The organism is Aquabacter sp. DMC10 (assembly GCF_056314145.1).
In genome coordinates, this window is sequence record NZ_JBQUYX010000001.1 from 561,277 (window position 1) to 617,330 (window position 56,054).

Below are 56,054 nucleotides of genomic sequence, written 5' to 3' on the forward strand. Positions count from 1 at the left end.
CGCCGCGCAACTGCCGCGCGGATGGCCCTCCGGTCGCTGCTGGAAGCAGGCGAAGACGTGGTGCTTGAAGACCTGGGGAATGTCGGCGGGCGACAGGGGCGCTTCGGCGGGGGACTGGGTCATGGACGGGCCTCGGGTTCCAATGGACAAGGTTGGAACCTTTCAAAGTCCGTGCCGTCGGTGCCAGAGACCGGGCACGGCCGCATGCCCCTGCTCAATTTCAGTCGATCTGCCAAGCGGTTAGGCGTGGATGCCCGGGACGAGCCCGGGCATGACGGCGCAATTTGGGGAAGGCCGCGCCTCCCCTCCGACCGTCCTTTCCGCGCCGCATTGGCCGGAAGCCGACAGCCCCGCAACAAAAAGGGCGGGCGCGGCCCACGCCGCACCCGCCCCGTATTGGCGAAAGACCCGAAGCCTCAGGCCGCCTGACTGACCGGCGCCTCGGGGGCGAAGGTCAGGTGGCCGCCTTCGACGCCCACCTTCACCCGGGCCCCGTCCAGGATCTCGCCGCCGAGGATCTTCTCGGCCAGCGGGTCCTGCACCAGCTTCTGGATCGTCCGCTTCAGCGGGCGGGCGCCATAGGCCGGGTCGTAGCCCTTGTCGGCGAGGAAGGTCCGCGCCTCCGGGGTGAGGTCCAGGACGATCTTGCGATCCTCCAGCAGCTTGGCGAGGCGCTTCAACTGGACATCCACGATGGCGCCCATCTGCTCGCGCTTCAGCCGGTGGAACATGACGATCTCGTCGATCCGGTTGATGAATTCCGGGCGGAAGTGACGCCGCACGGCCCCCATCACCAGTTCATAGGCCTCGTCGTCCGACACCACCTTCTCGGTCTCGTGGCCGGGCAGGCCGAAGCCCACCGGCTGGCGGGGATCGGCAAGGAACTCGGCGCCGAGGTTCGAGGTCATGATGATCAGCACGTTGCGGAAGTCCACCGTGCGTCCCTGGCCGTCGGTCAGGCGCCCGTCATCGAGCACCTGGAGCAGCACGTTGAAGACGTCCGGATGGGCCTTCTCCACCTCGTCGAACAGCACCACCTGATAGGGCCGGCGCCGCACGGCTTCGGTGAGCGCACCGCCCTCGTCATAGCCCACATAGCCGGGAGGGGCGCCGATGAGCCGGCTCACCGAATGCTTCTCCATGTATTCCGACATGTCGATGCGCACCATGGCGGTCTCGTCGTCGAACAGATATTCGGCGAGCGCCTTGGTCAGCTCGGTCTTGCCGACGCCGGTCGGACCCAGGAACAGGAAGGAACCGATGGGACGGTTCGGATCCTGCAGGCCCGCCCGTGCGCGCCGCACGGCGGTGGAGACGGCAGTGACCGCCTCGTTCTGGCCGATGACGCGCTTGGCCAGCTCCAGCTCCATCTTGAGCAGCTTCTCGCGCTCGCCCTCCAGCATCTTGTCCACCGGCACGCCGGTCCAGCGCGAGACGACGCCCGCAATGTGATCGGGGGTGACGGCTTCCTGGGCCGTGCCGGAATTGCCGGTGGCCTCGATCTCGGCGAGACGCCGCTCCAGCTCGGGGATGACCGAATAGGTCAGTTCGCCCGCCTTCTGGTACTCGCCCTGGCGCTGCGCGATGGTCAGGTCGGCGCGGGCCTGGTCGAGCTTGGCCTTGAGCGTCGTGGCCTCGGAGAGCTTCTCCTTCTCCGCCTTCCAGTTGGAGGTGAGCACGGCCGCGCGCTCCTCCAGCTCCGCCAGCTCCTTTTCGAGCTTCTTCAGGCGGTCCTTGGAGGCGATGTCGGTCTCCTTCTTCAGGGCCTCCTGCTCGATCTTCAGCCGCACGATCTCGCGGTCGAGATTGTCCAGGGCCTCCGGCTTGCTGTCCACCTGCATGCGCAGGCGCGAGGCCGCCTCGTCCACCAGGTCGATGGCCTTGTCGGGCAGGAAACGGTCGGTGATGTAGCGGTTGGAGAGGGTCGCGGCCGCCACCAGCGCGCTGTCCGTGATGCGCACACCGTGATGCAGCTCATACTTCTCCTTCAGGCCGCGCAGGATGGAGACCGTGTCCTCCACCGTGGGCTCGGAGACGAAGACGGGCTGGAAGCGACGGGCCAGCGCCGCGTCCTTCTCCACATGCTTGCGATACTCGTCCAGCGTGGTGGCGCCGACGCAGTGCAGCTCGCCTCGGGCAAGCGCGGGCTTCAGCAGGTTGGACGCATCCATGGCGCCATCGGTCTTGCCGGCGCCCACCAGCGTGTGCATCTCGTCGATGAACAGGATGATGCCGCCCTCGGCCGCCTCAACCTCGGACAGGATGGACTTCAACCGCTCCTCGAACTCGCCGCGATACTTCGCGCCGGCAATGAGCGAGCCCATGTCGAGCGCCAGAAGGCTCTTATTCTTCAGGCTCTCGGGCACGTCGCCGTCCACGATGCGGCGGGCGAGGCCCTCCACGATGGCGGTCTTGCCGACGCCGGGCTCGCCGATGAGCACGGGATTGTTCTTGGTGCGCCGCGCCAGCACCTGGATGGTGCGCCGGATCTCCTCGTCGCGGCCGATGACCGGGTCGAGCTTGCCGTCGCGCGCCGCCTGGGTCAGGTCGCGGGCATACTTTTTCAGCGCGTCATAGGCGTTTTCCGCGGTGGGGGTGTCCGCGGTGCGGCCCTTGCGCAGCGCCTCGATGGCGGTGTTGAGATTCTGCGGCGTCACGCCGGCGCGCGCCAAAATCTTGCCCGCCTCGCTCTCCTTCTCGATGGCGAGGGCGAGCAGCAAACGCTCCACCGTGACATAGCCATCACCCGCCTTCTTGGCGGCCTGTTCGGCGGCCTCGAACACGCGGGCGAGCGGCTGGCTGAGATAGACCTGCCCCGTGCCGCCCTGCACCTTGGGCAGCTTCTTGAGCGCGGCTTCCACTTCCGCGCGGACCTGGGTGGAATTGCCACCGGCGCGCTGGATGAGGCCCGAGCACAGGCCTTCGGGGTCGTCGAGCAGCACCTTCAGCAGATGCTCGGGCACGAACTGCTGGTTGCCTTCGCGCACGGCGAGCGACTGGGCCGACTGCACGAAGCCGCGGGCGCGCTCGGTATAGATTTCAAAATTCATTCTGTTCTCCTCCTCGCCGCCAATCCCGCCTCCATTGAGCACGGGACGACGTTGGGATGCGGCGCCGGTTCCCGGCCGCCGCAGCGATGACGCCGTGAGGGATCACGTGCGCCGCCGCTGTGGCTCATGTGGGTGTGGCCCCACCGGAGCGGAAGGGGGGCCTTTGGCGTGCGCTGCCAATTTTTGCGTCATTGCATCCGGGCGCTTTGATGCGGATCAGTTTGCCGGCCATCAGGTCGTGGCAAAACATGGCGCGTGCCGGGCGGAAGCGGGAGCGCTGCCGACGTCCCCCACCCTCGGCGCGGTCCCTTGAGGTCCGCTCGGCACGCCGCCTGTCTGCCCCTGCCTTCCCCCCAAACTTGCCGCTGAGGCCATCGTCCTCTAAGACGCGGCAACCCTTTTGCGCGCGGGCGCGGCTCGGCGGCGCCCCTTCTTGAAGAGTCCTCCCATGGCCAGCGACACCAAACCCAAGGCACGTCTCCCGCGCGGTCTCGTGGACCGCCACGGCGCCGAGCTTTCGGCCACCCGCGCCATGCTGGAGAAGATCCGCGCCGTCTATGAGCTCTATGGCTTCGAGGCGCTGGAGACCCCGGCCATCGAATATACCGACGCGCTCGGCAAGTTCCTGCCCGACCAGGACCGGCCGAACGAGGGCGTGTTCTCGTTCCAGGACGATGACGAGCAGTGGCTCTCGCTGCGCTACGACCTCACCGCGCCGCTGGCGCGCCATGTGGCCGAGCATTTCGAGAAGCTGCCCAAGCCCTATCGCTCCTATCGCGCGGGCTATGTGTTCCGCAACGAGAAGCCCGGCCCTGGCCGCTTCCGCCAGTTCATGCAGTTCGACGCCGACACGGTGGGCGCCCCTTCGGTCGCCGCCGACGCGGAAATCTGCATGATGGCCGCCGACACGCTGGAGGCGGTGGGCATCGCGCGCGGCGACTATGTCATCAAGGTCAACAACCGCAAGGTTCTGGACGGCGTGCTGGAGGCCATCGGCCTCGGCGGGGCTGAGAATGCCGGGCGGCGGCTGACCGTGCTGCGGGCCATCGACAAGCTGGACAAGATCGGCGTTACGGGTGTCTCTCAACTGCTTGGCGAGGGTCGCCTCGACAACTCCGGGGACTTCACGAAGGGGGCACGGCTCGACGGTCCGCAGATTCTGGCTATTCAAAAGACTATTCTCGTGGGTACGCCCAAGCCGATGAACGAGGACCCTGTCACCGTTTCCGAGACTAGCTGGCTAGATCAGCTCGAACGGGATTTTTCCGATAATGAGACTGCGTCCGCAGGTGTTCGCGAGCTGCGGCAGATAGCTCAACTGTGCCGAGCCGCTGGTTACGGAGAAGACCGCATCCAAATCGACCCCTCGGTGGTGCGCGGCCTCGAATATTATACCGGCCCCGTCTATGAGGCCGAACTCACCTTCAAGGTCCAGGACGAGTATGGTCTAGCAGTCCGCTTCGGCTCGGTGGCCGGCGGCGGGCGCTATGACGGGCTGGTGGCGCGCTTCCGCGGCGAGCCGGTGCCGGCCACGGGCTTTTCCATCGGCGTCTCCCGCCTGCTGCACGCCCTCGCCCACCTGGGCAAGATGGACACGGACGCCCAAGTCGGCCCCGTGGTGGTGCTCGCCATGGACAAGGAGCCCGCCCGCATCGCCGACTATATGAAGATGGTGTCGGACCTGCGCGCCAACGGCATCCGCGCGGAAATGTATCTGGGCGGTGCCGGCATGAAGGCGCAGATGAAATATGCCGACCGGCGTGGCGCCCCGGCCGTCATCATCCAGGGCTCCAACGAGAAGGAGGCCGGCGAGGTCCAGATCAAGGATCTGGTGGAGGGCGCCAGGATCGCCGCCTCCATCGCCGACAATGCCGAATACCGCGCCGCCCGCCCCGCCCAGTTCGCGGTGAAGGAAAGCGAGCTGGTGGACGCCATTCGCGGCATCCTGGAACGCCGGGCCGCCCCGACGCTGGGCCTCGACGACTGAGAAAGCGCCAGGCGGCCCAGGCCGCCTACCCTCACCCCGGCGCGGTGCCCTTCACCTTGGCCTTCTGGCCGAGCGCCACCACGGCGATGACGAGGCCCATGAAGAGATAGGTCTCCAGGTCCGGCGCCTCGCCATTGATGGGCCAGGAGAAGACCACGATCAGGAAGGTCTGCATCAGCTGCACCTGCCCGACGCGGGCGATGCCGCCCAGCGCCATGCCCTTGTTCCAGAAGAAGAAGGCGAAGAACTGGCTGACCGCCCCCACATAGACGAGCGCCACCCAGGCTGAGGTCGGCACGGCGTCGAAATGGCCATAGGGCGCGGTGAGGAACATGCCGGGCACGGTCACCACCAGCGACACCGCCACCACCCAGCAGATCACCTCCCAGCCGGGCATGTGGCGCGACAGGCGCCCCGACACCGCATAGCCCAGGGCGCAGATGATGGCGGCGATCGCCAGCAGGCTGTCGCCCCACCCGAGCGCGGCCGCCGCTCCATTGCGCAGGGCGAACGCCATGACAAGGCCGCAGCCCAGCGCGCTGATGCCGAGGAAGGCCGGCGTCGGCCGCTCGCCGGCCACCAGCATGGCGGCGAGCGTGGTCATCAGCGGCAGGATGGCGAGCACCACGCCCGCATGCGAGGACGGCACGGTGAGGCTGCCGTAGGCCATCAGCAGCGGAAAGCCGAAGACGAGGCAGGCGGCCACCACCACGATGTCGCGAAAGCGGGCGCCGCGCGTGTGCGGCCATCGCACCCCGCGCATCACCAGGATGGAGACGCCCAGAAGCCCGGCGAGCGTGGCCCTGGCGAAAGTGAGGAAGGCGGGGTCCAGCCAGTGCACCGCATAGCGGGTGGCGGGAACGGTGACGCCGAATAGGGTCACGCCCGCGAGCCCCAACAGCAGGCCGAGGGCGACGGTCGACCGGCCAGCTTTGGCTGATGAAGGCGGGGATGCGGGCGGAAGGGAAGACGCAGACATGGAACCATCCGCCGCCCGACCTCCCCCCGCCTTGAAGGCGGGACCGTCCGAAGCGGGGGCGGCTTGCCCACGCCGGACGCCGGGGCGCGATGGACCGCGCCCTCTGTCTTGACCGGGCGGCGGGCGCCCCCCGGGTGGATCTCTTACGCCCGCCGCGCCCCAAGGATGCGGCACGGCAGGTGGGGCGGCAGGTGGGGCAGCAGGTGGCGCGGGGGCTCGGGATGCCGAGGCACCCGTCCCCGCCTCAGGATCGCCTCAGGGTTTCATGGCAGCACCGAGACAATCTAACGCGTTGCTCCGATGCATTTCTTGACCGGAAGCGGCACCCGCTTCGCACGGAAATGCTCTAGCGGCAGCGGGACATAAGGGGAAATGAATCCCTGGAATGGGAGCCATCACGGCGGACGAAGGGACGGCCCGCGCCCGCGTGCCGCAAGCTGGCCGGACGAAAAATATCTCACATTTTCAATGAATTATTCTACCCGCACCGGTCCTAGCGCGCGCGCATGCCCCCCTCTTCACATGTGGTTTCAGCCCCTTGCAGGCCCGCCTTTGCACGAGCCCCCCATGGAGCCGGCGCCCGGGCTGACGGGAGGACAACAGCAAGAAACGGGCGGGCCTGCCCTTGGTTCCAGGTCGTCCAGTGAAAAAACCCGGCCGTGTCACTTTTGCCACAAGCCCTTGCGCCGCAAGGAAAAGTAGCCCCCGCAGGCGTGAGCGGAGCAGGAAGATGCGGGGCAGGCACGGGCGCGATCTGCGCCTCCGCCCCTTAAGCCCAAGGCCGGCCGGCTTTATTTCGCCCCGCGCGGCCACTAGATTGATGGCCTATGGAACAACCGGCCGACAGAGCCGATCGGACGAGACCGCGCGATGGCAAAGCCCGTCGCCGGCATGGAGTTGTCGATGACGCAGCCGCAGCGGCCCGGTCACGAGGTCGATCCCAAGCTTTTGGAAATCCTGGTCTGTCCTTTGACCAAGGCGCCGCTCACCTATGACCGCACCCGGCAGGAACTGGTGTCTCGCGCCGCCAAGCTCGCCTTTCCCATCCGCGACGGCATCCCGATCATGCTGGCGGATGAAGCCCGGCGCCTGGACGAGAGCGAACTGAACGGCTGACGTGTGATGTTGAGCCGCCGCGCCGTCCTCGCCGCTGCCGCGGGCGGGCTGCTGCTCACCGCCTCCCGCCGCCTCGACGCCGCCCCCGCCTTTGATGTGGTGGAGGAAAACTGGCGGGTGGGCGGCTTGTCCGGCACCTTGTCCTTTGCGCGGAACGGCCCGCGCAGTTCGCCGGCGGTGCTGCTCATCGCCGGCTCCGGCCCCACCGACCGCAACGGCAACGGCCCGGGCCTTGCCACGGATCTCTACCGCCAGATCGCCCAGGGCCTGGCGGGCGCCGGCTATCGGGTGCTGCGCTATGACAAGCGGGGCGTCGGGGAAAGCCGGGCGCTGGTGCAGCGGGAAGAAGATCTGCGCTTCGACCAATATGTGGACGATGCGGCCCTGGTGCTCACCGCCCTTGCCGCCCGGCCCGACGTGGACGGCCTGCTGGCCATGGGCCACAGCGAGGGCGCAAGCGTCGCCATCCGCGCGGCGGGGCGGGTGCGGGTGGATGGGCTGGTGCTTCTGGCGGGGCCGGGGCGCCGGCTCGACGCGGTTCTTGCCGAGCAGTTCGAGGCCATGAACCTGCCGGACGCGGTGCTCGCGCGGGCGCTGTCCATCCTGCGCACGGTGGCGGCGGGGGGGCGCGTGGACAATGTGCCGCCCGCGCTCAACATGGCCTTCCGGCCGTCCGTCCAGGGGTTCCTCGCCTCCGAATGCGCCATGGACCCGGCGGCGGAGATCGGCCGGGTGCGGGCGCCCACCTTGCTGGTGCAGGGGCTGCGCGACCTCCAGGTGGGCCAGGCGGATCTGTCCGCCCTGCGGCGCGGCCGTCCCGATGCGGACGTGGTGGAGCTGGCCGAGGCCAACCATGTGTTCAAGGCCGCCCCGCCCGAGCGGGCGGGCAATTTCGCCCTCTACCGCAATGCCGCGGCGCCGCTCCATCCCGGCCTTCTGCCGGCCCTGGTGCGCTTCATCGCCGCCACGGTGTGAGGGGGTAAACGGGGCCGCTGACAAAGCCGTCACCGCCGTCTGTCCTGGCCGGGCCTCGTCCCGGCCCTCCCCGCGATCGGTCACATGCGCAGGAGCGTGGCGGCGCGGGTCAAGCCCGCTCCTGACGGCGGGGACGGCGCGTCGCTGTCGCCCCCTCAATCCTCCAGGACGACGGCATCGCCAGGGGCGATGCGCCCGCCGGTGAGCACCTTGGCATAAATGCCGCAATCGGTGTGGCCATAGGCCATGTGCAGGCCCTTCACCACGTTCAGGTCACGCTCGGCGGTGTCGGGATTGACCGAGGTGGCGGCGCAGCGCTCGGTGCGCTTCAGCACCTTCAGCCGCACCGGGCCGATGGCCAGCGTCCGCCCCACCAGCTCCAGCTCCGCGCCGGGCGCCCAGCCATCCAGATGCAAGTTCATGCGGAAGCGGATGGGATCAACCCGCGCGCACATGCGCGCCTCCAGGTCCCGCACGCTGGCGAGATTGACCAGCGAGACGAAGCCGGAGCGCAGGCTGTCGGTGAAGCGATGGCCCTCGGGCGCGGCCAGCACCTTCAGGGGCCCGCGCGCCGCCTCGCCCATGAAGGCGGTGAGAAAGGCCTCCACCTGGGCGCAGCCGTCGGCTGTGCGGAGGTCGCCGGCAACGCTGCCCTGCGCGCCGCTCAGGCTGAAGACGTGGCTGTCTTGATCGAACCGGGTCTTCAGGGCGGCGATGCGGGCATTGCGCATCAGCACCAGGAAGGCGGTCTTGTCCTTATAGGCGGGGGCTTGCGGATCGAACCCGCTGGGGCCGTTCTCCACCGCATAGAGCCGATCGCCGGGAAAGAAGCGCCCGGCCTCCAGCTCCACGTCCGTCAGGGTCTCGGCGGAAAAGCCCTTCACCGGATAGCGATGGATGGAGACAAGGCTGGCGGCAGACATGGCGGCTCCTTCGGCAGAGCCTCTCCGGTCGCACGGGCAGGAGGTGCGGTCAAGGCAAGCCGTTTTTAAGAAAAATATCCTAGACCATATTCCTATTGTCTTGGACCTCTGTTATGGTTGTCCCACCTGGCACCAAGGAGGGGCGCGTCCGGAGCGGCCTGACGGGTGGTGCCGGGGGCGGGTGTCCGACGGGACGGGGAATAACGCCCCCCGAACCGTTAGCAGAGGAGGCTGAAGGCCCAGGCGCACCGATCCGGCAGTGGTTCGGCCGGTGCTGATGGGAGAACCTGTGGCCCACGCGGCGCAGGGCCGAGGCCATAAATCCCCGCGCGGGAGCGGACGGAGCGAGGCTCCGACGTCTAACCCCTACCCAATCTGGCGCGCCGCCGCGCGCCGGCCGCTCCCGCATCCCTCCACCCTCGCCATCGGCGGGGATGTTGGTGCTGTGGGCGTCAGAGGGGCGCGCAGGGTGTTGGCGTTGTGTCCTTGCCCCCTCCCCCACCCTCCCCCGCTTTGCGGGAGAGGGGGCCTGTCCCGCTGGGGAGAGGCCGAGATGCCGACGCCGGGGCAGAGCAGAGCCACCGCCCCAGCCAAGTGCACCAAAGTCCCCTCTCCCGCAAAGCGGGGGAGGGATAGGGAGGGGGCCAAGGAGGGCCAACCCGGGAGAACAGCCGGATGTCAGCTCTTCTTCACCAGCGTGCAGGTGGAGTCCGCCAGCGGCTTGAAGGCCTCGTTACCGGGAATGGTGCGCAGGATCTTCATCAGGTCCCACTCATTCTTCGACTCCGCTGGCGCCTTGGCTTCGGCCAGATACATGTCGTGCACCATGCGGCCATCTGCCCGGATGACGCCGTTCTTGGCGAAGAAGTCATTGACCGGATTGGCCTTCATCCATTCCGAGACCTTCGCCGCATCCTCCGAGCCCACTGCCTTCACGGCATTCAGATAATGCAGGGTGGCCGAATAGGCGCCCGCCTGCACCATGGAGGGCTGGGCATTGTTGCGGGCGTAATACTTCTTGGAGAAGGCGCGGCTCTCCTCGTCGCGGTCCCAGTAGAAGCCGGTGGTGAATTTCAGGCCCTGCGCCACCTTCAGGCCCAGCGCCTTCACGTCGGTGATGAAGACCAGCATGGCGGCCAGCGACTGCCCCGCCTGGGTGATGCCGAACTCGCTGGCCTGCTTCACCGAATTGACGAAGTCGCCGCCCGCATTGGCCAGCCCGATCACCTGCGCCTTGGAGGACTGGGCCTGGAGCAGGAAGGAGGAGAAATCGGTGGTGGACAGAGGCGCGCGGGCATTGCCCAGCACCTTGCCGCCATCGGCCAGCACCACGCGGCTGGTATCGGCCTCCAGCGCATGGCCGAAGGCATAGTCGGCGGTGATGAAGAACCAGCTCTTGCCGCCCTCCTTCACGATGGCCGAGCCGGTGCCGGTGGCCAGCGCATAGGTGTCGTACACATAATGGATGCCATAGGGCATGCAGCCGGCATTGGTGAGGGCCGTGGTGGCCGAGCCCGCGCCGATGATGACGCGCTTCTTCTCGTCGCCCAGGCGGAACAGCGCCAGCGCCGAGGCGCTGTCGGTGGATTCGATGACCATGTCGACGCCGTCATTGTCGAACCAGCGCCGGGCGATGCCGGAGGTCACGTCCACCTTGTTCTGGTAGTCGGCGGAGACGACCGTGATGGGCTTGCCGTTCACCGTGCCGCCGAAATCCTCCACCGCCATCTGCACGGCCGAGACCATGCCGGGACCGCCGTGGCGGGAATAGACGCCGGTCATGTCGACGATGGCGCCGATCACCACCTTGCCGTCGGCGGCGTTCTGCGCGGCGGCCGGCAGGCTTCCAAGCGCGAGTGCGCAGGCAGCGGCGCCCACGTGTCGCAAAAGATGATGGCGCAGAAGATGTGTGGGAAACGTCACGGCTTTCCTCCTTGGGGTCCACCCTTGTTGTGGCGCGCGCTCCGCCCGGGAGAGGGGCGGGCGCACGACGGGTGGCTCTGGTTCAGCAACGGGCGTGCCAAGCGCAATTCATTGAAAAATATGAAGATTGCATGTCCTCTGCACGGACATGTGTCCGCACGGAGGTCAGTGCTGCGCCCGCGCGTGTCTTCGGCACGGACGCCGCCCATCAGGGTAAACAATCGGTTCTGCTTGCGGGAACCACAGCCATACCGCCGCGTTGTTTTGAGCGGAAGGCGTGCCTGGCGCGCCATACGACAGGGCCGGGAGGGCATGCCGCCCGACACCGGCAAAGGGATCGGAAAGGGAACTCAGATGGGCTCGTATTCCAGGATCATGCCTGCCACAACCGCCACCCCGGTTCGCATCGTGCTGGGCGCCCGCGAATGCGAGGTGACCTCCCTGAAGGAAGCCCGCGCCTTCTTCCAGGCCGAAAAGGCGGACGACCTGGCCGACTTCCTGATGGCCGATCTCGGCGACGATGCCCGCGCCCTCATCGCGCTGCGCGCCAAGCTGGACATGATGCGCGCCGCCCTCTGAGGGGCGCGCGACATCAGTCCTTCAGGGCGGCGAGAAGGCCCACCACGGCCACGTCCAGCCAGCCCACGATCATGAGACTCCCGCCAAACGGCGCGGAACCCCCGAAGAGTTTGACGCCCATCAAGGCTCGCGCCGCCAAGTCGCCCGAGAATAGAATCGTGCCGAGCGCGATGGCGAGCCCGCCCACCAGAAGCGTTGCCCGACCTCGCCCGAGGCGCGCGCACGTGGCGATGATCCCCATCAAAGCCGCGGCGTGGAACAACAGGAATTGCGCCGCCGTCATGAGCGATGCGCCCCCGGTGACGTGGGCGGACATGGCCGCGAGGGCGACGCCGCTGGCGCCGAACAGGCCGGCGAGGGCGATGACAAGGCGTGTCCAGGGCGACATGTTCCCCTCTCCAGCGGTTCGGCCCGAACGGGCGCTGCCGCGTCATAGCGCAGCCGCTTGCCGCTTCCCAGCCAGGAGCGGGACGAGCGGCTGCGTCATGACCGCCAGAGGGTGGGACGACGCGCAAAACCGGCAGATGACCTGCGGGCCTTCGCCCAAAGTCTGCCCCGTCCCTGCCTTGTGGCCGTCGAGGCTGCTCCCCATAATCCAGCCAAGTTCGCGCGGCCCTCAAAGGCCGCGCCCCGGATCCAGGGCCTCTACCCCGCATCCGGCGCAAGGAGCGATGACCCGCACGGGCGCTGTCATATGACGGCCGCGAAGGCGTCGCTAAACACGAAGCGCTTGCAGCGCGCTGCAAGGGGGAGACGAAGCCGATGTCCGACAAGATCTATGAGGTCCCCGCCGATTGGAGCCAGCGCTCCTATGTGGACCGGGACGAGTACCAGGCGCTCTACAACCTGTCCGTCCAGCACCCCGACCAGTTCTGGGGCGAGCACGGCAAGCGCATCCACTGGTTCGAGCCCTACACCAAGGTGAAGAACACCTCCTTCACCCCCGGCAGCGTCTCCATCAAATGGTTCGAGGACGGCGTCACCAACGTCGCCTATAATTGCGTCGACCGGCACCTGCCCCATCGCGCCGACCAGGTGGCGATCATCTGGGAAGGGGACGACCCCTCCGAGAGCCGCAAGATCACCTATCAAGAGCTGCACGACGAGGTGAATCGCTTCGCCAACGTGCTGCGCAACCGCGACGTCCAGAAGGGCGACCGAGTCACCATCTATCTGCCCATGATCCCCGAAGCCGCCTTCGCCATGCTGGCCTGCGCGCGGCTCGGCGCCATCCATTCGGTGGTGTTCGGCGGCTTCTCGCCCGATAGCCTCGCCGGCCGTATCGCCGATTGCGGCTCCAAATGCGTCATCACCGCCGATGAAGGCCTGCGCGGCGGCCGCAAGGTGCCGCTGAAGGCCAATGTGGACGCGGCCATCGCCCATGTGGACGGCGGGGTGGACCATGTGATCGTGGTGCGCCGCACCGGCGGCAAGGTGAACATGGAGCCGGGCCGCGACGTCTGGTACCACGAGGCGGCGGATCTGGTGACCACCGACTGCCCGGCCGAACCCATGAACGCGGAAGACCCGCTGTTCATCCTCTATACGTCCGGCTCCACCGGCAAGCCGAAGGGTGTGCTCCACACCACGGGCGGCTATCTGGTCTATGCCTCCATGACCCACCATTACGTCTTCGATTATCACGAGGGCGACGTCTATTGGTGCACGGCGGACGTGGGCTGGGTGACCGGCCACTCCTACATTCTCTACGGTCCGCTCGCCAACGGCGCGACCACGCTGATGTTCGAGGGCATTCCCAACTACCCGTCCGTCTCCCGCTTCTGGGAGGTGATCGACAAGCACCAGGTGAACATCTTCTACACCGCGCCCACCGCCATCCGCTCGCTGATGCAGGCGGGCGAGGAGCCGGTGAAGAAGACCTCGCGCGCCTCCCTGCGGCTGCTCGGCTCGGTGGGCGAGCCCATCAACCCGGAAGCCTGGGAATGGTATCACCGCGTGGTGGGCGAGAACCGCTGCCCCATCGTCGACACTTGGTGGCAGACCGAGACCGGCGGCATCCTCATCAGCCCCCTGCCCGGCGCGACGGCGCTGAAGCCGGGCTCCGCCACCTTGCCCTTCTTCGGCGTGAAGCCGGAAGTGGTGGATGCGGCCGGCGTGGTGCTGGAAGGCGCCACCGAAGGCAATCTCGTCATCGCCGACAGCTGGCCGGGCCAGATGCGCACGGTCTATGGCGACCATGAGCGCTTCGAGCAGACCTATTTCTCGGCCTATCCGGGCAAGTATTTCACCGGCGACGGCTGCCGGCGCGATGCGGACGGCTACTACTGGATCACCGGCCGCGTGGACGATGTCATCAACGTCTCCGGCCATCGCATGGGCACCGCCGAGGTGGAAAGCGCCCTGGTCGCCCACCCGAAGGTCTCCGAGGCAGCGGTCGTCGGCTTCCCGCACGACATCAAGGGCCAGGGCATTTATGCCTATGTGACCTTGATGGCCGGCGAGCAGCCCACCGAGGAATTGCGCAAGGAACTGGTCGCCTGGGTGCGCAAGGAGATCGGCCCCATCGCCTCTCCCGACCTCATCCAGTTCGCCCCCGGCCTGCCCAAGACCCGCTCGGGCAAGATCATGCGCCGCATCCTGCGCAAGATCGCCGAGGACCAGTTCGAGAATCTCGGCGACACTTCCACCCTGGCCGACCCTGGCGTGGTGGAAGACCTCGTCCACAACCGCCAGAACAAGCGCAGCGCCGCCTGATGGGAAATCCCCTGGCGCCGGCTTCGGCTGGCGCCAGGGCGTTAAGACGGAGAGAATGGCGGGGACGGTCGCATGTCTGGGTCAGGCCGGCCGCACCAGCTTCAAGCCAGAGACGGGCGGCGCCGAACGCCCCATGGGCCTGCCTCACATGGCGTCGATGCCGACCGCAAGGTCACGCAGGGATGACACGACGGGAAAGCCATAGCCCTTGTCGTGGTCATAGACGCGCAATCGCCCCTCGCGGTGGTATGTCGTGGTGTAAATGTCCGCCGCGATAATTTGCAAAGCTGACATGAGGGCTTGAAGCGCATCGACGCCCGCGCCCTCTCTCTTCACGGGTCCGTCCGGCCAGTCGATCTCATACCGACACGACCAAGCCGTGCCGACAGGAACCTGGAGCTGCACCGGCTGGAAAACGCGGATGTCGAACGCCCGCTCGCCCTTGCGGGTCTTCAGATAGAGGCGATGCGTCAGCACCAACATGATGAGCCTCAGTAGTTCAGTGGTGGAATCGGCCTGCCCTGCAAACCCTTTCTTAGCCTCAAACTTTCTTGCTGATGGCAGGGAGAGAACCAACAATTTTACAATCAAGTATCCCCCTTCGACGCATCTCTTCCCAAGCTGCCTCAACAGCCTTTGACGGTCGCGTCAAATGGCGTCCACACCCACGAGAAGATCTTGCAAGGATGAGGCGACCGGGAAGCCGTAGCCTTCTTCGGTCTCATAGGCGCGAAGCTTTCCTTCGCGGTGATATGTCGTCGAGTAGATTTCGGCACCGACCATCTTCAAAGCCGACATGAGCGCCTGAAGGGCGTCGAAGCCGAAGCCCTCGCTCTTTACGGGCCCGTCCGGCCAGTCGATCTCGTAGCGGCACGACCAAGCCGTGCCGACAGGAACCTGGAGCTGCGCCGGCTGAAAAACGCGGATGTCGAACGCCCGCTCGCCCTTGCGGGTCTTCAGATAGAGGCGATGCGTCAGCACCAACATGACGGCCCCTCATAGTCCATGGCGGAGAAGGCGGCACAACCGTGTGGGCGACCCGTGGAGCAACCTTACCGCGAAAGCCAACCCGCCCATAGGCCTTGCTCCTCAGGCCGATAATGGCCAAACAAGCCGAACCTCGAAACACCCGGCCGCGGCGCCGTCCTCTTGACCTCTGCCATATGAGATGTTATTCCTATCATTATGGATGACAGGGAGCATTTTGACAGGGAGGCGGCGTCCCATCGGTTTCAAAGGGGCACACCGCCCCCACGCCAGGGGAGGCAGCCGTTCCCAATGCTTGCTCAGGGTCACGCGAGGCGCTTCCACCCCAGTGAACGCATCACATTCCCGCCCTCCCGAGCACACTCACAATCTACATGCCTTGCTCGTCAATTCATCCCAGAGCACGCGCCATACCGGAAATAGGGTTTCGCTCCGTCAAGGCCCATGCTAATTTTCCGTGAAATGCGCTAATTCGCATGAACGAGATGTAATTGGAGAGCCCATGCTGAACCGCCGCACCTTCCTCGCGCTCACCGCTGCCGCTTCGGCGGCGATGCCGCGCCTTGCATTCGCGCAGCAGGGGCCGAACTCCATCCTCAATGTCTCCTATGACATCTCCCGTGAGCTCTACACCGCGGTGAATGAGGGCTTCGTGCCGCTGTGGAAACAGAAGTCCGGGCAGCAGATCACCGTCAACCAGAGCCATGCCGGCTCCTCGCGCCAGGCCCGCGCCATCATCGAGGGGCTGGAGGGCGACGTGGTGACCTTCAACCAGGAGTTGGACGTGGAGGTGCTGGCCAAGGCCGGCTACGTGGCCAAGGACTGGAAGAAGAAGTTCCCCAACAATGCCTCGCCCTATTATTCCTTCCCCGCCTTCCTGGTGCGGGCGGGCAACCCCAAGGGCATCAAGGACTGGAGCGATCTGGTGCGGGATGACGTGAAGGTCATCTTCCCCAATCCGAAGACCTCCGGCAACGCCCGCTATACCTATCTGGCCGCCTACGCCTACGCGCTGGAGCAGAACAAGGGCGATGTGGCCAAGACCGATGCCTTCGTGAAGAAGCTGCTCTCCAACGTGCCGGTATTCGACACCGGCGGGCGCGCCGCCACAACCACCTTCGTGGAGCGCGAGACCGGCGACGTGCTGGTGACTTTCGAGGCCGAGACCCGGGTGATCCAGGATCTCTACAAGGACAAGAAGCTCCAGACCGTGGTGCCCTCCGTCAGCCTCCAGGGCGATTTCCCCGTGGCGGTGGTGGACAAGGTCGTGGACAAGCGCGGCTCGCGGGCGGTGGCCACCGCCTACCTGGAATTCCTGTATTCGCCGGAAGGCCAGACCATCCTCGCCAAGGGCTATAATCGCGTGCTGGACCCCAAGGTCGCCGCCGAGTTCAAGGACCAGTTCCCCGCCATCCGCCTGTTGACGGTGGATGCGGTGTTCGGCGGCTGGGAGAAGGTGCAGGCGGAGCAGTTCGCCTCCGGCGGCAAGCTGGACCAGCTTTTTACCGGCCGCTGAGCCGGCCGGCGGCGCGTCCGCCAGAAGGTGTGAGCCACAGGAGGGGCGGCCCAGCGGCCGCTCCTTTTGTTTTGGAGACCTCCTCCCTGGAGCGGCGGATCTCCAGATGCGACGAAGCCCCGGCCCTTGCGGACCGAGGCTCCGTCTTCCCCTCTTTTATCTCTTAGCCGGAAGCCCGGCGAACCCTGAGGCGGCCGACCCCAAAGGGCCGGCGCCGGAGAAAGGGCGGAGCCGGAAAGCCCCGCCCGATCCATCAGCTGTGATAGGCGCGCTCGCCGTGCTCGGTGATGTCGAGACCCTCGCGCTCCTTCTCCACCGAGACGCGCAGGCCGACGACCGCGTTGACGATGAAGAAGATGATGGCGGAGCCGACACCCGACCAGACGAGGGTCACGAGCACGCCCTTGATCTGCGCCAGCACCTGGGTGGCCATGCTGTACTCGGCGACCGCACCGGTGGTGTAGTCGTAGATGCCGGTGCCGCCGAGCGCCGGGCTCACCACGATGCCCGTGGCGATGGCGCCGAAGATGCCGCCGACGCCGTGCACGCCGAACACGTCGAGCGAGTCATCGTAGCCGAAGGCGTTCTTCACGGTGGTGCAGAAGAAGAAGCAGATGACGCCGACCACAAGGCCGGAGACCAGAGCACCCATGATGCCGGCGAAGCCCGCCATGGGGGTCACGGCCACGAGGCCGGCCACCGCGCCGGACACCACGCCCAGCATGGAAGGCTTACCCTTGGCCAGCCATTCCACAACCATCCAGGAGAGGGCGGCGGCGCAGGTGGCGATGAAGGTGTTCATCATGGCCAGGGCGGTCAGGCCGTTGGCTTCCAGGTTGGAGCCGGCATTGAAGCCGAACCAGCCGACCCACAGCAGGCCGGCGCCGACCAGGGTGAGGGTCAGGGAGTGGGGCGAGAGGGCTTCCTTGCCGTAGCCCGTGCGCTTGCCGATGATGATGCAGCCCACGAGAGCGGCGATACCGGCATTGATGTGCACCACGGTGCCGCCGGCGAAGTCGATGGCGCCGAGCTTGTAGAGATAGCCGGCGTCAGCGAGGACGGCGTCCAGCGCTTCCTGGGCGGCGGTCTTGGCAGCGCCGTCAGCTGCGGCGGCCAGAGCCTTGGCGGCAGCATCCACCGCGTCCGGGCCGGCCCAATACCACACCATGTGAGCCATAGGAAAATAGATGAACGTGACCCAGAGCGGCACGAACAGCACGATGGCCGAGAACTTCACGCGCTCTGCGAAGGCGCCGAAGATCAGGGCGGGGGTAATCATGGCGAAGGTCATCTGGAAGGCGACGAACACCAGCTCGGGAATGGCCACGCCCACCGAGAAGGTCGCACCGGCCGACTCGACGGTCACGCCGTGGAGGAAGGCCTTGGAGAAGCCGCCGATGAAATCGGAGCCGCCGGTGAAGGCCAGCGAATAGCCGTACAGCACCCAGATAATGCCCACGACGCAGACGGTGTAGAACACCTGCATCAGCACCGACAGCATGTTCTTGGCGCGCACCAGGCCGCCATAGAACAGGGCGAGGCCCGGGACCGACATCATCAGAACCAGGAGCGAGGACACCAGCATCCAGGTGGTGTCGCCCTTGTTGATGGGCGGTACGGCCGCGGCAGCGGCGGGAGCGGCATCGGCACCGGGCGTCGCGGTCTGCGCCAGCACCGGCAGGGCAATGGCCGCTGCGGTCAGGAGGGTTGGCAGTCCCACACGGGACCAGGTCTTGAGCGACATGGAAAAGGGCTCCGTGAAATGAGGAAGGTCAGAGCGCGTCGGCGTCGGTCTCGCCGGTGCGAATGCGCACGGCGTGGTCGATCTGGAAGACAAAGATCTTCCCGTCGCCGATCTGGCCGGTCTTGGCCGCGGCGGAGATCGCTTCCACGACCTTGGCCACCTGATCGGAAGACACCGCCACCTCGATCTTCAGCTTCGGCAGGAAGCTGACGGCGTATTCGGCGCCGCGGTAGATCTCGGTATGGCCCTTCTGGCGGCCGTATCCCTTCACCTCGGTCACGGTCAGTCCGTGAACGCCGATACCGGTGAGGGCGTCACGCACCTCCTCCAGCTTGAATGGCTTGATAATCGCCATGACGATCTTCATGGATCGGTCCCTGTCCCCGTGATGCCCACCCGCCAGAAAGCGGCCAAAGGCGTTTTCTTCCCGGCTGTGCCATGCGGGACGGGGAAATATCCGCGCACGGCGACCTAGCCTGCACAGGACTGAATCAAGGAACGTGCCAATCCTGTAGAGTCAGGCGGGGGGCGTGCTTATTTTCTCGCCAGAAGACCTGCCGTCGCGGCATCGCCCCCGCGTTGCCCAAATGTTAGCCCATAAATTAGGCAATGAGCACAACAAAACGCCAATCCACTTCGCTATTGCGAAACGGGGCGCATCAGACCCTCCTGCGCTGCGGAAGCCACCAGCACGCCATCGCGCGTGTAAAGCTCGCCGCGGCAGAAGCCGCGCGCGCCAAAGGCGGCCGGGCTCTCCTGGACGTAGAGCAGCCATTCGTCCGCGCGGAACGGCCGGTGGAACCACAGCGCATGGTCGAGGCTTGCCACCTGAAGGTCCCGGTCGAACACGCTGCGGCCATGGGGCAGCAGCGCGGCCTGAAGGAGAGACAGGTCGGAGGCATAGGCCAGCACCGCCTGGTTCAGCGGCAGATCCTGCGGCAACGGAGCGCGGGTGCGGATCCACAGGCTGGGCCGCGCCGTATCCCCTGCATGACCGCTATAGGGCGCATCGAAGCCGGTGGGCTTCACCTCCAGGGGCCGGAGCGCCATCCAGTCCCGCTTGGAGGCATTGGGAAAACGGGCGATCAGTTTCTCCCGCCAGACATCGTCGGAGGGCAGGTCCTCGGGCATGGGCACGTCGGGCATGCGACCCTGGTGCATCAACCCGCTTTCCTCTCCCTGGAACGACACCGACATGGAGAAAATGGCCCGTCCCCGCTGGATGGCGACCACGCGCCGGGTGGTGAAGCTGCGTCCATCGCGGATGCGGTCCACCTCGAACACGATGGGCACGGTGGGATCGCCCGCCAGGAGAAAATAGGCGTGCAGGGAATGGGCGATGCGGTCGGGATCGACGGTGCGCTGGGCAGCGATTAAGGATTGTGCGATCACCTGCCCGCCGAAGATACGGCCGCCCGCCGCACTGACGCTGCGACCCCGGAACAGGTTGATCTCCAGGGGCTCGAGATCAAGGATGCCCAGCAGGGTCTCCACATCGCTGGACGGGCGGGCGGCGGGATCGGTGGCGGGAGTGTCCATGGTGGGGTCGCTCGTTGAGGCGGTTCCGGCAAGGGTACGGAGCGGCGCCTGAGGATCGGTTCGCGATGCAACGAGCCATCCCGGTTCGCCTGCGTCAAGGTGAAGGGCGCCCAAGGCGGCGCCGGCGATGAGGTTCCGGCAGGGCGCGACCCCTCCGGTGGACGAGAACGAGGTCTGGTCATGGAAACGATGCAGTCGGGCATTGCGGGCGAGAGCGGACGGAACACCCTTCCCGCCCGTGCGGACATCGTGATCGCCGGCGCGGGACTGGCGGGGCTCAGCCTTGCTCTGGCGCTGCGCGAGGGCCTCGGACGCGAGGCCGAGATCGCTGTTCTCGACCCCGGTCTCAACCGCTCCTTCGCGGGAGACATGCGCGCCTCGGCCATTGCAGCGGGTGCCCGGCGCCTGCTCAGCGTCATCGGCGCGTGGCAGCGGGTGGCGGATGCGGCCGAGCCCATCCGCTCCATGGTGGTCACCGACAGCCGCACGCGCGACGTGGCCCGGCCGGTCTTCCTCACCTTCGACGGCGACGTGGAGCCGGGCGAGCCCTTCGCCCATATGATCTCCAACGCCGTGCTCCAGCAGGGCCTCGCCGATCTCGCGCAAGAGGCCGGCATCCATCTGGTGGCGGAGCCGGTGGCGAACTTCGCGACCGACCGCGCCGGTGTTGCCGTTACCACAGCGTCCGGCGCCACCGTCCGCGCCCAGTTGCTGGTCGCCTGCGACGGCGCCAAGTCGCGCCTGCGCTCCATGGCCGGCATCCAGAACGTGGCCTGGACCTATGACCAGTCAGCCATCACCTTCACCATCGAGCATGAGCGCCCGCACGAGGGCCGCGCGGAGGAACATTTCCTGCCGCCGGGACCCTTCGCGGTGCTGCCCATGCGCGGCAACCGGGCGTCGATCGTCTGGACCGAGCGCACGGAAGATGCCAAGCGCATCGCCGCCTTGCCCGACTTCCTGTTCCAGGAAGAGCTGGAGCAGCGCATCGGCCACAGCCTCGGCACCGTGCGGCCCATCTCCAAGCCCGGCGTCTATCCGCTGGGCTTTGCCATGGCGCGCAGCTTCATCGGCGAGCGGCTCGCCTTGGTGGGAGATGCGGCCCATCTCATCCATCCCATCGCCGGCCAGGGGCTGAATATGGGCCTGCGGGACGTGGCGGCCCTCGCCGAAGCCATCACCGATGCCGCGCGCACCGGGCTCGACTTCGCATCCCCCGCCGTGCTGGAGCGCTACCAGCGCTGGCGGCGCTTCGACACCCTCGCCATGGGGGTGGCGACGGACGGGCTCAATCGGCTCTTCTCCAACCGGTCCGACGCGCTGCGCCTGGTGCGCGACATGGGCCTGGGGCTGGTGGACCGGATGCCGCGCCTGAAGGGCCTGTTCATCCGCGATGCGGCGGGGCTCACGGGCTCCGTGCCGAAGCTGCTGCGCGGCGAAGCGCTCTGAGGAGCGCCCTCAGCGCACGCCCATCTCGGCCAGCTTCTTGTAGAGATAGGAGCGGGAGATGCCGAGTTCCTCGGCCACCCGCTTCTTGTTGCCCTTGTGCTTCTGGAGCGCCTCCCGGATCAGCGCCAGCTCCACATTGCCCACGGTCTCGCGGATGGTAGTGGCGCCGGTCGCGGGAGCGGAGAGGGGCGCAGGGTCCATCTCCTCGCCCTCCAGGTGCCGGAAACTTGCGAGCGTCAATTCGGGCCCATCCGCGAAGATCATCGCCCGCTGCACCTCGTGGTGGAGCTGGCGCACATTTCCGGGCCAGGCCAAGCCCTGGAGCATGTCCAACGCCTTAGGGTGCACCCGCCGGACATTGGAGCCGATGCGCTGGCCCACCCGCTGCACGAAGTGCCGCACCAGAAGCGGGATGTCGCCGGCCCGCTCGCGCAGTGGCGGCACCTGCAGCGTCACGCCATTAATGCGGAAATAGAGGTCTGCGCGAAACGCCTCCTCCGCGATCATGCGCCGCAGGTCGCGGTTGGTGGCGCTGATGAGCCGGAAGTTGGTGGTGCGGGAGCGGTTGCTGCCCACCCGCTCGAAGATGCCATTCTCGATCACCCGCAGCAGCTTGACCTGGGTCTCCATGGGCATGTCGCCGATCTCGTCCAGGAACAGGCTGGAGCGGTCGGCCATCTCGAACTTGCCGATGCGCCCCTCGCGCCGCGCGCCGGTGAAGGCGCCGGCCTCATAGCCGAACAGTTCGCTCTCCACGAGCGTGGCGGGCAGCGCGCCGCAATTGACCAGGACCATGGGCCGCTCCACCCGGCGGCTCAGATTATGGATGGCATGGGCCACCAATTCCTTGCCAGAGCCGCTTTCGCCGGAGACGAAGACGGGCACGTCCAGCGGCGCCACCTTGCGGATGTCGTCCTTGAGGCGGCGGATCGCCTCGCTTTCGCCGACGATCTCATCGAGGCCGAAGGCGCGGTGGCGCAGGCCCGCCAGTTCCTTCTTGTAATAATCCACCTCGGCCCGCAGCGAGGAAATCTGCCGGGAGAGTTCATGCACCTCCTCCGGCGCCTTGAACATGACGCGGCCGATGGCGCCCACCAGCTTTCCGTCGCGCAGGATGGGGACGCGGTTCACCACCCGGGTAACGTTCTGCATCTCCTGCACCTGCCCGATCTCGGCCGAACCGGTGCGGGCGACCACATGGAGGCGGGTATTCTGGATCACCTCCTGCACCGGCCGGCCCAACGCATCGCCGCGGGCAAAGCCGAAGAAGCGCTCGTGCACGGGGCTGAGATAGCGCAACACCGCGTCCCGATCGACCACCGTGATGCCCTCGAAGGGGTTGGTGAGGAAGTGGTTGAGGATGTCGAAGGCGATGTCCACGGAGAGGACGAAGTCTACCAGGGCCGAGCTTGCGCCTTCCTCATGGACGAGCACGGCGGTGCCGCCCCCTTCGGCGGGCGCCTGGATCACCACATGGGAGGCCCCCGAGAAGGCGAAGGCTGAGACGCGCTTGTCCGGCCCCACCTTCTGAACATGGGCACGCACGGCATCGGCCAGTCCGTTGGCGCGGGCACGGGGAGAGGCGAAGGAAAGGCGACCGGTGTCGTCAAGGAAGACAATATCCAGAGCCGTCGCCATCCCAGGCCTCACATGTTCTGATTGGAGACACCCCTAGCCCGCGAGTGTCCCCACCGCAAACACTATTCCCACCTGCCAGGCCCCATCACTGGACAAAATCCCGCATTTCCAATGGATTGCGCATTCTGGCACAGGGCTTGCGGTATTCGTCGCACCAACGGGTGCCGACGATGAACATTGCCCATGTGCCACATGTCTCCTCTCCCAGCGCGAGCCTTCCCGAGGCGCGCGCGGCGGAGGCGTTCCGCATTCTCGACCATGTGACGGTGGTGGACCTCACCTCCTCCATCGCCGGTCCCTATGCCACCATGCTGCTGTCCGACTTCGGCGCCCGCGTCATCAAGGTGGAGCGCCCGGCGGGGGATGATTCCCGCCAGTGGGGGCCTCCCTTCCTCGACGGGGAATCGCTCTGGTACCTGTCGGTCAATCGCAACAAGAAGAGCGTGGCAGTGGACTACGGCACCGCCGCAGGTCGCGCGGTGCTGGAGGGCCTGCTCGACAAGGCCGACGTCGTCGTCACCAACCTGCTCGGCAAGACCCAGGCGAAGCTCGGCCTGGATGCCACGCGCCTGCGGGAAAACCGACCCGGCCTCATCCATGTCTCGCTCACCGGCTTCGGCCTTGATGGCCCCCATGCCGCCCTGCCCTGCTACGACCTGATCGCGGAAGGCTATAGCGGGGTGATGGATCTCACCGGCCCGCCAGACGCAGAGCCGCAGAAGGTGGGCGCGCCGGCCGCCGACATGCTGGCGGGGGCCGATGCGGCCCTCGCCGTGCTTGCCGCGCTTCACAAGCGCGCTGCTACCGGAAAGGGCTGCGCCCTCGACATCAGCCTGACGCAGAGCATGATCCGCTTCATGTCGCCGCGCATCGTGCCCTATCTCGGCTCGGGCGAATTGCCGCGCCGCACCGGCGGCAAGGACAGCGTCATCGCCATCTACCAGACCTTCGAGACCGCCGACCTGCCCCTCACGCTAGGCCTCGGCAATGACGGCATCTGGAAGCGCTTCTGGGAGGCGGTGGGCGACCCGGCCGGCGCGGAAGGCGCGCATGTGGCCACCAATGCGGACCGCCGCATCCATCGGGATGAAATCGTCGCCCGCATCTCGGCCGTGCTGCGCACCCGGCCGCGGGCGGAATGGCTGGACCTGTTCGCCCGGGCCAAGGTGCCGGCCGGCCCCATTTACCGGCTCGACGAAGTGGTGGAGGACGCCCATTTCCGCGCCCGCTCGGCCTTCTACCGCATCCCCCGCGCGGGAGAGGACCTGCCGCAGGTGGCGTTGGGCATCCATATGGACGGGGAGCCGGCTGGCTGCTTCTCGCCGCCGCCCCGCCTCGGCGAGCACAATGAGGAGGTGCTGCGCACGCTCCTCGGGTATGACGATCAGGCAATCGACGCCCTACGCGCGTCGGGCGCCATCTGAGCGCCGCCCATAACGAACGAACAGAACGCACCGGAAGGAAAGCCCCTCTCATGTCCTACGAGACCATCCTTTATTCCGAAGACGGCCCGGTCGGCACGCTCACCCTGAACCGTCCCCAGGACGGCAACATGTTCAACGCCACCATGTGCCGGGAAGTGCGCGACTGCATCGAGCAGGTGCGCAACGAGACGCGCACCCGCGTCCTGGTGCTCACCGGCGCGGGCGACAAGTTCTTCTGCACCGGCGGCCGCAAGGACGGGCTGGAAAAGACCCAGCTCTATGCCGGCGTGCTGCCGACCCTGGAAATGTACGACGCCATCGAGCGCCTCCAGAAGCCGGTGCTCGCCTCCATCAATGGCTTCGCGGTGGGCGGCGGCAATGTGCTGCAGATGGTCTGCGACCTCGCCATCGCCAAGGAAAGCGCCATCTTCCGGCAGGTGGGACCCATGGTGGGCTCGTTCGATGCCGGCTACGGCACCTGGTTCCTGGAAGACCTAGTCGGCAAGCGGCGCGCCAAGGAGATCTGGTATCTCAACGAGAAGCTGACCGCCCAACAGGCCCTCTCCTACGGCCTCATCAACAAGGTGGTGCCAGACGACAAGCTGGCCGAAGCCACCCGCGAGATGGCGTTGCACTTGGCGGACCGGGGCGCGTTTGCCCTCGCCTCGCTGAAGACCGCCTTCTCGGCCCGCCATTCCGGCGTCGGCGGGCTCGCGCGCATGGCGCACGACCTGCTGCTGCGCGGCTATCTGGACACCGAGGAATCCCACGAGCTGGCGGCCTCCTTCGCCGAGCGCCGCAAGCCGGACGCCTCCAAGTTCGGCAAGTGAGCCGGCCATGACACCCCGCTCTCCCGATGGGAAGGAGCCGCCGCCTATGTCGCGGCTCCTGACCCTGCACGACCCGACTTCCGCGCGCTTCCACTACGCCACCGGCCAGTGGCGCGACGAGACGCTCTATGGCTGCGCGGCCGCTCATGCGACGGCCCGCGGCGATGCCTTCGCCCTGCGGGACGCCACGCGCCGCCTCACCTGGCGGACGCTGGTGGATTGGGCGGATGCCGTGGCGGGCGATCTGGAGGCGACGGGCCTGCGGCCGGGCGACCGAGTGGGCGTCTGGCTGCCCAATCGGGTGGAAGCGACGGTCGCCTTCCTTGCCTGTTCGCGGAACGGCTATGTGTGCACGCCCTCGCTGCACCAGAACCATACGGTGGGCGAGATCGCGACCCTCCTGGAGCGCTGCTCTGCCGCAGCGCTCCTCGCCCAGCCGGGCTATGGGGCCGATGGGGACCGGGCCGACATCTTCGCCGCGGCCCGCGCTCTACCCGCCATGCGGCGCCTCTATGCCCTTGGCGCCGAAGGCACACCCCTGCCCGAGGGAGCGACAGCGCTGCCGGGGCCGGACGGCGCGAAGCCTTTATCCCCGCCGCAGGCCAACCCGGACAAGGTGGTCTATCTCGCCTTCACCTCCGGCACCACCGGCCAGCCCAAGGGCGTGATGCACTCGGACAACACGCTGCTGGCCAATGGCCGGGCGCTGGCGGGCGACTGGGGGCTGGGGCCGGAGGGGATCATCTATTCGCTCAGCCCGCAAAGCCATCACATCGGCACAGTGGCGCTCGAGCAGATGCTGGCCGCCGGCGCGGAATTGGTGGTCAATGACCTGCCCAAGGGCACAAGCGCGCTCGACCGCATCATCGAGACAGCCGCCACCTATGTGATGGGCGTGCCCACCCACGCCATCGACATCCTGGGCGAAGCGCAGCGGCGGGGGCTGACCCGGCTCGGCGCGGTCACCACCTTCTACATGGCGGGCGCCGCCATTCCCATGGAGGTGGCGCGGCGGTTCCTGGCCTTCGGGGTCACGCCGCAGAACATCTACGGCATGACCGAGAACGGCTCGCACCAATATACCCTGCCGGACGATGACGTGGAGACCATGGTGCGCACCTGTGGCAAGGCGTGCGCCGCCTATGAGGTGAAGATCTGGCGCCCCGAGGCGCCGGACGAGGAAGCCGCCCCCGGCGAGGTGGGCGAGATTGGCGGGCGGGGCGCCTGCCTGATGCTCGGCTATTTCGGCAACCAGACCGCCACCGAGAATTCCTTCAACGCCCATGGCTGGTTCATGAGCGGCGATCTGGGGCGGCTCGATGCGCAGGGCAACCTGGAGATCATCGGCCGGCTGAAGGATCTCATCATCCGCGGCGGGCACAACATCTATCCCTCCCAGATCGAGGACCTGGCCATCCGCCATCCCGACGCCTTCAAGGTCGCGGCCTTTCCGGTGCAGGACGACCGGCTGGGGGAGAAGGTGTGCCTCGCCGTCATCGCTCGCGAGAGCCGGCGCGTGGAGGCACAGGACATGCTGGCCCACCTGTTCGCGGCCGGTCTCTCCAAATACGACATGCCCGAATATTACCTGGCCCTCGACGCCTTCCCCATGACCGCCAGCGGCAAGGTGCTCAAGCGCGATTTGGTGGACCTGGTGCGCGCGGGCGCCCTTCAGCCTGAGCCGGTGCGGTTCGTCGCGCCGCCCCTCGCCCGTCCCGCCTGACCGCTCAGCGATCCGGAAGCCTCCCATGCTTGATCTTGTTCGCGACGGTAATGTCGCCGTTCTCACGCTCAATCGCCCGGAGGCGCTGAATGCGCTCTCCTTCGACCTCATCCGCGCCATCGGCGCCGCCTTGGACGAGGCGGGCGGGTGGGACATCCGCGCCCTCATCGTCACCGGCGCGGGTGAGAAAGCATTCTGTGCTGGCGCCGACATCAAGGAATTGATGGGCCGTTCCCTCATGGAGGAGAAGGCGGGGGCGGAGCTGGGCCAGCGCGTCTTCGCCAAGCTCGACACCCTCAAGGTGCCCTCCATCGCCGCCATCAACGGCTATGCCTTTGGCGGCGGGCTGGAGCTGGCCATGGCTTGCACCTTCCGCGTCGCCGGTCCGAAGGCCAAGATGGGGCTTCCCGAGATCAAGCTCGGCCTCATCCCCGGCTATGGCGGCACCCAGCGCCTGCCGCGCCTGGTGGGCGAGGCGCGGGCGCTGGAGCTGATCCTCACCGGGCGTACTCTCGCGGCGCCGGAGGCCCTCGCCATGGGTCTCGTCAACCGCGTAGCCGAGGGCGACCTGCTGGAGGCGGCCAAGGCGCTGGCAGGGGAATTCACCGGCTACGGCCTGCCCGCCCTCGCCCTCGCCCGTTCTGCCGTTCAGCGGGCGCTCACCCTGCCGCTAGCCGAGGGCCTGCGGACGGAGGCGGACCTCTCCACCCTCGCCTATCGCACGCAGGACGCAGCCGAGGGCCTCGCCGCCTTCGTCGAGAAGCGCAAGCCCCATTTCCGGGACCTCTGACATGAGCCGCAACATCTTCCTCACCGGCGCCAGCCGGGGCATCGGCGCGGTGATCGCTCTGGAACTGGCCCGGCGCGGCCACGTGGTGGGCTGCTTTTCCCGCAAGGGCCTGGGGCCAGAAAATCTCCCCGTGCCCGAGGAACTCGCCCAACGTCTCATCCCGCTGAAAGGCGATGTCTCGGACGCGGCCGCCGTCGAGGCCGCCCTGGCGCAGTTTGCGGACCAGGCCGGCGCCATCACCGGCATCGTCAACAATGCCGGCCTGCATGTGGCCCGCCCCTCGGACAGCCAGCCGCTCTCCGAATTCGCCGAGGTAATGGCCACCAATGCCACCGCCACCTTCTCCGTCTGCCAGCAGGCCTATCCGCATCTGGTTGCGGCCGGCGGCGGGCTGATCGTGAACATGGGCTCCTTCTTCGACAAGCTGGGCGTGCGCCACAACGCGGCCTATTGCGCCTCCAAGGCCGCCGTTGCCGCCCTGACGCGCTGCCTCGCGGTGGAATGGGCGGCCAAGGGCATCCGCGTGGTGACGGTCGGCCCCGGCTATATCGAGACCGATCTTAACAAGGACTATCTGGCCTCCGAGAAGGTCCGCGCCTTCCTGGCCGCCCGCATCCCCACCGGCGGGCCGGCCCAAGCGGACGAGGTGGCCCGCCTCATCGCCACCCTGTTCGGCGAAGACCTGCCCTTCCTGACCGGCGAGACCATTTATCTCGATGGCGGTCAGGGCATTGCCCACTGACGGAGGCGTTTCATGACCGTACTTTCCCGCCTCGACGACCAATGGGGCCTGCCCGAGGACGAGGCGCTGCTGCTGGACAGCGTGCGCGCCTTCGCCCGTGACGAGGTGGCACCCCGCGCCGCCCATTATGACGAAACGGGTGAATTCCCGTGGGAGAATGTGAAGGGCATCAATGCTCTCGGCCTCAATGCCATGTTCGTGCCGGAGGCCTATGGCGGGGCAGGCCTGTCCTATCTCGCCTATCTCGCCTGTGTGCGGGAGATTTCCGCCGCCTGCGCTTCCACCGGTATCATCTGGGCCACCAATTTCCACGCCGTGAAGCCGCTGATCGATTTCGGCGCGGAGGAGCAGAAGGCCCGCCTCCTGCCCCGCATCGCGGAGGGCGGTCTTGCCTCCCTCGTCATCACCGAGCCGGACGCGGGCTCGGACGCCACCGTCATGCGCACCCGCTTCACCCCGGAGGGCGACGAGATCGTGGTGGACGGCTCCAAGACGTTCATTACGAACGGCGACGTCGCTGACCTCTACATCGTCTTCGGCAAATGGGCGGGGGTGGACGATCCGAAGGCGGCCATCTCCTGTCTCGTCATTGAGAAGGGCACGCCGGGCCTGTCCGTGTCGCGGCTCGAGGACAAGATGGGCCACCGCGCCTCCTCCACGGCCACCTTGTCCTTCGCCGGATGCCGCGTGCCGAAGGCCAATCTGCTGCGTGGTCCCGGCGAAGGGCTGAAGCTGTTGCTCGCCTCCTTGAACAAGTCCCGGCCGTCGGTGGGCGCCCATGCGCTGGGCATCGCCCATGCCGCCTTCGACGATGCGGTGGCCTATATCAATGGCCGGCGGCAATCCGGCCGAAAGATCGTGGAATTCCAGGGCATCCAGTTCCTGCTGGCCGACCTCGCCGCCGAACTGGCCCTGTGCGACGCCTGGCTCATGCATGTGGGCCGACAGGTGGATGCAGGCGTCACTGACATCGGCATCGAGGCCTCCATCCTGAAAATGCGGGCTTCCGACCTTGCCATGCGCATGGCCACCGAGGCGGTCCAGCTCCATGGCGGCTACGGCTATGTGAAGGACTACCGGGTGGAGCGGCTCATGCGCGACGCCAAGATCACCCAGATCTGGGAAGGCACAAACCAGATCCACCGCCAGCTCATCGGCCGCAGCTTCATCGAGCGCTGAGGACATCCCATGACCGAAAAGATCACCATCGGCGTCGCCGGCGCCGGAACCATGGGCACCGGCATCGCCATCGTGGCGGCGCGCGGCGGCTTCCCCACCCTGCTGTTCGACCTCGATCCCACCCGCGTCGAGGCCGCCCTCGGCCAGATGCGCGCCTTCTTCGGCAAGTCGGTGCAGCGCGGCAAGCTCACCCAGGCCGAGGTGGACGAGATCCTCTCCCGCGTGCGTGGCACCAGCACGGTCAACGAGATGGCGGCCTGCGGGCTGGTCATCGAGGCCATCTTCGAGGAACTGGAAGTCAAGGGGCAGCTCTTCTCGGCGCTCAACGGCGTGTGCCCGGCCGAGACCCTCTTCGCCTCCAACACCTCCACCTTGTCCATCACCGAGATCGCCGCCAAATCCGGCCGGGATGACCGGTTCGTGGGCATGCATTTCTGCTTGCCGGCGCAATTGATGAAGCTGGTGGAGATGTCGCCGGGCCTGAACACCTCGGACGAAAGCTTCGCCCGCGCCTGGGCGCTGTGCGAGGCCATGGGCCAGCGGCCAGTGAAGACGCAGGATGCGCCCGGCTTCATCCTCAATGCCTTCCTGGTGCCCTTCAACAATGACGCCATCCGGCTGGTGGAGCAGGGCGTCGCCGAGCCGGCGGAGATCGACGCCGCCATCAAGGGCGCGCTCGGCTACGCCATGGGGCCGATGGAGCTTCTGGACCTGGTGGGTCTCGATACCCAGGTGCTGCTGTGCGAGGCGCTCCATGACGTCACCCACGAGCCCCGCGCCGCCTGCCCGCCCTTGCTGCGCCGGATGGTCGCCGCCCGGCGGCTCGGCCGCAAAACAAAGCGCGGCTTCCTGGACTACCAGACCTCGGCCATTTTCGGAGCCTGACCCATGTCAAACCCTGTCCCTTCACATCGGGTCATCGCCTCCGGCACCAGCCGCTCCTTTCCCGTCCCCCATCCCTTGATCGAGGCGGCGGGCGAGGCCGGCACCGTGGCCCTTCTCCTCGGTCCCGGCGCCGGGCGCGCCTTCGCCGCATTGGCTGACAAGGAACGCTACACCGCCATCCTGATCGAGCTCGGCACCGAATGCCTCGGCGTGCACACCGGCGAGTGGCGGGGCGAGGAAGGCGCGAACGTGCTGGGCTTTGCCCGCTTCCGGCTGGGCGAGGCGCCGCCCTCAGATCTGGTGGAGATTGTCCGCCAGCCGAAGACCACCCCCGAGGCCGTCGCCGCCGCCCGCGCCCTCTTCACCGCCCATGGCCTGAAGACCGCCGTCTGCGCCGACTTCCCCGGCCGCATCGTCGACCGGCTGGTGCGCCCCTATTACAACGCCGCCCTCGCTAAGCTCGATGCCGGCCTTGCTACCGCCGACGACATGGACCTCACCTTGCGCCTGGGCCTTGGCTATCCCGAAGGCCCCATCGCGCTGCTGGAGCGCACCGGCCTTGCCGCCCATCACGACGTGACCTCGGCGCTCCATGAAGCTCTCGGCGACCCGGCCTATGCCCCGGCCCGCCGGGCACAGGTGGCCAAGGCCCGCCAGTTGAAGGGAGCCTGAGCCATGCGGCCCCTCGATGGCGTCCTGGTGGTGGATTTTTCCACCCTCCTGCCCGGCCCGCTCGCCAGCCTTATCCTGGCCGAGGCCGGGGCCCGCGTGGTGAAGATCGAGCGGCCCGGACGGGGCGACGAGATGCGCGCCTACGCGCCCAAGGTGGGCGAGGACAGCGTGAATTTCGTGCTGCTGAACCGCGGCAAGCAATCCATCGCCCTCGACTTGAAGGCCCCCGATGCGCTGGCGCGCCTCAAGCCCCTCCTCGCCCGCGCCGATGTGGTGCTGGAGCAGTTCCGGCCCGGTGTGATGGACCGCCTCGGCCTTGGCTATGAGGCGCTGCGGCGGATCAATCCGAAGCTGGTCTATTGCTCCATCACCGGCTGGGGCCAGACCGGGCCGAAGGCCCACGTGGCGTCCCATGACCTCAATTACATGGCCGAGACCGGCGTGCTCGGCCTCTCCGCTGGCGCGGACGGCGCCCCGGTCCTGCCGCCGGTTCTGGCGGCGGACGTGGCGGGCGGGACCATGCCGGCGGTGCTGAACATCCTCCTGGCTCTGCGCCAGCGCGACCAGACGGGGCTTGGCTGCCACCTGGACATCGCCATGGGGGACAACCTGTTCACCTTCCTTTATTGGGGCCTCGGCAACGGCTTTTCCGGCGCTGGCTGGCCGCAGCCCGGCAACGAGCTGGTGACGGGCGGTTCGCCGCGCTACCGCATCTATGCCACCAAGGACGGGCGCTATGTGGCTGCCGCGCCCCTGGAAGACAAGTTCTGGGAGACTTTCACCCGCATCATCGACCTGCCGGAACCGTTGCGCGCGGCTGACGCGTCGGCGGATGCGGCGATCGCTGGCATCTCGGAGCGCATCGCCAGCCGCACCGCGGCGGAATGGCAGGCGGCGTTTGAGGGGCAGGACGTATGCTGCTCCATCGTCGCCTCGCTGGAGGAGGCGGTGAACGACCCCCATGTGACCGCCCGCCGCGTCTTCACCCATATGCTGAAGACTGAGACTGGCGAGCTCCCTGCCCTCCCCGTGCCCGTGGTGCCCGCCTTCCGGGCCGAGCCCGGCCGCGCCCGTTCGCCGAAGCTGGGCGAAACCACCGACCCCTATCTGGCCATTTGAGGACGCCCCAATGCGCAGCTATCGCGTCTGGGAGCACGGCGCTCCCTCATCCATGCGGATCGACACCCTGCCCGATCTGATGCCGGGCCCCGGCGAGATGGTGGTGGATGTGAAGGCCGCCGGCATCAATTTTCCCGACACGCTGGTGGTGTCCGGCAAATACCAGATCCTGCCGGCCCGCCCCTTCGCGCCGGGCAAGGATCTGGCCGGCATCGTCTGCGCGGTAGGGCCCGGTGTCACAGATTTCGCGCCGGGTGACCGGATCATGGGTCAGGTGGAACATGGCGCCTTCGCGGAGCAGGCGCTCGTGTCCCCCTCCCAGGCCTTCCGGCTGCCCGATGGCATGGAGTTCGCCGAGGCCGCGGCCATGGGCCTCGTCTACCAGACCGCCCATTTCGCGCTGGTAGAGCGCGGCCAGTACAAGCGGGGAGAGACCGTCCTGGTGGGCGGCGCGGCCGGCGGCGTCGGGCTTGCGGCGGTGCAGATCGCCAAGGGGCTGGGAGCGCGGGTGCTGGCCGGGGTGCGCTCGGAGGCGGAAGCCGAAGTGGTGCGGGAGGCCGGCGCGGACGCGGTGATCGATCTTTCGGCACCCGACCTGCGCGACAGCCTGCGCGCGCAGGTGGTTGCCGCCACCGACGGCCACGGCGCCGACGTGGTGCTGGACCCGCTGGGCGATGCCTTCTTCGCCGCCGCCGTGCGGGCCATGGCCTGGTGCGGGCGGCTCGTGGTGATCGGCTTTGCCGCTGGAGAAATCCCCAGCATCAAGGTCAACTATCTGCTGGTGAAGAACATTTCCATCTCCGGCCTGCAATGGAGCGACTATCGCGACCGGACGCCCGAAAAGGTGCGCGCCGTTCAGGTGGAGCTGTTCGACCTCTGGCGGGCCGGGGTTCTGAAGCCGCGCATCATGCGCCGCTTCCCCTTCGCCGAACTGCCTGACGCCCTCGACCTCGTTTCGCAAGGCAAGGTGCAGGGCAAGGCCGTGGTGCTGATGGACGCGTGAGACGTCAGGCGCGCGGCCGCCACACCGCCGTGCGCTTGATTTCCATGTCTTCCAGTTCCCGCGTCACCGGCACCGAGTAGACATCCAATTGCTCCAACCGGTCTTTGGGCAAATAGGAGCGGCCGGGATCGCCGATGAGGACGATGGCACCGCGCGCCGAAAGGGCAAGGAGCCAGTCGAACACCCGCGCGGCAAGGTCACGTTCGTAGCAGATGTCGCCGGCCAGCACCGTCTGCCAGCCGTCGTCGGTGCCGATGAGGTCCACTTGCCGGCCCTCCAGCGCCACCCCATTGGCGGCGCCATTGAGGGAGATGGCGGCAAGGGCGAAGGGATCGATGTCCGCGCAGGTCACGGCGCGTGCCCCCGCCTTGGCGGCGGCAATGCCCACGAGGCCCGAGCCGGAGGCGAAATCCAGCACGCTGCGCCCCTCGACCAGATCGGGATGATCCAGCACATGGCGCGCCAGCGCCTGCCCGCCCGCCCAGGCAAAGGCCCAGAACGGCGGCGGCAGGCCCATTTTGCCCAGTTCCTCCTCGGTGCGATGCCACAGCGGCACCGCCTCGTCGGCCACATACAGGCTGATCTCGGGAACGAGCGGCACGGGCCGCAGGCGCGTCTCGGCGGCCACAAAGGCCTGCGGATCAAGGGCCGGCGTCACGGGGGTCGGCATTTCGCACCTCATCTGGCCCGCGGGCATGCTGCCGCCCGGCTGACGCCTCACAGGCGGCTTTTACTTCATTCATGAGCCAGTCAAAGCCCGGATCCCGCAGCGGCGGCGCGCGACGCACGGCCACCACCGGAAAGGCGGGCACGTCAACGGGAACCGGCCACACGTCAAGACCGTAGGTTTCCGCCAGACGCTCGGCGAGCCGCCGGGAGACGGTGGCGATGGCATCGCTGCCGGCCACCGCGTCGAAAACCCCAAGAAACAGGGGAAGCGAACCCGTCACCCGCCGTCGCAGCCCCTGCGCCTGGAGCACCTCGTCCACAGGGCCGGTGACGCGGCCGAGGAAAGACACCAGCAGATGGTCCAGCGACAGGAAGGTGGCGAGATCGAGCCCCTTCCTTAAGGCGGGATGGCCGCGCCGGGCGATCACGACGAAGCCCTCCTCGAACAGGAGCGTGCTGGCCACACCCCGCGGCAGCGTGTGGAATCGCCCGATCGCCACATCCACATCGCCCCGGCGCACGGCCTCGCACGCCGCTTGCCCCACCAGGAAGGAAAACGAGAACCGCGCGTGGGGCGCGGCGGCCTGGAACCGGCGCGTCAACGGCGCCGCAAGCAGCGTGGAAATCAGATCGGCGGCAGCGATCTGGAAATGCCGTCGCGACACGAACGGATCGAAGGCGCCGCCCGCCGGTGCCAGCGTCTGGGAGAGGGCGAGGATGTCCTCCACCACCGGCACCAGTTGGAGCGCACGTGCCGTTGGAACAAGGCCATTGGGACGGCGCACGAACAGCACATCCCCCAATGCCGCCCGCAGCCGGCGCAGCCCGTGGCTCACGGCGGACTGGCTCAACCCAAGGCGTTCAGCGGCAGCCGTCGCCTGGCCGGTGGCCGCCAGTTCCCGGAACACCAGCAGCAGTCCTCCGTCCAGACGACGGATATGATTGATGTCGATATCCATTCTTCACCAAATTCACTGGCGCTCATAACCTACGCGCCGCCATCCTGAGCGCGAAAGGAGTTCGCGCATGCAGATCGCAATTATTGGCGCCGGTCATGTGGGCGGCGCACTCGGTAAGGGGTGGGCCCGGGCGGGCCACGCCATCCGCTATGGCGTTCGCGATCCCGCCTCCGCCGTGATGGCGGCAGAAGCGGCGGGGAAGGCCTTTGTGGGCGACGTCGCCGCCGCCCTCCGAGGCGCGGATGTCATCGTCCTAGCCGTCCATTGGCAGGACGTGCCAGCCGCGCTCGAGGCATGCGGCGATCTGTCGGGCCGCATCCTCATTGATGCCACCAATCCTCTGGCCTTCGGCCCGCAGGGCATCTCCCTTGCCCTTGGCTTCGATCGCTCCGGTGGCGAAGAGGTTGCGGCGCAGTGCCCCGGCGCGCTGGTGTTCAAGACCCTCAATCAGGTGGGGTTCGCCGTGATGGCGGATGCCTCGGGCTTCGCCGTGCCGCCCGTCATGTTCATTGCCGGCCCCGAGGGCGCCGCCCTCGAACTGGTGGCGCAATTGGTTGAAGATCTTGGATTTGCCGCCAAGCCGGTGGGTGACCTGGCGCTCGCCCGTCTCCTGGAGCCCTATGCCATGCTCTGGATTCACACCGCCCTGTCCGGCCGTATGCCGCAGGACAGCGCCTTCGCCTTACTTCACCGTGCGGGAGGCGCACCATGATCGTCGAATATGTGCGCTATCGGCTGACGCAGCATAGCCCCGAGGTTCTTCTGGGCGCTTATGCCGAGGCGGCGGCTCACCTGCGGGCGGCGCCCGAGTGCCTGGGCTATGAGATGGCACGATGCGCGGAGGAGGCGGAGGTCTTCACCCTGAGGATCCTCTGGCGCTCCGCGGAAGATCACCTCACGGGCTTCCGACAGGGACCCCATTTCCCGCCTTTCCTTGCCCTGGTGCGCCCCTTTCTCGAGGAGATCGAGGAAATGCGCCACTACATCCGCACAGACCTCGTCTTTGACCGATGAGGCCATGAGCGCCGCGCCGCAACCCGCGGCGTCGGTCCCCGGTCCCCGGCCTGTCGGACGGGGCCGGGGACTCGCGGCGACCTAGCCTTGCGGAGCCGTCCCGGACAGGCTCAACACCATGTCCCATTCCGCGTCGGTCACCGGCTGCACGGACAGGCGGGAATACTTCATGAGCGCCATCTCCTGAAGGCGCGGATCGGCCTTGATGGTGGCGAGGCTGACGGGGGACTTCAGGGGCCGCACCGCCTTCAAGTCCACCATCACGAACTTGCCGGTGGGGTCGGTGGGATCGGGATAGGCCTCGCGGATCACCTCGACGATGCCGACGATCTCCTTGCCCTCGTTGGAATGATAGAAGAAGCCCTGGTCGCCCACCTTCATGGCCAGGAGGTTGAGCTTGGCGGAATGGTTCCGCACGCCGTCCCAGTTGGTGCCCTTGGCGCCGGCGGCCACCTGATTGTCCCAGGACCATTTGAAGGGTTCGGACTTGTAGAGCCAGTGGGCCATGGGAACCCTCCTCGTGCGCGCCGGGTCAAGCCCTGGCTTTAGCGAGAGCGGCCGCGCCTTGGCAAGGGCAGGCGACCACCTGCCCTCACGTGCATTTCTGAAATGTCATCCATGGCGAGGGACAGGGCGGCGGTTTGCCTTTATTCAAACGGTTAGGGCGATGGTTCGTCGCCCCTCTCTGCTTGGAGGGAGGCGCACGGCTCGCCGGTCGGCAGGCCGCCCGCCTGCCCGCCCACCCCGTTCGGGAGGACAAGAATGGTCTATGAAATCGCGCAGATTGAAGTGAAGGAAGGCCACGAGGCGGACTTTGAAGCGGGCGCGCGGCTCGCCGTGCCCCTGTTCCAGCGCGCCAAGGGCTGCCGGTCCATGCGCATCGACCGCTCGGTGGAAAAGCCCCAGCACTACACCCTGGTGGTGGAGTGGGAGACCATCGAGAATCACATGGTGGACTTCCGCGAATCAGCCGACTTCCAGGAATGGCGCAAGCTGGTGGGTCCCCATTTCGCGGTCCCGCCCCAGGTGGAGCACATGCACACGGTGCTGACCGGCTTCTGAGCCTCCCAGCGCATCGGCCCTGGCCGGTGCGCCTAAATCTCTTCCGAGCGCTGTGGGCGGGCCATCAGGTCTTCGATGGCAGCGGCAATGGTCAGATGGCCGGACAGCACCTTGTCCACCGCATGGGCGATGGGCATCTCGAGCCCATGGGCCTGGGCCAGTTCCACCAGGACTTGCGCGGTGAAGGCGCCTTCCGCCAGCTTGCCCTCCGGCGCCCGCCCCTCGCCCAGAGCCAGGCCATAGGCGAAGTTGCGCGATTGCGGGCCGGACGCGGTGAGGATCAGGTCGCCGAGGCCGGACAGGCCCGTCAGTGTCTCCGCCCGCGCGCCGAAGGCCCGGCCGAAGCGGGCCAGCTCCGCAAAGCCGCGGGCGGTCAAGGCTGCCGCCGCGCTCGCGCCCAGCCGGCGACCGGCCACGATGCCGGCCGCAATGGCCAGAACATTCTTGGCCGCGCCGCCAATCTCCGCGCCGCGCATATCGGTGGAATGATAGAGCCGGAAGGTGGAAGAGCCGAAGGCAGCGGCCAGCGCTTCCGCCAACGCCTCGTCCTGTGCCGCCAGAGTGACGGCGGTGGGCAGGCCGCGCGCCACGTCGGAGGCAAAGCTTGGCCCGGACAGGACCGCCGCCCGTGCGGACGGTGCCGCTTCCCCGATCACCTGCGTGACAAAAGCCCGCGTGCCGCGCTCGATACCCTTGGCGCAGGACACCATGGGGACGCCAGGTGCCAGAAGGGGCGCGATGGTTTCAAGAACCTGACGGCAGGCCTGCGTTGGTACCACCAGCAGGATCGCCTGCGTCTGCGCGACCGCCTCAAGGTCAGCCGTCGCTGCCACCCCGGGTTCGAGCGGGATGCCCGGCAGGCCCTTGCGATTCTCCCTCAGGGCGGACAGTTCCGCCGCCTGGGCGGGATTGCGGGTCCACAGCACCACCTGCCGGCCGGCGCGGGCGATCACATTGGCGAGCGCGGTGCCCCACGAGCCGGCGCCGAGCACGCCGATGCGCTGAAAGGCCGTCATGTGCTCACGCCTTCGCCGCCACAGCGCCGGGATCCAGCGGCCATCGGGCCCGGGGGCTGGTGGACAAGGAATCGGTCAATCCCCGGGAGAGCCGTTCGGCCCCCGCCCAGGCGATCATGGCGCCATTGTCGGTGCACAGCACGGGCGGCGGCACGGCAAGGCGAGTGCCCATCTCGATGGCGACGCGCTGAAGGGCGTCGCGAATGGCCCCGTTGGCGCCCACGCCGCCGGCCACCACCAATGCGGTGGGCGGGCTGCCCATGAGATCGCGAAACAGGCGCAGGCCCGCGCGGACCCGATCGTCGATCACATCCACCACGGCGGCCTGGAAGGAGGCGCACAGGTCGGCCACATCCTGGTCGGAGAGCGGCGCGAGGCGATCCGCCTCCAGTCGCACCGCCGTCTTCAGGCCGGAAAGGGAGAAGTCCGGTTCCCGGCGGCCAAGCATGGGACGGGGGAAGACGAAGCGGTTGGGGTCTCCCTCCCGCGCCTGCCGCTCCACCTCCGGGCCGCCCGGATACGGCAGGCTGAGCATCTTTGCGACCTTGTCGAACGCCTCCCCAACCGCATCGTCCAGGGTGGTGCCGAGGCGGCGATAGCGGCCCACATCCTCCACCGCCAGCAATTGCGTATGGCCGCCCGAGACCAGGAGCAGCAGATAGGGAAAGGCTACGCCATCGGTGAGGCGGGCGGTCAGCGCATGGGCTTCCAGATGATTGACCGCCACCAGCGGGCGGCGCGCGGCCAGCGCAATGGCCTTGGCCGTGGTGAGCCCCACGATGACCCCGCCGATGAGACCGGGACCCGCCGCGGCGGAGACGGCCGCAAGATCCGCGAAGCCGATGCGTGCTTCGCGCATGGCCTCGGCAATGACCTTGTCGAGCACTTCCACATGTGCGCGGGCAGCGATCTCGGGCACCACGCCGCCATAGGGAGAGTGAGCCTCGATCTGGCTGCGGATGACATTGGAAAGGATGTGCCCTGCGCCCGAAGGCGCACGTGCCACCACGGCCGCCGAGGTTTCGTCGCAAGTGGTCTCGATCCCGAGCACCAAAAGATCCGCCACTTCATCCCTCCCGACCGGGCGTGCCCGGCTATTGCCCGCATGCGGCTTCAGAACCCGCCGTCGCCGACGCGCACAACACCCTTCCGACGGCCTGCGCCGGAACGCCGCTCCATCCCCCCGCGATTCCGGCTATCATCCTACGCGACCCCGACACAAGAGACGAACGTTCCCTCATGGCCCTGTCCTCCCTTTCCTCCGCTCGGCTCACCATCGGCACCCGCGGCAGCCCCCTCGCCTTGTGGCAGGCCCATGCGGTGCGCGATGCGCTGGCGACCACGCTCGGCCGATCGCCGGAAGGCATCGTCATCGAAGTGATCCGCACCTCCGGTGACAAGATCCAGGACCGCGCCCTGTCGGAGGCCGGTGGCAAGGGGCTGTTCACCAAGGAGATCGAGGAAGCCCTTCTGGACAAGCGTGTGGACCTCGCGGTCCATTCCGCCAAGGACGTGGCGACCACCTTGCCGGACGGGCTGCATCTGGCCGGCTACCTGCCCCGCGCCGATGTGCGCGACGCTCTCATCCTGCGGGAAGGCGCGAGCCTGTCCGACCTGCCGGCCGGGGCGCGCGTGGGCACGGCTTCCTTGAGGCGGGAGGCCCAGTTGCGTCGGCTGCGGCCCGATCTGGACGTGGCGCTCCTGCGGGGCAATGTCCACACCCGGCTCGCCAAGGTGCAGGAGGGCGAATTCGACGGCACGCTTCTCGCCCTCGCCGGCCTCACCCGCCTCGGCCTTGCCGACAAGGCCAGCGCCCTTTTGGATACGCAGGATTTCCTGCCCGCCGTGGGCCAGGGCGCCGTGGCCATCGAATGCCGCATGGATGATCCGCAGACCAATGCCGCCATCGCCGCCATCGCGTGCGGCGATACCGGCATTGCGCTAACGGCCGAACGGGCCCTGCTCGCCGCCCTCGACGGCTCCTGCCGCACCCCCATTGCGGGCCTTGCCACCGTTGACGGACGGCAGGTGCGCCTGCGGGGGCTGGTCATGACGCCGGACGGGCAGGACAGCGCGGCCATCGACATGACCGGCGCCGCCGACGAAGCCGGCATTCTCGGAGCCGTGGCGGGCGCTGAACTGCGTGGCTCAGCCCCCGCTCGGGCCCTGGGCCTCGCCTGAGGAACCGGCATGCGGCTCCTCCTCACCCGTCCCGAGCCCGGCGCCTCGGCCACCCTGGCCCGACTGACGGCGCTGGGCCATGAGGTGGTGAGCGACCCCATGCTCGTAATCGCGCCGACGGGCGCGTCCCTGCCCCGCGGCAGCTTCGACGCGCTGGCCTTCACCAGCCTCAATGCGGTCCGCATCCTGGCGGCGCAGGCCACCGCACCGGAGATCTTTGCCCTTCCCGCCTTTGCCGTCGGCCATCGCACCGCGGCAGAGGCGCGGGCGGCGGGGTTCAAGGAGGTGATCGACTGCGCGGGCGATGTGGGAAGCCTGGCCAGGACGCTGGCGCTCCAATTGCCCGCCGGGGCCCGGGTGCTGCATGCGGCAGGGGAGGAACGGGCGGGCAATATCGGTGCAGCCGTTGCCGGGCGCGCCATTTGCGTGGACGTTTGCGTGCTCTATCGCGCCGTGCCGGCGGACCATCTGTCACCCGAGACCATGGAGGCCCTTGCCTCAGGCGCCCTTGAGGGAGCGCTGCATTATTCACCCCGCACCGTCGCGGCCCTCCTGGCCGCCACCGCGCGCGCCGGACTGAGGGAAAAGATGTCCTCGCTCCGCCACTTCTGCCTCTCGGCGGCGGTGGCAGCGCCACTCCGTGCGGCGGGCTATGGGGCCGAGGCCTGCGACCACCCCGAGGAGGCCGCGCTCCTTGCCCTTCTCCCTCCGCCGCATCGGGCAGAATGACGCGGGCGGCCTCATCACGGCCATGCTGGCCGGCTACCGATCCGGCGCACGGATGAAACCATACTGCCACGTCGGCGGTTGCCCCGCCGGGGCGGGCGGTTTAAGCCGGTCAGGCCCGGATCAAACGGACGAGGAGGCCCATGGCGAGGAACGATCGCAGCCGCAACGACCCGACTGGCACCGAGCCGGGCCCGGCGAGCGCAGACCTGCCACCGGAGGATCGTACCTCCCGACCGGCTCCCGAAGCCGCGGTGGACGATCCCATGCCGGCCACCCCCGACGCCATCCTGCCCGACGCAGCGGGCGCCGCGGCCCCATCCCCCTCCCCCGCCGCCGTTGCGGAGGCCAAGCCATCCTCCGACACCGCCGCGCCCGCGCCGGAGGCCCGCACCGCGCCTGAAAAGGCGAAGGCGGATGCCCCCGAAAGCGCCCTCATCTCCCCGCCCGCCCGTTCCCATCGCGAGGGCCCCTCGCCGTGGCTCGCCTTGCCGGTGGGCGCCATTGCCGGCGCGCTGGCGGCGGCAGCGGTGGTCTACGGCATCAATGGGCGGCTCCCCGGCGGCCCGGACGGCGATCTTGCGGCCCGCGTGGTGGTTCTGGAATCCCGTCCCATCATCGATCCGACCGCACTCTCCACTCTGTCCGCGCGCGTGGCCAAGCTGGAAGCCGCGCCGCCGGTGGACGTCCACGCGGCCCTGTCCGGCATCCAGGGCGAGGTGAATGCCCTGAAGCAATCCCAGCAATCGATCCTGGGGGCGACCAAGGACAGCGCGGCCGCGGCCGCCGCTGTCAGCCAGCAAGGCACCGCCTTGGCTGCCCGCATCGACGGCGTGCAGAAAAAACTGGACACCGTCGCGGCCGCTTCCGCCGCCACCGACAAGGCTGTCGCCACCCTCGCCGTGGTCGGCGCTCTGCGGGAGGCCATCCTGTCCGGCCGGCCTTTTGCCGCCGAGTTGAACGCCGCCCGCGCGGTGCTCGGCCAGGGCGCCGCCCCGCTTGAGGCAAGCGCCGGTGCCGCCGCCAGCGGCCTGCCGACGCCCGCTGAGTTGAGCCGCAAGCTCACGGAAGCGGCCGCCGCTGCCGGCCAGAGCGTCAGCGAGGCGCCAGCTGCACCGGCCGGAGGCTCCATGGTGGACCGCCTGCTGAACAGCGCCGAAAGCCTCGTGCGCGTGCGCTCCTCCGACGCGCCGGCCGCCCCGGCTGCGGCCGACCGCCTCGCGGCGGCCCAAGCGGCCCTGCGCGCCGGCGATCTCGACAAGGCCCTGGAGGCGCTCAACGCCCTGCCGGCGGACCTGAAGACCAAGCTGGCCGCCGTCACGGCGCAGATCACCGCCCGCCGCGACGCGGCCACCGCCGCGACCGCCCTCTATCAGCAGGCGCTGGCCGCCATTTCGGGGAAGGTTCCGTGATCCGCCTCGTCCTTCTTCTCATCGCACTCGCCCTGATCGCCTTCGGCGGCGCCTGGATTGCCGACCGGCCGGGAGAGATGGTGATCGCCTGGCAGGGCTGGCGCCTGGAGACCACGGTCCCCGTGGCGCTGGCCGCGCTCGCCCTGTTTTCGGGCGTGCTGATCCTGGTCTGGCGGCTCCTTTCCTTCCTTCTCTCGTCGCCGCGCCTGCTGGCCCGGTTTTCCCGCCGCCGGCGGCGGGAGAAGGGCTGGGAAGCCATTTCCCGTGGCCTGCTTGCCATCGGCGCAGGCGATGCCGCCGCCGCCCGCCGCGCACGCGACGAGGCGGCGCGCTACTTGCCCCACGAGCCCCTGACCCATCTTCTGGCGGCCCAGTCCGCGCAGTTCGATGGCAACCGGGACGTGGCGGTGCAGTCCTTCCGGCTGATGCTGGAAGCCCCGGAAACCCGCATCCTCGCCCTGCGCGGCATGCAGATGGAGGCGCGACGCGCCGGGGATCTGCCCGCCGCCCGTGCGCTTGCCGAGGAAGCCGCCACCCTCGCCCCGGCCTTGCCCTGGGCGGTGGATGCGGTGCTGGAGGCCCGCTGTGCGGATGGGGACTATGCCGGTGCCCGCGAAACGCTCGAGCGGCAGATGGCCGCCCGCGGCATCGACAAGACCCAGTATCGCCGCCGTCGCGCGGTGCTGCTGGCGGCTGAGGCCCTCGCCATCGAGACCAGCGATCCGGCGCTCGCCCGCGAGCGGGCACTGGAAGCAGTGCGGCTTGCGCCGAGCCTCGTGCCCGCCGCCGCCGTGGCCGGCCGTCTGCTGGGCCAGGCGGGCGATCTGAAGAAGGCGGCCAAGATCCTCTCCGCCGCCTATCAGGCAACGCCCCATCCCGAGCTGGCGGATGTCTATGCCCACCTGCGGCCGGGTGACGCGGCCATCGACCGGCTGAAGCGGGTCCGGGTGCTGGCCGCCACGGCGTCGGAGCATTTCGAAAGCCGCATCGCCCTCGCCCATGCCGCCCTGGATGCACAGGAGTATGCGGAGGCCCGTGCGGTGCTGCAGCCGCTGGCCATGGAGCCCACCCAGCGCATCTGCCTGCTGATGGCGGAGCTGGAAGCGAGCGAGAATGGCGACGTGGGCAAGGCGCGCGAATGGGCCGCCCGCGCCCTGCGTGCGCCGCGCGATCCCGCCTGGATCGCCGATGGCGTGGTCTCCGAGCATTGGGCACCGGTCTCCCCGGTCACGGGGAAGCTCGACGCCTATGTGTGGGAGGTGCCCCCGGGCGTCACCGCAACGCCGCTGATCGAGCACGAGGCGGAGCGGCTGAGGGCCGCCATTGCCGCCATTCCGCCGCCCAAGCCGGCCATCGTGCCGGCCGCCGAGCCAGCGCAGGCGGAGGCGCCTGCCCCCGTGGCGCCGGCGGAACCCGCCAAGGCGGAACCCGCGCCCGCGCGCGGCGAGGCCAAAGCTTCTCCCATCGTCGCCATGCCGCCCCTTCCCGACGATCCCGGTCCGTTGCGGTCGGAAGAGGATGTGGAGGCCCGCCGCCCCGCGGCGCTTTGAGACGAACTGGGATGCGGAGCGCCTGAACGCCCCGCATCCCCCGCCGCATGCCCATGTCCGAGTGCTGAAACCATCGGCTTTCGGCGCTGTGCCTTGTGGGCCTTCGGCGGCGGTGCTATGCGGCCCGCATGACCGCCAGCGCCCAGACCCATATCCGCAACTTTTCCATCGTCGCCCATATCGACCATGGCAAGTCCACCCTCGCCGACCGCCTGATCCAGATGACGGGCGGCCTATCCGAGCGCGAGATGTCGGACCAGGTGCTCGACAATATGGACATCGAGCGCGAGCGGGGCATCACCATCAAGGCCCAGACCGTGCGCCTCACCTATAAGGCGCAGGATGGCCAGACCTATACGCTCAATCTCATCGACACACCCGGCCACGTGGACTTCGCCTATGAGGTGAGCCGTTCGCTCGCCGCCGTGGAAGGCTCGCTCCTGGTGGTGGACGCCTCCCAGGGCGTAGAGGCGCAGACGCTGGCCAACGTCTACCAGGCCATCGACAACAATCACGAGATCGTCCCGGTCCTGAACAAGATCGACCTGCCGGCCGCCGAGCCGGAAAAGGTCAAGAGCCAGATCGAGGACGTGATCGGCCTTGATGCTTCCCACGCCATCGGCATCTCGGCCAAGACCGGTCTCAATATCGACCAGGTGCTGGAAGCCATCGTGACCCGCCTGCCCGCCCCCGTGGGCGACCGCGACGCGCCGCTGAAGGCGCTGCTGGTGGACAGCTGGTACGACACCTATCTGGGCGTGGTGGTGCTGGTGCGCATCATCGACGGCACCCTGAAAAAGGGCATGCGCATCAAGATGATGGGCGCGGACGCCGTCTATGACGTGGACCGCGTCGGCGTGTTCACGCCCAAGATGGTGGCCATGGAGAGCCTGGGCCCGGGCGAGATCGGCTTCCTCAACGGGTCCATCAAAGAAGTGGCCGATACCCGCGTCGGCGACACCATCACCGAGGACAAGCGCCCCACCGCCGAGCCCCTGCCCGGCTTCAAGCCGGCCCAGCCGGTGGTGTTCTGCGGCCTGTTCCCGGTGGATGCGGCGGATTTCGAGGATTTGCGCGCCGCCATGGGCAAGCTGCGCCTCAACGATGCCAGCTTCTCCTTCGAGATGGAGACCTCGGCAGCGCTCGGCTTCGGCTTCCGCTGCGGCTTCCTGGGGCTACTGCACCTGGAGATCATCCAGGAGCGCCTGTCGCGCGAGTTCGACCTCGACCTCATCGCCACCGCGCCGTCGGTCATCTACCAGATGGAGCTGACCGACGGCTCCACCATCGACCTGCACAACCCGGCCGACATGCCGGATGTGGTGAAGATCGAGGAGATCCGCGAGCCCTGGATCCGCGCCACCATCATGACGCCGGACGAATATCTGGGCGCCGTGTTGAAGCTCTGCCAGGACCGGCGCGGCAACCAGATCGAGCTGACCTATGTGGGCGCCCGCGCCATGGTCACCTATGACCTGCCGCTGAACGAGGTGGTGTTCGACTTCTACGACAAGCTGAAGTCCATCTCGAAGGGCTATGCCTCCTTCGACTACAACATCACCGACTATCGCCCCGGCGACCTCGTCAAAATGTCCATCCTGGTCAATGGCGAGCCGGTGGACGCCCTGTCCATGCTGGTCCACCGCACCCGGGCGGAATTCCGCGGCCGGGCCATGTGCGAGAAGCTGAAGGACCTGATCCCGCAGCACCTCTTCAACATTCCCATCCAGGCCGCCATCGGCGCCAAGGTGATCGCCCGCGAGACCATCAAGGCCCTGCGCAAGGACGTGACCGCCAAGTGCTATGGCGGCGACATCACCCGCAAGCGCAAGCTTCTGGACAAGCAGAAGGAAGGCAAGAAGCGCATGCGCCAGTTCGGCAAGGTTGAGATCCCGCAGGAGGCGTTCATCGCCGCCCTGAAGATGGACGACTGAGCCGACCTGTCACCCAAGGAGCTCCGGGCGGTGCCCGGAGCGGCGCCCTCACGCCTTTCGCGAGAAGGCCATGCCGGCGTGGATGGCCCCGGCCAGCACCAGTGCGGGCAAGGTGGCGCCCACCTCCGGCACAAAGGTGGAGACACCGTGGAAGATGGCGATGCCACAGGCCCAGGCGAACAGTGCCGGCACGTTCCATCCGGCGGTGAACCAATAGGCCCCACCCGGGCGCGTGATCGCAGCCGCTTCGATCCGACGGCCGCGCACCAGGAAGTGGTCCGCCAGTACGACCCCGAACAGGGGGGCGAAGACGGACCCGATCAGCAGCAGGAAGCCCTCATATTGCGCCAGCGGCACGGTCAGCGCGATGAGGGTGCACACGGCGCCGAAGCCGAGCGCCAGGACCGGGACCTTGCCGAACAAGGTGCCCGTTGAGACCGCAGCCGAGTGAATGTCGGCAAAGGCATTGTCGGTCTCGTCCAGGAGAATCAGCAGAAGCGCCAGGCCGCCACCGGCGGTGGCCAGGGCTGTCACCAGCGACATTTCCTCACCCGTGGCCAGCCCATAAGCGGCGCCGAGGCCGTAGAACCAGACATTGGCGATGAAATAGCCGAGCGCCGTGCCCCGGAACACGCCGGAGGACGTGCGACCGAAGCGGCTGTAGTCGCAAATGAGCGGCAGCCAGGAGAGCGGCATGGCCACCACCAGGTCCACGGCGCCACCAAAGCCGAGGCCGCCTTCCGCAGGGCGGGTGAACAGGGCCTTGAGGTCATGCTGGGCCAGCAGCCGAAAGGTCAGCCACGCGGCCGCGGCCAGGATCAGCCACAATCCCCAGGCCCGCAGGAAACGGCGCACGAAAGACACCGGGCCGAGCACGGCGATGCCGGTGGCCAGGGCGCCGAAGACCACCGTCCACACCACCGGCATGGAAACGCCAAGGGTGGTGCGCAGGAGCGCATCGGCAGCCTGGCTCATGATGATGATCTCGAACGACCCCCATCCCACCAGTTGGATCACGTTGATGAGGGTGGGCACCACGGCGCCGCGCAGGCCGAGCGTCGGCCGTAGCATGGCCATGGAGGCGAGGCCGGTATCCGCCCCGATGACCCCCACCAGCGCCAGCAGGATGACCCCCAAGGCCGAGCCGGCGAGGATCGCCCCCAGAGCCGCGCCCAGGCTCAGGGCGGGCGTGAGCAGAGCGCCCGCCTGGAGGACGAGGAGCCCGATCCCCAACGAGAACCACAGGGCAAAGGCATCCCGCGCGCCGAAAGCCCGCTGGGCGGGGGCGACGGGGACGAGGGGATCATAGGAAGAAGGAGAGTCCATGGGGCCACCGGCAAGCTGTGCCGTCGCGGACCCTAGAGCATTTTCGCGCGCAGTGGGAACCGGTTCGCGTGAAGGAAATGCGCCAGGAACAAAGATTTAGACCGCTTCAGCTTTGCCATGGAACGCTGAAGCGCTCGACAAAGTCCTCCCAGCCACGAAAAATCTGAAGGACGCGAGCCGTTGAAGCCGAGGCTGGCCATCACCACGCCCAGTTTTGGCAAAGCCGAGGCCAGTCCGGTGGAAGCGCCGCGGCCCTCCCGCCCGGCCAGGGGGTTCTCCCTGGCTGCATCGGACCCATCAACCCGCCCCGGCAGCAGGGCGGGAGGCGCGCGCCGATCCCATCAGCCGGCGCGCGGACCGGTCACGGGCAACGGACATAAACCATGGTGCCGTAGCGCTTGGAGACTTCCGGGTCGACCCACTTCAGCACCAGCACATTGCCGTTGAAGGAGATCACCTGGCGGTCGCGCTCGCCTCCCGCCGGGTCTTCCGCCGGGCCGATGAAGACCGGCTGGCCGGGCACCTGCTTGGAGATGACCTCGGTGAGTTTGTTGTCGTCGGCGAGGTACATCATCACGCCGCCATTGGGGCCGGCGGTGATGACATAGGGATTGGAGCACTGGGCGCGGGCCTGGTTTTCCGTGCGCTGGGCGTCTTCCGGCCGGTGATAGGCGGCAAGGCCATAGCGCCCCACGAGGCTCGCGGCGGCGATAGGGCTCGTATATTGCGGCACTGCGGGCTGCGGGGGAGGCGGGGGCTCAGAGGCGCAGCCCGCCAGAGCGAGAGCGGCGATGAAGGCAGCGGCGGCAAACCGACCGCGCGACCCTTGCCGCACCGCCCGGTCCTCTTTGCGACCCTCGTGCCCGGCACGCGACCTGCCTGCGAGCGATGAAGCGGGAGACCAAGACATTCACAAACTCCGAAGCAAGCGCCCGAACCGCATCGCCGCGCTCCCGGAAGGAACCGGCGATTGGGACCATAGTGCCTGTTCGGCGCGGCGTCGATGCTCGTACCGAAGGGTCGCCCCTCCGCCGCCGCCAGCCCGCCCGCCGATGGCCTCAAGATCGCCAATCTAGCTGGCCATCTCTTACATAAAGGTAAGGGCCGCCTCCTTGACGGGCCGCAAGCGCCATCCTATCTCCGGTCGCGGATTGGCACTCTCCAGATGGGAGTGCCAACATTCGCGGGCCAAGCGCCCGCAGGGATAAACTGAGAGGATCAGGCCCATGTCCTTCCGCCCTCTGCATGACCGCGTGGTCGTCAAGCGCATCGAAGCCGAGCAGAAGACCGCCGGCGGCATCATCATCCCCGACACCGCCAAGGAAAAGCCCCAGGAGGGCGAGGTCGTCTCCGTGGGCCCCGGCGCCCGCGACGAGAGCGGCAAGGTCGTGGCGCTTGATGTCAAGGCCGGCGACCGCGTCCTGTTCGGCAAGTGGTCCGGCACCGAGGTCAAGATCGACGGCCAGGACCTGCTCATCATGAAGGAAAGCGACATCCTCGGCGTGATCGGCTGAGGCTTCGGCGCTTTTTCCCTTTTCTCATTCAGGAGTAAGGCACATGGCTGCCAAAGAAGTGAAATTTTCCGGCGATGCCCGTGAGAAGCTGCTGCGCGGCGTCGACATTCTCGCCAATGCTGTGAAGGTCACGCTCGGCCCCAAGGGCCGCAACGTGGTGATCGAGAAGTCCTTCGGCGCCCCGCGGATCACCAAGGACGGCGTATCGGTCGCCAAGGAGATCGAGCTCGAGGACAAGTTCGAGAATCTCGGCGCCCAGCTGGTCCGCGAAGTCGCTTCCAAGACCAATGACCTGGCCGGCGACGGCACCACCACCGCCACCGTGCTCGCCCAGGCAATCGTCAAGGAAGGCGCCAAGGCTGTTGCCGCCGGCATGAACCCGATGGACCTGAAGCGCGGCATCGACCTTGCCACCGCCGAGGCCGTCCGTGACATCCAGGCCCGCGCCAAGAAGGTCTCCTCCTCCGCCGAGGTGGCCCAGGTCGGCACCATCTCAGCCAACGGCGATGCCTCCATCGGCGAGATGATCGCTGGCGCCATGCAGCGCGTGGGCAACGAGGGTGTCATCACCGTCGAGGAAGCCAAGACCGCTGACACCGAGCTGGAAGTGGTCGAGGGCATGCAGTTCGACCGCGGCTATCTGTCTCCCTATTTCATCACGAATGCGGAGAAGATGATCGCCGACCTGGAAGATCCCTTCCTGCTGATTTTCGAGAAGAAGCTCTCCGGCCTCCAGCCGATCCTGCCCGTTCTTGAGGCTGTCGTGCAGACCGGCAAGCCGCTGGTGATCGTGGCCGAGGACGTGGAAGGCGAGGCGCTGGCCACCCTCGTGGTCAACAAGCTGCGCGGTGGCCTGAAGGTCGCGGCCGTCAAGGCCCCCGGCTTCGGCGATCGCCGCAAGGCCATGCTGGAAGACATCGCCATCCTGACCGGTGGCCAGGTGATCTCCGAGGATCTCGGCATCAAGCTCGAGAACGTCACCCTCGCCCAGCTCGGCCGTGCCAAGAAGGTCATCCTCGAGAAGGAAAAGACCACGATCGTCGACGGCGTTGGCGAGAAGGCCGACATCGAGGCCCGCGTCGCCCAGATCAAGGCCCAGATCGAAGAGACCTCCTCCGACTACGACCGTGAGAAGCTCCAGGAGCGTCTGGCCAAGCTCGCGGGCGGCGTCGCGGTGATCCGCGTCGGCGGCGCGACCGAGGTCGAGGTCAAGGAGAAGAAGGATCGCGTGGACGACGCCCTGAACGCCACCCGCGCTGCGGTGGAAGAAGGCATCGTCCCCGGCGGCGGCGTGGCCCTGCTGCGCGCCAAGAAGGCGGTCGAGGCCCTGACCTCCGACAATCCCGACATCGCCGCCGGCATCAAGATCGTCCTGCGCGCCCTCGAGGCCCCCATCCGCCAGATCGCCGAGAATTCCGGCGTGGAAGGCTCCATCGTGGTGGGCAAGGTGCTGGAGACCAAGGAGCCGAACTTCGGCTTCAACGCCCAGACCGAGGAATATGTGGACCTGGTGGCTGCCGGCGTCGTCGACCCGGCCAAGGTGGTGCGCACCGCCCTCCAGGACGCTTCTTCCGTGGCCGGCCTGCTGGTGACCACCGAGGCGCTCGTGGCCGAGCTGCCGAAGAAGGAATCCGCGGCCCCCGCCATGCCCGGCGGCGGCATGGGCGGCATGGACTTCTGAGGCAGTCCAAGCCGACCAAGACCTTAAGTGCCCAGCCGGCAGCGCCGGCTGGGGGCTGATACAGAAAGGGCGCGGTTCCGGCCGCGCCCTTTTTGCGTTTCAGACCGTCTCGGCGAAAGCCAGCGCGTGGGCCAGAGCGGGCAGCACGTCGCGGCGCATGCGGCCGCCGTAGAAAAGAGAGAAGTGCCCCGCCCCCTTCACCAGCCGATGCCGACGCATGGCCGCCGGCACGTTGGGACACAGGGCGTGCGCGGCCTCCGTCTGGCCGGGGGCGGCGATGTCGTCATCCTCGCCCTCAAGTGTCAGGAGAAGCGTGCGGTCAATGGCCGCCAGATCCACCCGGCGCCCTCCCACATGGAGCGTCCCGGCGGCGAGCTGACGCTGCCGGAACACGCGTTCCACATTCTCCAGGAAGAACTCCGCCGGAATATCCATCATGTCCCAGCACAGCCGGGCGAGCGGGAAGTTCAGCGGATCATCGCCATCATCGGCCAGCAGCTTCAGCGGCAGTTCGCCGCCCGTGAGGCCTTGCCGCCAGAGGTAAAAGCCAAACGCCTGCATCTGCCGGCTACGGGGGAAGACCCGCCGCCCCGCGCCGGGAAAAACCGCAGGCACCGTCTCGAACAGCGCGTCCGCCGGTCCAGTGCTCACGGGAGAGGACAGGACCCGGTCCAGATTGGTGGGGTGGCAGGCGGGATCGATGGGTCCCCCCAAGAGCGAAAGGCTGGCGGGTCCGCGCCCCTCCTCGGCCGCAAGCGCGGTCGCGACCAGGGCCGGCACGGCGCCCTGGCAGACCCCCACCACATGGCAGGACGGCCCGAGCGCCGCAATCATGGCCGCGGTCTCCAGGCAATTGGCGTCGAAACCGAAGGCCCCGCGCTCCTGCGGCAGGTAGCGGGCGTCGGGCCAATCCGTCACCGCCACCTGATCCGCAAGGCCAAGCAAGGCGACGACCAAGTCCCGCAGCAGATAGGGAAAGGCGCCGGCCAGCGGGGCCACCACGAGGATGGAGCGGCGCGGACCGCCCACGGCCCGGAAGCACCGGAGTTGCCCGGCGCCGAACACCGCATCCACACTTTCTTCCACCGGAACGCGTCTGGCCCCGCGGCGCACCGTGCGGATGCCAAAGGGGCGAAAGGCACCACTGGCCAGCGGGGATGCCGCCCGCCCGGAGGAAGGCCCCCGGGCGTTCGGGTGGTGCTGCGTCTCCTCCACCATGGGCCGGTCCTCATCGGCAGATTGGGCCGAAGCGAGGATACGCGCTGGACGGGAAATAGGAAATCGACGGATCCGCGCAGTCCCGACCGGCCTCCGACGGAGCCGGATCGCCGGTATTCACATGGGCTAAAGGCTCGCCGCCGCCCGGGCCGCCTGGTCGTAATGGCCGGACAGCGCACGCAGCACCGCCGCGACCTCCGACAGCTTTTCGGCCGAAATGCCCGTGGCGGCGACGGTCGGTGTCAGCAGGGCTTCGCGCACCTCGCGATAGCGCCCGCACGCCCTCCGACCGGCCTCTGTGGCGGACAAGGTCTTTTCCTTGCCGCGCCGTCCGGCGGCGACCAGGCCGAGGCTCTGCAGTTTCTTGGCGGCGTAGGTGACGAGGTGTGTGTCCTCCACGTCGAGGACAAGACACAGATCGGCGATGGTCTTGGGCCGCTGGCGATGTACCACATGATGGAGCACCAGCACATCCAGGGCGGACAGATCCGGTACCCCGGCGGCGGCCATGCAACGGATCATCCAGCGCTGATAGGCATGGCTGATCATGTTGAGCCCGAATTCGAGCTCGGAGAGCGCCGGCAGGGCGCCGTCCGCCAGATGGGCCGAGGACACGATGGACCCCAGCGAAGAGGTCGACAGCTTCGGTTCCGACATGGACGGGCACCACCTTCGGCAGAAAAGACCGGGCGGCCTTTCAGCCGCCCGGTGCGATCTCACTTCTTGAAGGCTTCCACGATGGCTTGTCCATCCGGGCCGGCCTTTTTCAGCCAGTCGGCGGTCAGCTGTTCGCCGATCTTCTGGAAGCCGGCCTTCAGCTCGGGCGAGGGCGGCTCCACCTTCATGCCGTGGGCCTTCAGCTGCTCCATGTACCACTTGGACTTCTCGATGGAGGTCTGCCAGCCCCGCTCCTCGGCGGCGGCTGCGGCCTTGAGGACCGCCTCCTGGGTGGGCTTGTCGAGGGCGTCGAAGGCGGCCTTGTTCACGAACACGAGGTTCTTCGGCAGCCAGGCCTGGACGTCATAGAAATAGGGGATGCTCTCCCAGATCTTCACGTCATAGCCGGTGGCGGCGGAGGTGATGAGGGCGGTGACGACGCCGGTGGCCAAGGCCTGCGCCAGCTCCGCCTGCTGCACGGTGACCGGCTGGGCACCGATCATTTCGCCGATGCGGGAGGTGCCGGGATTATAGGCCCGCCACTTGGCGCCCTTCAGGTCGGCCAGCGTATTGACCGGGTTCTTGGAGAAGATGCCCTGCGGCGGCCACGGTACCGCATAGAGCACCATCAGGCCCTGGGAGGCGAGCTTCTTTTCCACCGCCGGGCGGGACAGCTTCCAGAGCTTCTTGGAATCCTCATAGGAGGTGGCCAGGAAGGGCACCACGTCGATGCCGAAGATGGGATCTTCGTTCTCGTGGATGGACATGATGACTTCGCCGGCCTGGGCCTGGCCGGTGGCCACCGCGCGCTTGATGTCCGGCGCCTTGAACAGCGAGGCGTTGGGATGGAGCGTGATGACCAGCTTGCCGCCGGACGCAGCTTCCACGTCCTTGGAGAACTGGGCGAGGTTCTCGGTGTGGAAATTGTCCGACGGATAGGCGGACGGCAGGTTCCACTTGGTCTGGGCCGCCGCAGGCCCGGCGGCGAGAGCGGCAAGGCCCGCGACGGCGAGCGCCGGGGCGAGGAAACGTTTAAGCGCCATAGTCTGTCCCTCTCGTGTTTGGCTTGCGACGTAATCAGCCCGGGAATGCCATGCGCGGCAGCACCAGGACGATGTCCGGGAACATGGTGATGATGATGACGGCGACGTTCAGCAGAAGGAAGAAGGGAAGCGCCGCCTTTGCCACGGCCAGCGTGTCCCGGCCGCTCATGTTCTGCAGCACGAACAGGTTGAAGCCGACCGGCGGCGTAATCTGCGCCATTTCCACGTGGATGACGAGATAAACGCCGAACCAGACGAGATCGAAGCCCGCCTGCTTCACCATGGGCAACACGATGACCGCGGTCAGCACGATCATGGAAATGCCGTCAACGAGGCACCCCAGGATGATGTACATGACGGTCAGCGCCAGGGCGAGCTTGCCGGGGGTGAGGTTCAGCCCCTGCACCCATTCTGCCAGGGCCATCGGAATGCCCGTATAGGCCATGGCCGCAGTGGTGAACGCAGCGCCCGCGATGATCAGCATGATCATGCAGCTAAGCCGGGTCGCGCTCATGATGCTCTCGATGAGCGTCTTCCAGGTCAGCGTGCCGCTCCACCAGGCCAGCGCCAGGGCCCCGGTCACGCCCCAGGCGGCGCACTCGGTGGCGGTGGCAATGCCCAGCACCAGCGACAGGAACACGCCAAGGATCAGCAGCAGGCACGGGATCAGTTTGGCGGACTGGCGCATCTTCTCGCGGAAGGGCAGCACCGGATCACGGGGCGGCGTCTTCTTCGGATTGAGCAGCGACCACACGATGATGTAGCCGCTGTAAAGCCCCATCACCAGAAGACCCGGCAGGAAGCCGCCAAGAAAGACCTGCAGGACGGAGACGTTGGCGGTGACCGCATAGACCACCATCGGGATGGACGGCGGAATGAGGAGACCCAGGGTGCCGGCGCCGGCCAGCGAGCCCAGGCTCATCCCCTTGTCATAGCCGCGCTTGTCCAGTTCCGGCAGGGCGATCTTGCCGATGGTGGCGCAGGTGGCGGCGGAGGATCCCGAGACCGCGGCGAAGATTCCGCAGCCCACCACGTTCACATGCAGGAGACGGCCGGGCAGCCATTGAAGCCAGGGTGCGAGCCCTCGGAACATCTCCTCGGACAATTTGGTTCGGAAGAGGATTTCTCCCATCCAGATGAACAGCGGCAAGGCCGCCAGCGTCCAGGAGGCGGTGGCGCTCCACACGGTGGTGGCGAGCACCTGCCCGATGGGCGTCGGGGTGGTGAACATCATGGCCACCAGGCCGACGATGCCGAGGCCGAGGGCAATCCACACGCCGCTCGCCAGGATGGCGATCAGCAGCAGCAGAAGGACGATGGAGAGGGGAACCAGATCGAGGTGAAACATGGCTCACACTCCCCCGCCGGAGGCGATGCGTTCGACAATTTCATCGGGCGATGTCAACGGCTCCTTCTCGTAGCGAGGCCAATTGCCCTGGGCCACGTGGACCAGCTCATCCACCATGGCGATGAGCAAGATGGTCAGGCCCGCCGCGTAGCCGGTCTGGGGGATCCAGAGCGGCACGGCGACCACACCCTGCGACACATCGTTGAAGCGATAGGAATCGTACGTCAGCTGGATCGCGTTCCAGCTGAAATAGGCCAGGAAGGCGCAGCCGATGACGAGCGCCAGAATCTCCAACGCCTGCCGGGTCTTGCCGTGGAACTGCTCCAGCAGCAGGCCGACGCGGATCATGTCGCCCTTCTTGAAGGTATGGGCGAGCCCGAGGAACGTCATGGCCGCCATGGACCATGCGGTGAAGTCGTCACCGGCTGGCACGTTGATGCCAAACTCGCGCCCACCCGAAAGCGCCATCATCAGCAGGAAGATGGTCAGCAGGAAGAGCGCAGCGGCAACCCCTGACAGAAAATAGAGGCCGTCCAGGAATTTGCGGATCATGGACGTGCTCCCCGACGAAGGGGGGCATCCAGGAGCGCCAGCGAGGGCGGCTCATACCGACACGCATGCGCATGGGTCCGCCCCACGAGGCGGAAGCAATCGAAATTCATCTATTCCCCTCGCGGTGTGGCGCCTTGAGCCGAAGCCGGGCGCTCTGTCCGCTAATGTTGGCTGGTCACCTAATTTTCGTCAACAAAATGTTGACGTTTTTTTCGATGCGTGACTTCATTCCACTCACGCTTACAGATTGGGCGTCTGGAACCGCTTTTTCGGTCGGCGCCCGGAGTTCGCTGGGTCCGCCGGGCTTGGGCACCACCGTGCGCCAGGGGGACCGAGAAGAGGAAATTCTAATTTATGCGCTACTCATTCCGATTTCGGTATGAGTGCACCAAAAGGACGCCAGGCCAGGGCAAAGGCGTGGCGCAACACAGGTTATTCCCGGATCTGCCACGTGAAAAGCGGCGGATCCCCTTCCGGCCGGCCCGGACAAGACAGAGGTGGACATCGAGATGACGACGCGCACGGGTGAGGCAGAAGCGGCCGCCGGACCCAAGGGCACCTGGGAGTTCTGGATCGACCGGGGCGGCACCTTCACCGACATTGTCGGCCGCAAGCCCGACGGCACGCTCGTGGCGCACAAGGTGCTCTCCGAGAACCCGGAAGCCTATCGCGACGCCGCCGTCCATGGCATCCGCGAGTTGCTCG

52 protein-coding genes (2 of these 52 only partly in view) are annotated in these 56,054 nt (G+C 67.5%); 28 read left to right on the plus strand and 24 right to left on the minus strand.

Translation table 11 applies throughout. The features are described 5' to 3' along the window. Together ACT54L_RS02600 and clpB are read right to left on the minus strand one after the other, a co-directional pair. Positions 1-123, minus strand: the beginning of a protein-coding gene (locus tag ACT54L_RS02600) for a (2Fe-2S) ferredoxin domain-containing protein (protein WP_476083972.1). It extends 240 nt beyond the left edge of the window; only the first 123 of its 363 coding nucleotides appear in the window; its start codon is at positions 121-123; the stop codon falls past the left edge of the window. Between the two features lie 293 nt (positions 124-416). Next, on the minus strand, positions 417-3,050 hold the full coding sequence (gene clpB, locus ACT54L_RS02605; RefSeq protein WP_476083973.1) for an ATP-dependent chaperone ClpB: 2,634 nt from the start codon (positions 3,048-3,050) through the stop codon (positions 417-419). 448 nt (positions 3,051-3,498) lie between these two features. On the opposite strand from clpB, the gene hisS reads away from it, so the two are divergent. Beyond that, positions 3,499-5,037, plus strand: a complete 1,539-nt coding sequence (gene hisS, locus ACT54L_RS02610) for a histidine--tRNA ligase (protein ID WP_476083974.1) — start codon at positions 3,499-3,501, stop codon at positions 5,035-5,037. 31 nt (positions 5,038-5,068) lie between these two features. Here the strand turns inward: hisS and ACT54L_RS02615 are convergent, their stop codons facing one another. Continuing rightward, positions 5,069-6,016 (minus strand): DMT family transporter, encoded by a 948-nt coding sequence (locus ACT54L_RS02615; protein WP_476083975.1) that lies wholly within the window; start codon positions 6,014-6,016, stop codon positions 5,069-5,071. 903 nt (positions 6,017-6,919) lie between these two features. On the opposite strand from ACT54L_RS02615, the gene ACT54L_RS02620 reads away from it, so the two are divergent. Both ACT54L_RS02620 and ACT54L_RS02625 read left to right on the plus strand, forming a co-directional pair. Further along, entirely contained in the window at positions 6,920-7,132 is a 213-nt protein-coding gene (locus ACT54L_RS02620; RefSeq protein WP_476083976.1) for a Trm112 family protein, read from the plus strand. A 6-nt stretch (positions 7,133-7,138) separates the two neighbouring features. Next, on the plus strand, positions 7,139-8,107 hold the full coding sequence (locus tag ACT54L_RS02625) for an alpha/beta hydrolase (protein ID WP_476083977.1): 969 nt from the start codon (positions 7,139-7,141) through the stop codon (positions 8,105-8,107). 155 nt (positions 8,108-8,262) lie between these two features. Here the strand turns inward: ACT54L_RS02625 and ACT54L_RS02630 are convergent, their stop codons facing one another. Together ACT54L_RS02630 and ACT54L_RS02635 are read right to left on the minus strand one after the other, a co-directional pair. Continuing rightward, complete coding sequence (locus ACT54L_RS02630) at positions 8,263-9,030, minus strand: MOSC domain-containing protein (RefSeq protein WP_476083978.1); 768 nt, start codon at positions 9,028-9,030, stop codon at positions 8,263-8,265. 678 nt (positions 9,031-9,708) lie between these two features. Further along, complete coding sequence (locus ACT54L_RS02635) at positions 9,709-10,953, minus strand: ABC transporter substrate-binding protein (RefSeq protein ID WP_476083979.1); 1,245 nt, start codon at positions 10,951-10,953, stop codon at positions 9,709-9,711. A 354-nt stretch (positions 10,954-11,307) separates the two neighbouring features. Between ACT54L_RS02635 and ACT54L_RS02640 the strand changes: the two genes are divergently transcribed. Then, a complete protein-coding gene (locus tag ACT54L_RS02640; RefSeq protein WP_476083980.1) occupies positions 11,308-11,532 on the plus strand; it encodes a hypothetical protein in 225 nt (74 codons plus the stop codon). Between the two features lie 13 nt (positions 11,533-11,545). On the opposite strand, the gene ACT54L_RS02645 is transcribed toward ACT54L_RS02640, so the two are convergent. After that, positions 11,546-11,920 (minus strand): DUF423 domain-containing protein, encoded by a 375-nt coding sequence (locus ACT54L_RS02645; protein WP_476083981.1) that lies wholly within the window; start codon positions 11,918-11,920, stop codon positions 11,546-11,548. 374 nt (positions 11,921-12,294) lie between these two features. Here ACT54L_RS02645 and acs point away from each other — a divergent pair, with 374 nt between their 5' ends. Then, the gene (acs, locus tag ACT54L_RS02650) at positions 12,295-14,247 is read left to right on the plus strand and encodes an acetate--CoA ligase (RefSeq protein WP_476083982.1); all 1,953 of its coding nucleotides are present in this window, start codon (positions 12,295-12,297) and stop codon (positions 14,245-14,247) included. Positions 14,248-14,391: 144 nt separating this feature from the next. On the opposite strand, the gene ACT54L_RS02655 is transcribed toward acs, so the two are convergent. Next, positions 14,392-14,730, minus strand: a complete 339-nt coding sequence (locus tag ACT54L_RS02655; protein WP_476083983.1) for a DUF6968 family protein — start codon at positions 14,728-14,730, stop codon at positions 14,392-14,394. Positions 14,731-14,895: 165 nt separating this feature from the next. Next, complete coding sequence (locus ACT54L_RS02660) at positions 14,896-15,234, minus strand: DUF6968 family protein (RefSeq protein ID WP_476083984.1); 339 nt, start codon at positions 15,232-15,234, stop codon at positions 14,896-14,898. 502 nt (positions 15,235-15,736) lie between these two features. Here ACT54L_RS02660 and ACT54L_RS02665 point away from each other — a divergent pair. Further along, positions 15,737-16,750 carry a sulfate ABC transporter substrate-binding protein gene (locus ACT54L_RS02665; protein ID WP_476083985.1) on the plus strand — a complete coding sequence of 338 codons (1,014 nt, stop codon included), beginning with the start codon at positions 15,737-15,739 and terminating at the stop codon, positions 16,748-16,750. Between the two features lie 253 nt (positions 16,751-17,003). On the opposite strand, the gene ACT54L_RS02670 is transcribed toward ACT54L_RS02665, so the two are convergent. The 3 genes from ACT54L_RS02670 to ACT54L_RS02680 form a co-directional block, all read right to left on the minus strand. Continuing rightward, positions 17,004-18,494: an ammonium transporter gene (locus ACT54L_RS02670; protein ID WP_476083986.1), complete on the minus strand. Its 1,491-nt coding sequence runs from the start codon at positions 18,492-18,494 to the stop codon at positions 17,004-17,006. A 28-nt stretch (positions 18,495-18,522) separates the two neighbouring features. After that, the gene (locus ACT54L_RS02675; protein WP_209101364.1) at positions 18,523-18,861 is read right to left on the minus strand and encodes a P-II family nitrogen regulator; all 339 of its coding nucleotides are present in this window, start codon (positions 18,859-18,861) and stop codon (positions 18,523-18,525) included. 272 nt (positions 18,862-19,133) lie between these two features. Beyond that, positions 19,134-20,033 carry an acyl-CoA thioesterase gene (locus ACT54L_RS02680; RefSeq protein WP_476083987.1) on the minus strand — a complete coding sequence of 300 codons (900 nt, stop codon included), beginning with the start codon at positions 20,031-20,033 and terminating at the stop codon, positions 19,134-19,136. A gap of 180 nt (positions 20,034-20,213) precedes the next feature. Here ACT54L_RS02680 and ACT54L_RS02685 point away from each other — a divergent pair, with 180 nt between their 5' ends. Beyond that, complete coding sequence (locus ACT54L_RS02685; protein ID WP_476083988.1) at positions 20,214-21,482, plus strand: ubiquinone biosynthesis hydroxylase; 1,269 nt, start codon at positions 20,214-20,216, stop codon at positions 21,480-21,482. Between the two features lie 9 nt (positions 21,483-21,491). Here the strand turns inward: ACT54L_RS02685 and ACT54L_RS02690 are convergent, their stop codons facing one another. Continuing rightward, entirely contained in the window at positions 21,492-23,120 is a 1,629-nt protein-coding gene (locus ACT54L_RS02690; protein ID WP_476083989.1) for a sigma-54 interaction domain-containing protein, read from the minus strand. A gap of 170 nt (positions 23,121-23,290) precedes the next feature. Here ACT54L_RS02690 and ACT54L_RS02695 point away from each other — a divergent pair, with 170 nt between their 5' ends. The 10 genes from ACT54L_RS02695 to ACT54L_RS02740 are packed head-to-tail and all read left to right on the plus strand — an operon-like array spanning position 23,291 to position 33,487. Continuing rightward, positions 23,291-24,544, plus strand: a complete 1,254-nt coding sequence (locus ACT54L_RS02695; protein WP_476083990.1) for a CaiB/BaiF CoA transferase family protein — start codon at positions 23,291-23,293, stop codon at positions 24,542-24,544. Positions 24,545-24,594: 50 nt separating this feature from the next. After that, positions 24,595-25,374 (plus strand): enoyl-CoA hydratase-related protein, encoded by a 780-nt coding sequence (locus tag ACT54L_RS02700; RefSeq protein ID WP_476083991.1) that lies wholly within the window; start codon positions 24,595-24,597, stop codon positions 25,372-25,374. Between the two features lie 46 nt (positions 25,375-25,420). Then, complete coding sequence (locus ACT54L_RS02705; protein WP_476083992.1) at positions 25,421-27,097, plus strand: class I adenylate-forming enzyme family protein; 1,677 nt, start codon at positions 25,421-25,423, stop codon at positions 27,095-27,097. Between the two features lie 25 nt (positions 27,098-27,122). Next, entirely contained in the window at positions 27,123-27,887 is a 765-nt protein-coding gene (locus tag ACT54L_RS02710) for an enoyl-CoA hydratase/isomerase family protein (RefSeq protein WP_476083993.1), read from the plus strand. Between the two features lies 1 nt (position 27,888). Beyond that, positions 27,889-28,629, plus strand: coding sequence for an SDR family NAD(P)-dependent oxidoreductase (locus tag ACT54L_RS02715; protein WP_476083994.1), 741 nt, complete (start codon positions 27,889-27,891; stop codon positions 28,627-28,629). A gap of 12 nt (positions 28,630-28,641) precedes the next feature. Then, entirely contained in the window at positions 28,642-29,808 is a 1,167-nt protein-coding gene (locus ACT54L_RS02720; RefSeq protein WP_476083995.1) for an acyl-CoA dehydrogenase family protein, read from the plus strand. 9 nt (positions 29,809-29,817) lie between these two features. After that, on the plus strand, positions 29,818-30,693 hold the full coding sequence (locus ACT54L_RS02725) for a 3-hydroxyacyl-CoA dehydrogenase family protein (protein WP_476083996.1): 876 nt from the start codon (positions 29,818-29,820) through the stop codon (positions 30,691-30,693). A 3-nt stretch (positions 30,694-30,696) separates the two neighbouring features. Beyond that, positions 30,697-31,365, plus strand: coding sequence for a 3-hydroxyacyl-CoA dehydrogenase family protein (locus tag ACT54L_RS02730; protein ID WP_476083997.1), 669 nt, complete (start codon positions 30,697-30,699; stop codon positions 31,363-31,365). A 3-nt stretch (positions 31,366-31,368) separates the two neighbouring features. Further along, the gene (locus tag ACT54L_RS02735; RefSeq protein WP_476083998.1) at positions 31,369-32,484 is read left to right on the plus strand and encodes a CaiB/BaiF CoA transferase family protein; all 1,116 of its coding nucleotides are present in this window, start codon (positions 31,369-31,371) and stop codon (positions 32,482-32,484) included. A 10-nt stretch (positions 32,485-32,494) separates the two neighbouring features. Then, complete coding sequence (locus ACT54L_RS02740; protein ID WP_476083999.1) at positions 32,495-33,487, plus strand: NADPH:quinone oxidoreductase family protein; 993 nt, start codon at positions 32,495-32,497, stop codon at positions 33,485-33,487. A gap of 4 nt (positions 33,488-33,491) precedes the next feature. On the opposite strand, the gene ACT54L_RS02745 is transcribed toward ACT54L_RS02740, so the two are convergent. Together ACT54L_RS02745 and ACT54L_RS02750 are read right to left on the minus strand one after the other, a co-directional pair. Then, positions 33,492-34,157 carry a class I SAM-dependent methyltransferase gene (locus tag ACT54L_RS02745; protein ID WP_476084000.1) on the minus strand — a complete coding sequence of 222 codons (666 nt, stop codon included), beginning with the start codon at positions 34,155-34,157 and terminating at the stop codon, positions 33,492-33,494. Then, complete coding sequence (locus ACT54L_RS02750; protein ID WP_476084001.1) at positions 34,129-35,115, minus strand: LysR family transcriptional regulator; 987 nt, start codon at positions 35,113-35,115, stop codon at positions 34,129-34,131. The genes ACT54L_RS02745 and ACT54L_RS02750 overlap by 29 nt, the downstream gene beginning before the upstream one ends. Before the next feature lie 67 nt (positions 35,116-35,182). On the opposite strand from ACT54L_RS02750, the gene ACT54L_RS02755 reads away from it, so the two are divergent. Both ACT54L_RS02755 and ACT54L_RS02760 read left to right on the plus strand, forming a co-directional pair. Continuing rightward, a complete protein-coding gene (locus ACT54L_RS02755; protein ID WP_476084002.1) occupies positions 35,183-35,827 on the plus strand; it encodes an NADPH-dependent F420 reductase in 645 nt (214 codons plus the stop codon). Beyond that, positions 35,824-36,129 carry a putative quinol monooxygenase gene (locus tag ACT54L_RS02760; protein WP_476084003.1) on the plus strand — a complete coding sequence of 102 codons (306 nt, stop codon included), beginning with the start codon at positions 35,824-35,826 and terminating at the stop codon, positions 36,127-36,129. The genes ACT54L_RS02755 and ACT54L_RS02760 overlap by 4 nt, the downstream gene beginning before the upstream one ends. A gap of 81 nt (positions 36,130-36,210) precedes the next feature. Here ACT54L_RS02760 and ACT54L_RS02765 read toward each other — a convergent pair whose 3' ends face one another. Next, positions 36,211-36,636, minus strand: coding sequence for an EVE domain-containing protein (locus ACT54L_RS02765; protein ID WP_476084004.1), 426 nt, complete (start codon positions 36,634-36,636; stop codon positions 36,211-36,213). Positions 36,637-36,891: 255 nt separating this feature from the next. On the opposite strand from ACT54L_RS02765, the gene ACT54L_RS02770 reads away from it, so the two are divergent. Further along, on the plus strand, positions 36,892-37,191 hold the full coding sequence (locus ACT54L_RS02770; RefSeq protein ID WP_476084005.1) for an antibiotic biosynthesis monooxygenase family protein: 300 nt from the start codon (positions 36,892-36,894) through the stop codon (positions 37,189-37,191). 32 nt (positions 37,192-37,223) lie between these two features. Here ACT54L_RS02770 and ACT54L_RS02775 read toward each other — a convergent pair whose 3' ends face one another. Both ACT54L_RS02775 and tsaD read right to left on the minus strand, forming a co-directional pair. Further along, entirely contained in the window at positions 37,224-38,207 is a 984-nt protein-coding gene (locus ACT54L_RS02775; RefSeq protein ID WP_476084006.1) for an NAD(P)H-dependent glycerol-3-phosphate dehydrogenase, read from the minus strand. 4 nt (positions 38,208-38,211) lie between these two features. Next, positions 38,212-39,273: a tRNA (adenosine(37)-N6)-threonylcarbamoyltransferase complex transferase subunit TsaD gene (tsaD, locus tag ACT54L_RS02780; RefSeq protein WP_476084007.1), complete on the minus strand. Its 1,062-nt coding sequence runs from the start codon at positions 39,271-39,273 to the stop codon at positions 38,212-38,214. A gap of 173 nt (positions 39,274-39,446) precedes the next feature. Here tsaD and hemC point away from each other — a divergent pair, with 173 nt between their 5' ends. The 5 genes from hemC (at position 39,447) to lepA (ending at position 46,010) form a co-directional block, all read left to right on the plus strand. Further along, the gene (gene hemC / locus ACT54L_RS02785; RefSeq protein ID WP_476084008.1) at positions 39,447-40,388 is read left to right on the plus strand and encodes a hydroxymethylbilane synthase; all 942 of its coding nucleotides are present in this window, start codon (positions 39,447-39,449) and stop codon (positions 40,386-40,388) included. 9 nt (positions 40,389-40,397) lie between these two features. Continuing rightward, positions 40,398-41,117, plus strand: coding sequence for a uroporphyrinogen-III synthase (locus ACT54L_RS02790; RefSeq protein ID WP_476084009.1), 720 nt, complete (start codon positions 40,398-40,400; stop codon positions 41,115-41,117). Positions 41,118-41,257: 140 nt separating this feature from the next. After that, positions 41,258-42,526: a COG4223 family protein gene (locus ACT54L_RS02795; protein ID WP_476084010.1), complete on the plus strand. Its 1,269-nt coding sequence runs from the start codon at positions 41,258-41,260 to the stop codon at positions 42,524-42,526. Continuing rightward, a complete protein-coding gene (locus tag ACT54L_RS02800) occupies positions 42,523-44,076 on the plus strand; it encodes a heme biosynthesis HemY N-terminal domain-containing protein (RefSeq protein WP_476084011.1) in 1,554 nt (517 codons plus the stop codon). Before ACT54L_RS02795 ends, ACT54L_RS02800 begins: the two co-directional genes overlap by 4 nt. Positions 44,077-44,204: 128 nt before the next feature. Further along, on the plus strand, positions 44,205-46,010 hold the full coding sequence (gene lepA / locus ACT54L_RS02805) for a translation elongation factor 4 (RefSeq protein WP_476084012.1): 1,806 nt from the start codon (positions 44,205-44,207) through the stop codon (positions 46,008-46,010). Positions 46,011-46,058: 48 nt separating this feature from the next. On the opposite strand, the gene cytX is transcribed toward lepA, so the two are convergent. Both cytX and ACT54L_RS02815 read right to left on the minus strand, forming a co-directional pair. Then, a complete protein-coding gene (cytX, locus tag ACT54L_RS02810) occupies positions 46,059-47,336 on the minus strand; it encodes a putative hydroxymethylpyrimidine transporter CytX (RefSeq protein ID WP_476084013.1) in 1,278 nt (425 codons plus the stop codon). 361 nt (positions 47,337-47,697) lie between these two features. Then, on the minus strand, positions 47,698-48,171 hold the full coding sequence (locus ACT54L_RS02815) for a hypothetical protein (protein WP_476084014.1): 474 nt from the start codon (positions 48,169-48,171) through the stop codon (positions 47,698-47,700). 391 nt (positions 48,172-48,562) lie between these two features. Here ACT54L_RS02815 and groES point away from each other — a divergent pair, with 391 nt between their 5' ends. Next, positions 48,563-48,850: a co-chaperone GroES gene (groES, locus tag ACT54L_RS02820; protein WP_188584048.1), complete on the plus strand. Its 288-nt coding sequence runs from the start codon at positions 48,563-48,565 to the stop codon at positions 48,848-48,850. Positions 48,851-48,893: 43 nt separating this feature from the next. Then, complete coding sequence (gene groL, locus ACT54L_RS02825; protein WP_476084015.1) at positions 48,894-50,531, plus strand: chaperonin GroEL; 1,638 nt, start codon at positions 48,894-48,896, stop codon at positions 50,529-50,531. A gap of 99 nt (positions 50,532-50,630) precedes the next feature. Here the strand turns inward: groL and ACT54L_RS02830 are convergent, their stop codons facing one another. The 5 genes from ACT54L_RS02830 to ACT54L_RS02850 all read right to left on the minus strand — a co-directional run bounded on the left by ACT54L_RS02830 (position 50,631) and on the right by ACT54L_RS02850 (position 55,349). Beyond that, positions 50,631-51,605: a polyhydroxyalkanoate depolymerase gene (locus tag ACT54L_RS02830; RefSeq protein WP_476084016.1), complete on the minus strand. Its 975-nt coding sequence runs from the start codon at positions 51,603-51,605 to the stop codon at positions 50,631-50,633. A gap of 270 nt (positions 51,606-51,875) precedes the next feature. Next, positions 51,876-52,406, minus strand: coding sequence for a winged helix DNA-binding protein (locus ACT54L_RS02835; RefSeq protein WP_476084017.1), 531 nt, complete (start codon positions 52,404-52,406; stop codon positions 51,876-51,878). A gap of 59 nt (positions 52,407-52,465) precedes the next feature. Then, the gene (locus ACT54L_RS02840) at positions 52,466-53,449 is read right to left on the minus strand and encodes a TRAP transporter substrate-binding protein (protein ID WP_476084018.1); all 984 of its coding nucleotides are present in this window, start codon (positions 53,447-53,449) and stop codon (positions 52,466-52,468) included. Between the two features lie 34 nt (positions 53,450-53,483). Next, on the minus strand, positions 53,484-54,797 hold the full coding sequence (locus ACT54L_RS02845; RefSeq protein ID WP_476084019.1) for a TRAP transporter large permease: 1,314 nt from the start codon (positions 54,795-54,797) through the stop codon (positions 53,484-53,486). A gap of 3 nt (positions 54,798-54,800) precedes the next feature. Beyond that, positions 54,801-55,349 carry a TRAP transporter small permease gene (locus ACT54L_RS02850; protein WP_476084020.1) on the minus strand — a complete coding sequence of 183 codons (549 nt, stop codon included), beginning with the start codon at positions 55,347-55,349 and terminating at the stop codon, positions 54,801-54,803. Positions 55,350-55,858: 509 nt separating this feature from the next. Here ACT54L_RS02850 and ACT54L_RS02855 point away from each other — a divergent pair. Then, positions 55,859-56,054: the start of a hydantoinase B/oxoprolinase family protein gene (locus tag ACT54L_RS02855; protein WP_476084021.1), read on the plus strand. 3,458 nt of this gene lie beyond the right edge of the window; 196 of the gene's 3,654 nt are visible here — the first part of the coding sequence; it begins with the start codon at positions 55,859-55,861; its stop codon lies off the right edge, out of view.

Excerpts from the sequence above, each read along its gene's own strand:
- ACT54L_RS02730 (WP_476083997.1), top strand. The coding sequence starts at position 30,697 with ATGTCAAACCCTGTCCCTTCACATCGGGTCATCGCCTCCGGCACCAGC.
- ACT54L_RS02775 (WP_476084006.1), bottom strand. The coding sequence starts at position 38,207 with ATGACGGCCTTTCAGCGCATCGGCGTGCTCGGCGCCGGCTCGTGGGGC.
- ACT54L_RS02665 (WP_476083985.1), top strand. The coding sequence starts at position 15,737 with ATGCTGAACCGCCGCACCTTCCTCGCGCTCACCGCTGCCGCTTCGGCG.
- lepA (WP_476084012.1), top strand. The coding sequence starts at position 44,205 with ATGACCGCCAGCGCCCAGACCCATATCCGCAACTTTTCCATCGTCGCC.
- ACT54L_RS02645 (WP_476083981.1), bottom strand. The coding sequence starts at position 11,920 with ATGTCGCCCTGGACACGCCTTGTCATCGCCCTCGCCGGCCTGTTCGGC.
- hisS (WP_476083974.1), top strand. The coding sequence starts at position 3,499 with ATGGCCAGCGACACCAAACCCAAGGCACGTCTCCCGCGCGGTCTCGTG.
- ACT54L_RS02750 (WP_476084001.1), bottom strand. The coding sequence starts at position 35,115 with ATGGATATCGACATCAATCATATCCGTCGTCTGGACGGAGGACTGCTG.
- acs (WP_476083982.1), top strand. The coding sequence starts at position 12,295 with ATGTCCGACAAGATCTATGAGGTCCCCGCCGATTGGAGCCAGCGCTCC.
- ACT54L_RS02675 (WP_209101364.1), bottom strand. The coding sequence starts at position 18,861 with ATGAAGATCGTCATGGCGATTATCAAGCCATTCAAGCTGGAGGAGGTG.
- ACT54L_RS02690 (WP_476083989.1), bottom strand. The coding sequence starts at position 23,120 with ATGGCGACGGCTCTGGATATTGTCTTCCTTGACGACACCGGTCGCCTT.
- ACT54L_RS02695 (WP_476083990.1), top strand. The coding sequence starts at position 23,291 with ATGAACATTGCCCATGTGCCACATGTCTCCTCTCCCAGCGCGAGCCTT.
- ACT54L_RS02700 (WP_476083991.1), top strand. The coding sequence starts at position 24,595 with ATGTCCTACGAGACCATCCTTTATTCCGAAGACGGCCCGGTCGGCACG.
- ACT54L_RS02835 (WP_476084017.1), bottom strand. The coding sequence starts at position 52,406 with ATGTCGGAACCGAAGCTGTCGACCTCTTCGCTGGGGTCCATCGTGTCC.
- cytX (WP_476084013.1), bottom strand. The coding sequence starts at position 47,336 with ATGGACTCTCCTTCTTCCTATGATCCCCTCGTCCCCGTCGCCCCCGCC.
- ACT54L_RS02735 (WP_476083998.1), top strand. The coding sequence starts at position 31,369 with ATGCGGCCCCTCGATGGCGTCCTGGTGGTGGATTTTTCCACCCTCCTG.
- ACT54L_RS02715 (WP_476083994.1), top strand. The coding sequence starts at position 27,889 with ATGAGCCGCAACATCTTCCTCACCGGCGCCAGCCGGGGCATCGGCGCG.
- ACT54L_RS02725 (WP_476083996.1), top strand. The coding sequence starts at position 29,818 with ATGACCGAAAAGATCACCATCGGCGTCGCCGGCGCCGGAACCATGGGC.
- ACT54L_RS02745 (WP_476084000.1), bottom strand. The coding sequence starts at position 34,157 with ATGCCGACCCCCGTGACGCCGGCCCTTGATCCGCAGGCCTTTGTGGCC.
- ACT54L_RS02615 (WP_476083975.1), bottom strand. The coding sequence starts at position 6,016 with ATGTCTGCGTCTTCCCTTCCGCCCGCATCCCCGCCTTCATCAGCCAAA.
- groES (WP_188584048.1), top strand. The coding sequence starts at position 48,563 with ATGTCCTTCCGCCCTCTGCATGACCGCGTGGTCGTCAAGCGCATCGAA.
- ACT54L_RS02640 (WP_476083980.1), top strand. The coding sequence starts at position 11,308 with ATGGGCTCGTATTCCAGGATCATGCCTGCCACAACCGCCACCCCGGTT.
- ACT54L_RS02840 (WP_476084018.1), bottom strand. The coding sequence starts at position 53,449 with ATGGCGCTTAAACGTTTCCTCGCCCCGGCGCTCGCCGTCGCGGGCCTT.
- ACT54L_RS02655 (WP_476083983.1), bottom strand. The coding sequence starts at position 14,730 with ATGTTGGTGCTGACGCATCGCCTCTATCTGAAGACCCGCAAGGGCGAG.
- ACT54L_RS02845 (WP_476084019.1), bottom strand. The coding sequence starts at position 54,797 with ATGTTTCACCTCGATCTGGTTCCCCTCTCCATCGTCCTTCTGCTGCTG.
- ACT54L_RS02850 (WP_476084020.1), bottom strand. The coding sequence starts at position 55,349 with ATGATCCGCAAATTCCTGGACGGCCTCTATTTTCTGTCAGGGGTTGCC.
- ACT54L_RS02685 (WP_476083988.1), top strand. The coding sequence starts at position 20,214 with ATGGAAACGATGCAGTCGGGCATTGCGGGCGAGAGCGGACGGAACACC.
- ACT54L_RS02620 (WP_476083976.1), top strand. The coding sequence starts at position 6,920 with ATGACGCAGCCGCAGCGGCCCGGTCACGAGGTCGATCCCAAGCTTTTG.
- ACT54L_RS02710 (WP_476083993.1), top strand. The coding sequence starts at position 27,123 with ATGCTTGATCTTGTTCGCGACGGTAATGTCGCCGTTCTCACGCTCAAT.
- ACT54L_RS02790 (WP_476084009.1), top strand. The coding sequence starts at position 40,398 with ATGCGGCTCCTCCTCACCCGTCCCGAGCCCGGCGCCTCGGCCACCCTG.
- hemC (WP_476084008.1), top strand. The coding sequence starts at position 39,447 with ATGGCCCTGTCCTCCCTTTCCTCCGCTCGGCTCACCATCGGCACCCGC.
- ACT54L_RS02755 (WP_476084002.1), top strand. The coding sequence starts at position 35,183 with ATGCAGATCGCAATTATTGGCGCCGGTCATGTGGGCGGCGCACTCGGT.
- ACT54L_RS02630 (WP_476083978.1), bottom strand. The coding sequence starts at position 9,030 with ATGTCTGCCGCCAGCCTTGTCTCCATCCATCGCTATCCGGTGAAGGGC.
- groL (WP_476084015.1), top strand. The coding sequence starts at position 48,894 with ATGGCTGCCAAAGAAGTGAAATTTTCCGGCGATGCCCGTGAGAAGCTG.
- ACT54L_RS02625 (WP_476083977.1), top strand. The coding sequence starts at position 7,139 with ATGTTGAGCCGCCGCGCCGTCCTCGCCGCTGCCGCGGGCGGGCTGCTG.
- clpB (WP_476083973.1), bottom strand. The coding sequence starts at position 3,050 with ATGAATTTTGAAATCTATACCGAGCGCGCCCGCGGCTTCGTGCAGTCG.
- ACT54L_RS02795 (WP_476084010.1), top strand. The coding sequence starts at position 41,258 with ATGGCGAGGAACGATCGCAGCCGCAACGACCCGACTGGCACCGAGCCG.
- ACT54L_RS02660 (WP_476083984.1), bottom strand. The coding sequence starts at position 15,234 with ATGTTGGTGCTGACGCATCGCCTCTATCTGAAGACCCGCAAGGGCGAG.
- ACT54L_RS02705 (WP_476083992.1), top strand. The coding sequence starts at position 25,421 with ATGTCGCGGCTCCTGACCCTGCACGACCCGACTTCCGCGCGCTTCCAC.
- ACT54L_RS02770 (WP_476084005.1), top strand. The coding sequence starts at position 36,892 with ATGGTCTATGAAATCGCGCAGATTGAAGTGAAGGAAGGCCACGAGGCG.
- ACT54L_RS02680 (WP_476083987.1), bottom strand. The coding sequence starts at position 20,033 with ATGGACACTCCCGCCACCGATCCCGCCGCCCGCCCGTCCAGCGATGTG.
- ACT54L_RS02670 (WP_476083986.1), bottom strand. The coding sequence starts at position 18,494 with ATGTCGCTCAAGACCTGGTCCCGTGTGGGACTGCCAACCCTCCTGACC.
- ACT54L_RS02765 (WP_476084004.1), bottom strand. The coding sequence starts at position 36,636 with ATGGCCCACTGGCTCTACAAGTCCGAACCCTTCAAATGGTCCTGGGAC.
- ACT54L_RS02720 (WP_476083995.1), top strand. The coding sequence starts at position 28,642 with ATGACCGTACTTTCCCGCCTCGACGACCAATGGGGCCTGCCCGAGGAC.
- ACT54L_RS02760 (WP_476084003.1), top strand. The coding sequence starts at position 35,824 with ATGATCGTCGAATATGTGCGCTATCGGCTGACGCAGCATAGCCCCGAG.
- ACT54L_RS02740 (WP_476083999.1), top strand. The coding sequence starts at position 32,495 with ATGCGCAGCTATCGCGTCTGGGAGCACGGCGCTCCCTCATCCATGCGG.